At 64.5% G+C, this 57,106-nt stretch carries 48 protein-coding genes (1 of these 48 cut by a window edge); 28 read left to right on the forward strand and 20 right to left on the reverse strand.

Annotated elements, in window-relative coordinates:
• Positions 1 to 70: 70 nt before the first annotated feature.
• On the reverse strand, positions 71 to 1,432 hold the full coding sequence (locus IF809_RS04005; protein ID WP_462836890.1) for a cytochrome P450: 1,362 nt from the start codon (positions 1,430 to 1,432) through the stop codon (positions 71 to 73).
• A gap of 160 nt (positions 1,433 to 1,592) precedes the next feature.
• The gene (locus IF809_RS04010) at positions 1,593 to 2,834 is read right to left on the reverse strand and encodes an LLM class flavin-dependent oxidoreductase (protein ID WP_453981077.1); all 1,242 of its coding nucleotides are present in this window, start codon (positions 2,832 to 2,834) and stop codon (positions 1,593 to 1,595) included.
• A 230-nt stretch (positions 2,835 to 3,064) separates the two neighbouring features.
• Between IF809_RS04010 and IF809_RS04015 the strand changes: the two genes are divergently transcribed.
• Both IF809_RS04015 and IF809_RS04020 read left to right on the forward strand, forming a co-directional pair.
• Positions 3,065 to 4,477 carry an MFS transporter gene (locus IF809_RS04015; protein WP_462836891.1) on the forward strand — a complete coding sequence of 471 codons (1,413 nt, stop codon included), beginning with the start codon at positions 3,065 to 3,067 and terminating at the stop codon, positions 4,475 to 4,477.
• 142 nt (positions 4,478 to 4,619) lie between these two features.
• Complete coding sequence (locus tag IF809_RS04020; RefSeq protein WP_462836892.1) at positions 4,620 to 5,768, forward strand: extracellular catalytic domain type 1 short-chain-length polyhydroxyalkanoate depolymerase; 1,149 nt, start codon at positions 4,620 to 4,622, stop codon at positions 5,766 to 5,768.
• Between the two features lie 2 nt (positions 5,769 to 5,770).
• Here IF809_RS04020 and IF809_RS04025 read toward each other — a convergent pair whose 3' ends face one another.
• On the reverse strand, positions 5,771 to 6,073 hold the full coding sequence (locus IF809_RS04025; RefSeq protein WP_244659401.1) for a hypothetical protein: 303 nt from the start codon (positions 6,071 to 6,073) through the stop codon (positions 5,771 to 5,773).
• A 128-nt stretch (positions 6,074 to 6,201) separates the two neighbouring features.
• On the opposite strand from IF809_RS04025, the gene IF809_RS04030 reads away from it, so the two are divergent.
• Positions 6,202 to 6,567 carry a winged helix-turn-helix transcriptional regulator gene (locus IF809_RS04030; RefSeq protein ID WP_128969040.1) on the forward strand — a complete coding sequence of 122 codons (366 nt, stop codon included), beginning with the start codon at positions 6,202 to 6,204 and terminating at the stop codon, positions 6,565 to 6,567.
• 4 nt (positions 6,568 to 6,571) lie between these two features.
• On the opposite strand, the gene IF809_RS04035 is transcribed toward IF809_RS04030, so the two are convergent.
• Complete coding sequence (locus IF809_RS04035; protein ID WP_128969039.1) at positions 6,572 to 7,240, reverse strand: MBL fold metallo-hydrolase; 669 nt, start codon at positions 7,238 to 7,240, stop codon at positions 6,572 to 6,574.
• A 161-nt stretch (positions 7,241 to 7,401) separates the two neighbouring features.
• Here IF809_RS04035 and IF809_RS04040 point away from each other — a divergent pair, with 161 nt between their 5' ends.
• On the forward strand, positions 7,402 to 9,000 hold the full coding sequence (locus IF809_RS04040) for an alpha-amylase family glycosyl hydrolase (protein WP_462836893.1): 1,599 nt from the start codon (positions 7,402 to 7,404) through the stop codon (positions 8,998 to 9,000).
• A 145-nt stretch (positions 9,001 to 9,145) separates the two neighbouring features.
• Here IF809_RS04040 and IF809_RS04045 read toward each other — a convergent pair whose 3' ends face one another.
• Complete coding sequence (locus IF809_RS04045; protein ID WP_128969037.1) at positions 9,146 to 10,846, reverse strand: alpha-amylase family protein; 1,701 nt, start codon at positions 10,844 to 10,846, stop codon at positions 9,146 to 9,148.
• Between the two features lie 265 nt (positions 10,847 to 11,111).
• On the opposite strand from IF809_RS04045, the gene IF809_RS04050 reads away from it, so the two are divergent.
• On the forward strand, positions 11,112 to 11,600 hold the full coding sequence (locus IF809_RS04050; RefSeq protein ID WP_128969036.1) for an MmcB family DNA repair protein: 489 nt from the start codon (positions 11,112 to 11,114) through the stop codon (positions 11,598 to 11,600).
• Positions 11,601 to 11,884: 284 nt separating this feature from the next.
• Here IF809_RS04050 and IF809_RS04055 read toward each other — a convergent pair whose 3' ends face one another.
• On the reverse strand, positions 11,885 to 12,439 hold the full coding sequence (locus IF809_RS04055) for an ActR/PrrA/RegA family redox response regulator transcription factor (RefSeq protein ID WP_128969035.1): 555 nt from the start codon (positions 12,437 to 12,439) through the stop codon (positions 11,885 to 11,887).
• Positions 12,440 to 12,541: 102 nt separating this feature from the next.
• On the reverse strand, positions 12,542 to 13,852 hold the full coding sequence (locus IF809_RS04060; protein WP_462836894.1) for an ActS/PrrB/RegB family redox-sensitive histidine kinase: 1,311 nt from the start codon (positions 13,850 to 13,852) through the stop codon (positions 12,542 to 12,544).
• A gap of 133 nt (positions 13,853 to 13,985) precedes the next feature.
• Here IF809_RS04060 and IF809_RS04065 point away from each other — a divergent pair, with 133 nt between their 5' ends.
• The 4 genes from IF809_RS04065 to IF809_RS04080 all read left to right on the forward strand — a co-directional run bounded on the left by IF809_RS04065 (position 13,986) and on the right by IF809_RS04080 (position 18,248).
• A complete protein-coding gene (locus IF809_RS04065; protein ID WP_462836895.1) occupies positions 13,986 to 14,789 on the forward strand; it encodes an ABC transporter ATP-binding protein in 804 nt (267 codons plus the stop codon).
• A 132-nt stretch (positions 14,790 to 14,921) separates the two neighbouring features.
• Positions 14,922 to 15,740 (forward strand): ABC transporter permease, encoded by an 819-nt coding sequence (locus IF809_RS04070; RefSeq protein ID WP_128969032.1) that lies wholly within the window; start codon positions 14,922 to 14,924, stop codon positions 15,738 to 15,740.
• Between the two features lie 121 nt (positions 15,741 to 15,861).
• On the forward strand, positions 15,862 to 17,190 hold the full coding sequence (locus IF809_RS04075) for a polyhydroxyalkanoate depolymerase (protein ID WP_128969031.1): 1,329 nt from the start codon (positions 15,862 to 15,864) through the stop codon (positions 17,188 to 17,190).
• A gap of 218 nt (positions 17,191 to 17,408) precedes the next feature.
• Positions 17,409 to 18,248 (forward strand): M48 family metallopeptidase, encoded by an 840-nt coding sequence (locus IF809_RS04080; RefSeq protein ID WP_128969030.1) that lies wholly within the window; start codon positions 17,409 to 17,411, stop codon positions 18,246 to 18,248.
• A gap of 275 nt (positions 18,249 to 18,523) precedes the next feature.
• Here the strand turns inward: IF809_RS04080 and IF809_RS04085 are convergent, their stop codons facing one another.
• Positions 18,524 to 20,758 (reverse strand): transglycosylase domain-containing protein, encoded by a 2,235-nt coding sequence (locus IF809_RS04085; protein ID WP_462836896.1) that lies wholly within the window; start codon positions 20,756 to 20,758, stop codon positions 18,524 to 18,526.
• 166 nt (positions 20,759 to 20,924) lie between these two features.
• Between IF809_RS04085 and IF809_RS04090 the strand changes: the two genes are divergently transcribed.
• On the forward strand, positions 20,925 to 21,350 hold the full coding sequence (locus tag IF809_RS04090; protein WP_462836897.1) for a DUF1330 domain-containing protein: 426 nt from the start codon (positions 20,925 to 20,927) through the stop codon (positions 21,348 to 21,350).
• Positions 21,351 to 21,407: 57 nt separating this feature from the next.
• Here IF809_RS04090 and IF809_RS04095 read toward each other — a convergent pair whose 3' ends face one another.
• Positions 21,408 to 22,634: an ABC transporter substrate-binding protein gene (locus IF809_RS04095; RefSeq protein WP_462836898.1), complete on the reverse strand. Its 1,227-nt coding sequence runs from the start codon at positions 22,632 to 22,634 to the stop codon at positions 21,408 to 21,410.
• Between the two features lie 147 nt (positions 22,635 to 22,781).
• Positions 22,782 to 23,189, reverse strand: a complete 408-nt coding sequence (locus IF809_RS04100; protein ID WP_462836899.1) for a DUF1304 domain-containing protein — start codon at positions 23,187 to 23,189, stop codon at positions 22,782 to 22,784.
• 48 nt (positions 23,190 to 23,237) lie between these two features.
• On the opposite strand from IF809_RS04100, the gene IF809_RS04105 reads away from it, so the two are divergent.
• On the forward strand, positions 23,238 to 23,768 hold the full coding sequence (locus tag IF809_RS04105; protein ID WP_462836900.1) for a methylated-DNA--[protein]-cysteine S-methyltransferase: 531 nt from the start codon (positions 23,238 to 23,240) through the stop codon (positions 23,766 to 23,768).
• A gap of 5 nt (positions 23,769 to 23,773) precedes the next feature.
• Here the strand turns inward: IF809_RS04105 and IF809_RS04110 are convergent, their stop codons facing one another.
• Positions 23,774 to 26,563 carry a [protein-PII] uridylyltransferase gene (locus IF809_RS04110; RefSeq protein WP_128969025.1) on the reverse strand — a complete coding sequence of 930 codons (2,790 nt, stop codon included), beginning with the start codon at positions 26,561 to 26,563 and terminating at the stop codon, positions 23,774 to 23,776.
• A gap of 244 nt (positions 26,564 to 26,807) precedes the next feature.
• Here IF809_RS04110 and IF809_RS04115 point away from each other — a divergent pair, with 244 nt between their 5' ends.
• From IF809_RS04115 to IF809_RS04125, 3 genes are all read left to right on the forward strand, one after another.
• Positions 26,808 to 27,317 carry an OsmC family protein gene (locus tag IF809_RS04115; protein WP_128969024.1) on the forward strand — a complete coding sequence of 170 codons (510 nt, stop codon included), beginning with the start codon at positions 26,808 to 26,810 and terminating at the stop codon, positions 27,315 to 27,317.
• Between the two features lie 179 nt (positions 27,318 to 27,496).
• Positions 27,497 to 28,300 (forward strand): hypothetical protein, encoded by an 804-nt coding sequence (locus IF809_RS04120; RefSeq protein WP_462836901.1) that lies wholly within the window; start codon positions 27,497 to 27,499, stop codon positions 28,298 to 28,300.
• A gap of 372 nt (positions 28,301 to 28,672) precedes the next feature.
• Positions 28,673 to 30,349 (forward strand): methyl-accepting chemotaxis protein, encoded by a 1,677-nt coding sequence (locus IF809_RS04125; RefSeq protein WP_453993844.1) that lies wholly within the window; start codon positions 28,673 to 28,675, stop codon positions 30,347 to 30,349.
• Positions 30,350 to 30,463: 114 nt separating this feature from the next.
• Here the strand turns inward: IF809_RS04125 and mutS are convergent, their stop codons facing one another.
• Entirely contained in the window at positions 30,464 to 33,202 is a 2,739-nt protein-coding gene (gene mutS / locus IF809_RS04130) for a DNA mismatch repair protein MutS (protein WP_462836902.1), read from the reverse strand.
• A gap of 215 nt (positions 33,203 to 33,417) precedes the next feature.
• Between mutS and pcaF the strand changes: the two genes are divergently transcribed.
• The 6 genes from pcaF (at position 33,418) to IF809_RS04160 (ending at position 39,992) form a co-directional block, all read left to right on the forward strand.
• Positions 33,418 to 34,626, forward strand: coding sequence for a 3-oxoadipyl-CoA thiolase (pcaF, locus tag IF809_RS04135; RefSeq protein WP_462836903.1), 1,209 nt, complete (start codon positions 33,418 to 33,420; stop codon positions 34,624 to 34,626).
• 65 nt (positions 34,627 to 34,691) lie between these two features.
• The gene (locus IF809_RS04140; protein ID WP_128969019.1) at positions 34,692 to 35,585 is read left to right on the forward strand and encodes a dioxygenase family protein; all 894 of its coding nucleotides are present in this window, start codon (positions 34,692 to 34,694) and stop codon (positions 35,583 to 35,585) included.
• Positions 35,586 to 35,702: 117 nt separating this feature from the next.
• Positions 35,703 to 36,404 carry a protocatechuate 3,4-dioxygenase subunit beta gene (pcaH, locus tag IF809_RS04145; RefSeq protein ID WP_128969018.1) on the forward strand — a complete coding sequence of 234 codons (702 nt, stop codon included), beginning with the start codon at positions 35,703 to 35,705 and terminating at the stop codon, positions 36,402 to 36,404.
• 1 nt (position 36,405) lies between these two features.
• Positions 36,406 to 37,008 (forward strand): protocatechuate 3,4-dioxygenase subunit alpha, encoded by a 603-nt coding sequence (gene pcaG, locus IF809_RS04150; RefSeq protein WP_128969017.1) that lies wholly within the window; start codon positions 36,406 to 36,408, stop codon positions 37,006 to 37,008.
• Positions 37,009 to 37,159: 151 nt separating this feature from the next.
• Positions 37,160 to 38,851: a methyl-accepting chemotaxis protein gene (locus IF809_RS04155; RefSeq protein ID WP_128969016.1), complete on the forward strand. Its 1,692-nt coding sequence runs from the start codon at positions 37,160 to 37,162 to the stop codon at positions 38,849 to 38,851.
• 49 nt (positions 38,852 to 38,900) lie between these two features.
• Complete coding sequence (locus IF809_RS04160; protein ID WP_128969015.1) at positions 38,901 to 39,992, forward strand: aminoglycoside phosphotransferase family protein; 1,092 nt, start codon at positions 38,901 to 38,903, stop codon at positions 39,990 to 39,992.
• 141 nt (positions 39,993 to 40,133) lie between these two features.
• On the opposite strand, the gene IF809_RS04165 is transcribed toward IF809_RS04160, so the two are convergent.
• From IF809_RS04165 to IF809_RS04175, 3 genes are read right to left on the reverse strand one after another with little or no spacing between them, the layout of a single operon-like run.
• Positions 40,134 to 41,690: an MDR family MFS transporter gene (locus IF809_RS04165; protein WP_128969013.1), complete on the reverse strand. Its 1,557-nt coding sequence runs from the start codon at positions 41,688 to 41,690 to the stop codon at positions 40,134 to 40,136.
• A gap of 4 nt (positions 41,691 to 41,694) precedes the next feature.
• Entirely contained in the window at positions 41,695 to 42,864 is a 1,170-nt protein-coding gene (locus tag IF809_RS04170) for an HlyD family secretion protein (protein ID WP_128969012.1), read from the reverse strand.
• A complete protein-coding gene (locus IF809_RS04175; RefSeq protein ID WP_462836904.1) occupies positions 42,857 to 43,339 on the reverse strand; it encodes a MarR family winged helix-turn-helix transcriptional regulator in 483 nt (160 codons plus the stop codon). Before IF809_RS04175 ends, IF809_RS04170 begins: the two co-directional genes overlap by 8 nt.
• Positions 43,340 to 43,496: 157 nt before the next feature.
• Between IF809_RS04175 and IF809_RS04180 the strand changes: the two genes are divergently transcribed.
• The 4 genes from IF809_RS04180 (at position 43,497) to IF809_RS04195 (ending at position 47,529) form a co-directional block, all read left to right on the forward strand.
• Complete coding sequence (locus tag IF809_RS04180; RefSeq protein ID WP_453981053.1) at positions 43,497 to 43,991, forward strand: Fur family transcriptional regulator; 495 nt, start codon at positions 43,497 to 43,499, stop codon at positions 43,989 to 43,991.
• A gap of 242 nt (positions 43,992 to 44,233) precedes the next feature.
• The gene (locus IF809_RS04185) at positions 44,234 to 45,187 is read left to right on the forward strand and encodes a DMT family transporter (protein WP_453981052.1); all 954 of its coding nucleotides are present in this window, start codon (positions 44,234 to 44,236) and stop codon (positions 45,185 to 45,187) included.
• A 12-nt stretch (positions 45,188 to 45,199) separates the two neighbouring features.
• Positions 45,200 to 46,483 carry a flavodoxin-dependent (E)-4-hydroxy-3-methylbut-2-enyl-diphosphate synthase gene (gene ispG / locus IF809_RS04190; protein ID WP_462836905.1) on the forward strand — a complete coding sequence of 428 codons (1,284 nt, stop codon included), beginning with the start codon at positions 45,200 to 45,202 and terminating at the stop codon, positions 46,481 to 46,483.
• A 149-nt stretch (positions 46,484 to 46,632) separates the two neighbouring features.
• Positions 46,633 to 47,529, forward strand: coding sequence for a TauD/TfdA dioxygenase family protein (locus tag IF809_RS04195; RefSeq protein WP_462836906.1), 897 nt, complete (start codon positions 46,633 to 46,635; stop codon positions 47,527 to 47,529).
• A 79-nt stretch (positions 47,530 to 47,608) separates the two neighbouring features.
• On the opposite strand, the gene IF809_RS04200 is transcribed toward IF809_RS04195, so the two are convergent.
• Positions 47,609 to 48,382 carry an outer membrane protein gene (locus tag IF809_RS04200; RefSeq protein WP_462836907.1) on the reverse strand — a complete coding sequence of 258 codons (774 nt, stop codon included), beginning with the start codon at positions 48,380 to 48,382 and terminating at the stop codon, positions 47,609 to 47,611.
• 330 nt (positions 48,383 to 48,712) lie between these two features.
• On the opposite strand from IF809_RS04200, the gene IF809_RS04205 reads away from it, so the two are divergent.
• Both IF809_RS04205 and IF809_RS04210 read left to right on the forward strand, forming a co-directional pair.
• Complete coding sequence (locus tag IF809_RS04205; RefSeq protein ID WP_128969005.1) at positions 48,713 to 50,050, forward strand: Rieske 2Fe-2S domain-containing protein; 1,338 nt, start codon at positions 48,713 to 48,715, stop codon at positions 50,048 to 50,050.
• 3 nt (positions 50,051 to 50,053) lie between these two features.
• A complete protein-coding gene (locus IF809_RS04210; protein WP_462836908.1) occupies positions 50,054 to 50,860 on the forward strand; it encodes an N-acetylmuramoyl-L-alanine amidase in 807 nt (268 codons plus the stop codon).
• 30 nt (positions 50,861 to 50,890) lie between these two features.
• Here the strand turns inward: IF809_RS04210 and IF809_RS04215 are convergent, their stop codons facing one another.
• From IF809_RS04215 to IF809_RS04225, 3 genes are all read right to left on the reverse strand, one after another.
• On the reverse strand, positions 50,891 to 52,501 hold the full coding sequence (locus tag IF809_RS04215) for a Na+/H+ antiporter (protein ID WP_462836909.1): 1,611 nt from the start codon (positions 52,499 to 52,501) through the stop codon (positions 50,891 to 50,893).
• A 46-nt stretch (positions 52,502 to 52,547) separates the two neighbouring features.
• Positions 52,548 to 53,405 (reverse strand): class A beta-lactamase, encoded by an 858-nt coding sequence (bla, locus tag IF809_RS04220; RefSeq protein ID WP_462837009.1) that lies wholly within the window; start codon positions 53,403 to 53,405, stop codon positions 52,548 to 52,550.
• A 217-nt stretch (positions 53,406 to 53,622) separates the two neighbouring features.
• A complete protein-coding gene (locus IF809_RS04225; RefSeq protein WP_128969001.1) occupies positions 53,623 to 53,997 on the reverse strand; it encodes a nuclear transport factor 2 family protein in 375 nt (124 codons plus the stop codon).
• A gap of 95 nt (positions 53,998 to 54,092) precedes the next feature.
• On the opposite strand from IF809_RS04225, the gene IF809_RS04230 reads away from it, so the two are divergent.
• Together IF809_RS04230 and IF809_RS04235 are read left to right on the forward strand one after the other, a co-directional pair.
• Positions 54,093 to 54,521, forward strand: coding sequence for a GFA family protein (locus IF809_RS04230; protein ID WP_462837010.1), 429 nt, complete (start codon positions 54,093 to 54,095; stop codon positions 54,519 to 54,521).
• 162 nt (positions 54,522 to 54,683) lie between these two features.
• A complete protein-coding gene (locus IF809_RS04235) occupies positions 54,684 to 56,516 on the forward strand; it encodes a caspase family protein (RefSeq protein WP_462836910.1) in 1,833 nt (610 codons plus the stop codon).
• A 47-nt stretch (positions 56,517 to 56,563) separates the two neighbouring features.
• Here the strand turns inward: IF809_RS04235 and IF809_RS04240 are convergent, their stop codons facing one another.
• Positions 56,564 to 57,106, reverse strand: partial view of a DUF1345 domain-containing protein gene (locus tag IF809_RS04240; RefSeq protein ID WP_462836911.1) — the 3' portion only. Its footprint extends 135 nt past the window's final position; only the last 543 of its 678 coding nucleotides appear in the window; its start codon lies off the right edge, out of view — the gene reads right to left on this strand; it ends in the stop codon at positions 56,564 to 56,566.

The following is a 57,106-nucleotide window of genomic DNA, read 5'->3' on the forward strand; positions in this document are numbered from 1 at the left end:
TTACCGCGGACACGAAAGGGGTGGGTTACGCCAGCGGGCTGCGTACCGCGCAGCCGCGTGCTAGCCCACCCTACGAGATCGCCTTCACGCGCACCCGCAACCCATCCTTCGGTTTCGGGATCGGCCACATCTGCCAGTCCGGCTTATAGCCAGGCTCCAGCGACACCTCGACGTTCTGCAGGAAGTGCCGCGCGAAACATTTCGCCTGCATGTAGGCGAAATGCAGGCCGAGGCACATATGCGCCCCGCCGCCGAACGGGACCCAGGCGAAGCGATGCCGATTGCGCTGGGCCTCTTCGGTGAAGCGCAGGGGATCGAAGCGATCCGGTTCCGGCCAGATGTCTTTCATATGGTGCGTGTAGAGCGGATTGACCCCGACCGAGGTGCCGGCCGGAATGTCGAATCCCCTGAAGGAGAAGTCGCGCACCGCGCGACGCGGCATGGATGGCACCGGCGGCTTGATCCGCAGCGCCTCCTTGAAAGCCATCTCCGTCATCGGCAGCTTGTCGAGATCGTCGAAGCTCGTCGGCGCATCGGCCGAAAGGCCAAGCGCAAAGACTTCGTCGCGCAGCTTCTGCTGCCAGTCGGGATGCGCCGCGAGCTCGCCGACGAAGGACGTCAGCGACGAGGTCAGCGTGTCGTGTGCGGCCATCATCAGGAAGCTCATGTGGTCGATGATGTCCTGGTCGGACAAAGGCGTGCCGTTCTCATGGGTGGCGCGGCACAGATGCGAAAACAGATCGTCGCCGCCGTGGTTGCCGCGCCGCAACGGTATCTGCTCGCGGAAGTATGCGATAATGCGTTTGCGTCCCTTCACCCCTCTGGCCATCTGCGTGCCGGGTAGCGGGCGGCGGATCGGGGCGACCGCGGCCGCCACCATGTCGACGAAGGCGCGGTTGATCTCATCGACCTCCGGCCCGATGTCGGCGCCGAGAAAGGACGTCGCGGCGAGATCGAGCGTGAGCTGCTTCATCGCCGGGTAAAGCTGCATCTCGCCGGGGTTCGCCTTCCACTGCGCGACGCGCGCTGAGATGCCGCGATCGAGATTGCTGAGATAGGATTTCATCGGCCCGGACTTGAACGCGACCGACAGCGCCTTGCGATGCAGCCGGTGCTCGTCGAAATCGAGCAGCATCAGGCCGCGCGGGAATAGGCGTCCGAGCACCGGGTTCCAGCCATGCTCGGACGAGAACTGCTTCTGCTGGTCGAACATTACGAGTTCGTTGGCCTCGGGCCCGAGCAGCACGACGCTGGTCTCGCCGAAGACATGGGTGCGATAGACCGGCCCGTATTTCCGCCCGTTCGCCTCGATATGGCCCTTGGGGTCGGCCAGCACCTGCAGGGTCTTGCCGATGATCGGCCAACCCTCGTCTCCCGGAATGTGCTTCAGCTGATTGCGCTTGGGCGGCGTCGGCCCAGCCTGCATCGACATGGGGTTGCTCCGATTGGCAGTCGCTTCCGATATAGCACAATCCAGGCACGGTGGGTGCGGCGGTTGTCTTGCGCGCGAAGCGTCGTGCATACCGTTGTCGTCCCGGACCTACGGGCGCTTTTGGTGCGCTGGTCCGGGACGACGCGATCCGGCTTGCCCGCTATCCCCGCTGCTTCGCCGCTTCCTTCTGCAGATCCGGCGCGTTCACGGCGGGAATGGCGACGCGGCCGGGGCCGGTCACCTTCAGCGCCTCGGCGGCTTTCTCATTCTCCATGATCTTCGCCATCACGGCCTGGCCCGCACGCTCGAAGATCGCGCGGTTCTCGATGACGAATTTCTGCGACCTGCGCAGGCCGTCAATGTAGCCGTTGATCTCAGGCACGACGTAGCGCGCCACCATGTCCCAGCTCCGGCGGGTCGCTTCCGGATTGGCCCAGTCGTGCACGAAACCGATGATGGCCCCGACGCCGCCGGACACCTCCATGACGTTCTTGATGGTTTTGACGAGATCGTCGGGTGTGCCGATGGTGGATGCGGCACCTTCGACGAAGGCCGTCTTGTCGACGGCTTCGTCCGGCGAGGAGAATGCGGTCAGGCCCGGACGCTGCAGCGTGCCGACATTATACTCGTTGTGCCAGCGCATCAGTCCGGCGCCCGCTTCCTTGCGGGCCTGCTCGCGGGTCTCGGCGATGTGGAAGGTCAGGAGCACGCGCCAGTCGGCGCGGTCGACCTTCGTGCCGTGCTTCTTGGCGGCATCCTCCGCGAACTGCCATTGCTGCCGCAGCGACATCAAGCCCTGCGTCGTCATCGAGCCCAGCGAGATGATGCCGATGCCGTATTTGCCGGCGAGCGTCATGCCCGATGGCGAGATCTGCGAGGCCACCACGAACGGCATCTCCTCTTGCAGCGGCAGTATCTGCAGCGCCGCGTCATTCATGGTGAACCAGTCGCTCTTTGCGGTGACACGCTCGCCGTTGAAGAGGCGGCGGATCACGGCGATCGCCTCGTCCTGGCGATCGCGCTGCGTCATCGGGTCGATGCCGAGCGTGTGCGCGTCGGAGGCCAGCGCGCCGGGGCCGGAGCCGAAGATGGCACGGCCGCCGGTCATGTGGTCGAGCTGCACCATGCGCTGGGCAACGTTGAAGGGATGGTGATAAGGGAGCGACACCACGCCGGTGCCGAGCTTGATCCGCTTTGTGCGCTCGCCGGCGGCGGCCAGGAACATCTCGGGCGAAGCGATCATCTCCCAGCCGGACGAATGATGCTCGCCACACCAGAACTCGTCATAGCCGAGCGCATCGAGCTGCTCGACCAGGTCGAGATCGCGCCGGAACTGGAGCATCGGATGCTCCCCGATCGGGTGATGCGGGGCAAGGAAGGCTCCGAACTTCAGGCGCGCCATGGCGTTCTCTCCGGCTGTCTTTTTGTTTGTTGAGAGGGTGAGGCTACGTGCTGCCCGACGCGAACGCAATCGCGCGATGTCCCGCACGGCGGAATGCAGGCATGCGCGCTTTCTCCCTCTCCCCGCACGCGGGAAGAGGCGAACGGCGCCCGAATCTGACCTTGGAGGTAATCGCGCCGCCGCGCGCGGTCTGAAATCGTCGGGCCGCGATTATCCCGGGGACCGCGCCGATGCATCAAATCGTCACAAAACCTGTCGATTCGACCCGCCGCTGGTGGGTGCTGGCGATCGTTGTCGCCGCGCAGTTCATGTTCGGCGTCGATGCGTTCGTCGTCAACGTCGCCATTCCCACCATCGCGATCGAGCTGAAGGCGACGCCTGCGCAGATCGAGTCCGTCATCGCGATCTATCTGATCGCGTATGCCACGCTGGTCGTCACCGGCGGCCGTCTCGGCGACATCCACGGCACCAAGAACGTGTTTCTCGCCGGCGTGGCCGGCTTTACGGTGACGTCGCTGTGGTGCGGTCTCGCGCAATCCGGGACCGAGTTGATCGTTGCCCGTCTGGCGCAGGGCGCGACCGCGGCGCTGATGGTGCCACAGGTGCTGGCGACGCTGCATCTGCTTTTCACCGACGAAGCGCGCAGCCGCGCCTTCGGCATCTACGGCATCGTGCTGGGGCTTGCGGGCGCCGCGGGCTTTCTGCTCGGCGGTCTCTTGGTCACGATCGACCTCGCCCACACCGGCTGGCGCGCGGTGTTCTTCGTCAACGTGCCCTGCGGCCTCGTCATTGCGATGGCGGCCTGGCGCATCATGCCGACGGTGCCGCGGCGACCGGCCACCAAGCTCGACATCAAGGGCAGCCTGGTTCTGTTCGCCGGATTGTTGTGCCTGATCGGCCCGCTGCTGTTCGGCCACGATTTCGGCCGGGCGCCGTGGCTGTGGGCCGTGATGGCAGGCGGCGGTGCGATCCTGTTCGCATTCGTGCGGCTCGAACGCGCCGTGGCGCGCATCGGCGGCATGCCGCTGATCGATCTGACGCTGCTCTCGGATGCCGCGTTCCTGCGCGGGCTCGGCGCCGCCTTCTTTTTCTTCGTCGCCAATCTCTCGTTCTACCTGGTGATGACGCTGTTCATGCAGCGGGGCTTGAAGATTGCGCCGCTCGCCGCGGGACTCGCCTTCGTTCCGCTCGCGCTCGCTTTCGTCGTGGCCTCGCGCCACAGCGCCGCGCGCGCGAAGCATCGCGGCACCAAGGTGTTGATCGAAGGCTGCGCGCTGCAGATCGCGGGCCTCGCCGCGCTTGCGGTTGCTGCAATTGACGTCGATGCGCCGACGCCGCTCATGCTCGCCGTTGTCATGATCGTCTTCGGCTACGGCCAGGGCCTCGTGATGGCGCCGCTGTCGGCGGCGGTGCTCTCGACCGTGAAGCCGGTCGCGGCCGGTTCGGCCTCCGGCATGTATGGCACCATTGCGCAGATCGGAAATGCGGCCGGAGTGGCCGCAATCGGCGCGGTGTTCTTCGCTGTCGAATCGCTGCAATCAGCGCGCGCAGGATTCCTCGTCTCGCTCGCGCTGTTTGCGGCGTTAATCATGATCTGCGCCGCATTCCTGTCATGGATGCGTCGCGTATCTGCGCGAAGTTGAGGCAGTGCGGTTAATACGTGCGGATTCCTGCGGGATTCTGCGCGCTTTCGAGCTGATCGGCAGCACACGGTCTTTTCATTTTGCACTGCAGCAACTATCTGGTCTGGGTAAACGTTGAAAGCCGCCCACCCAGGAATTTGCCGTGCCGCTTGCCCGTAATGTCGATCTCTTGAGACGCTTGCCAAAGCTGGATGGCCTGCGCCTGCCCGACTTCGGCGCGAGCGCCGGTGCCTCCAGCCCGCTGCAGGAGGTCACCGGCTTCGGCGACAATCCAGGAGCCTTGCGCATGTTCGCGTTCGTGCCGGCGCAAATGCAGAAGCCGCACGCGCTCGTGGTCGTGCTGCATGGCTGCGGCCAGACCGCCGCGACGTACGATCTCGGCGCGGGCTGGTCGACGCTGGCACGTCACTACGGTTTTGCGCTTCTCATGCCCGAGCAGCAGCGCATCAACAACGCCAACACCTGCTTCAACTGGTTCAACCCCGAGGACACCGCGCGCGACAGCGGCGAGGCGCGATCGATCCGCGAGATGATCGCGCATATGGTCGAGGCGCATCGCATCGATCCCGGGCGTATCTTCATCACCGGCCTTTCCGCCGGCGGCGGCATGACTTCGGTGATGCTCGCGACCTATCCCGAAGTGTTCGCGGCCGGTGCGGTGATTGCCGGATTGCCCTACGGCATCGCCTCGAACCTGCGCGAAGCGCTGGACGGCATGTTCCATTCCCCTGAGAGGCCCGAGCGCGAGCTCGGCGATTTCGTGCGGCGGGCCTCGAACCATCGCGGGCCCTGGCCGAAGATTTCGGTGTGGCACGGCAGCGCCGATCGCACCGTCAACCCCGGCAATGCCAACGAGATCGTCAAGCAGTGGCTCGATCTGCATGATCTGCCGGCGACGCCGATGGCCGAGACCAATGTCGACGGCTATCCGCGCCAGGCCTGGTGGAACAAGGACGGCGAGACGCTGGTCGAGTCCTACGCCATCACAGGCATGGCCCATGGCACGCCGCTTGGACTTGCCGACAATGACCAGCGCTACGGCGTCGAAGGCGCGTTTCTGATCGAGGCCGGCATTTCGTCGTCCTACCACATCGCGAAGTTCTTCGGCCTCACGGGGTGGATCCAGGATGCGAAGAAGGCGGAGGCAAAGCCGACGCCCGCGCCGCATCTCGCCCGCACGATCCGGACGAAGGTCGCAGAAGACAAGGCCGAGCCGAACCGCGAGCCTCGCGGCTTCGATCTCGGCCAGATCATCACCCGCGCGCTGACCGCCGCCGGCTTGATGAAGTAGGTTCAAGCCGTCGTGTCGATCATCTCGATCGGCGTCGCCGTGACTTCGCCGCCGGAGACTTGCCGGGTCATCGCGGAATAGTGCTTGAAGAAGTCGCGGGATTGCAGCGTCTTCTGCGCGTCCTCGTCGGCGACGCTGGCGAGGTGGAAATAGTTTTTGTCGTCGCGGTTCTTCAGGACGCGATAGCCGATCCGCCCCTTCAATTCCGGATCGGCGTCGATCGCCTTGATGAAGCGGCCGATCTCGCGGTGCCACTCTTCCGCCGCGCCGTTCTTGAACTGGTACTTGATCATGAAGTGCTTCATGTGACGCTCCCTGTTCGTCATGTGCACCATCATCTGCGGCCTGTGCGCCGTCCTGCAAGTACGGACAAAATTGATAGTATGGACTTTTTCAACGCTGCTCCTATCCTTCCTTCCCGGGAGGAGACGACATGGCAAGAGCTTCCGCACGTGCCTGCCCGGTCGCAGCGTTCCAGAAGATGATCAGCGGCAAGTACAAGCTGCGCATCGTCTGGGACTTGAAGGACGGCCCGCGCCGCTATGGCGAGATCCGCAGCGGCCTATTGCGCGGCGCGACCGGCAGCGCCGAGATCACCCCGCGCGTGCTCAGCCGCGAGTTGAAGGCGCTGACCGCGAGCGGTCTGATCGATCGCAAGGATTTCGGCGAGGTCCCGCCCAAGGTCGAATATCGCCTCACCCGCAAGGGCAAGAGTTTCGTGCCTGTGGTGGCGGCCATCCGCGAATGGGGCGAGCGTAACCTGAGCGAGACGGCGGCGCTGGCAGACGCCGCCGAATAAACCCTCACATCTCGCCGGTGATGAACGGGTTGGTCATCCGCTCCTGGCCGATGCTCGAGCCGGCGCCGTGGCCGCAGATGAAGCCGACATCGTCGCCGAGCGGCAGCAGCTTGGTCTTGATCGAGTTGATCAGCGTGGCGTGACTGCCGCCGGGCAGGTCGGTGCGCCCGACCGAGCCCGCGAACAGCACGTCGCCGACATGGGCAAAGCGCAAATCGCCGTTGAAGAACACCACGCTGCCCGGCGAGTGACCGGGGCAATGCAGGATGTCGAAGGTCAATCCGCCGATCGACACGCTGTCGCCTTCCTCGAGCCAGCGGTCGGGCGCGAAATTGCGCAACCCCGTCATGCCGAAGCGCGCGCCGCTCTCCACGACGGCGTCGAGCAGGAATTTGTCGGCGAGGTGCGGGCCCTCGATCGGCACCTTCAGCGCGTCGCGCAGATCGGCCGCGCCACCGACGTGGTCGATGTGGCCGTGGGTCAGCCAGATCTTCTCCACGGTGACGCCGGTCTGCTTGATGGCCTCCAGGATTTTCGGCACGTCCCCGCCGGGATCGATCACCACGGCCTTCTTCGAAGGCTCGTCCCAGATGATGGTGCAGTTCTGCTCGAACAGCGTCACCGGGACGATGATCGCGCCGGCCTTGGCTTGAGTTTCATTTTGCTCGGTCATGGGCGCCACAATGCCGATTTTTGCCATGTCGCCAAGCAAAAGATTCGCGCGAGAGGCCGGGGAACAGGTCACACGGCCGTCCCAATTGGCTCGCCAATCTGAACCGGGGCGGTGCTTCTGCGTTCTCCCGCGCGAGAGGCAGTCTTTGGAAGGTGTCCGGCATGGCTCAGAGCGGCGAAAACTGGTGGCGCGACGGAATCTTCTACCAGATCTATCCACGCTCCTTTCAGGACTCGAACGGCGACGGCGTCGGCGATCTCGCCGGCATCCTTAGACGGCTGCCTTATGTGAAATCGCTCGGCGTCGATGCGATCTGGCTGTCACCCATCTTCCCTTCGCCGATGGCCGATTTCGGCTACGACATCTCCGACTATACAGGCATCGAGCCGCTGTTCGGCACCATGGCGGATTTCGATGCGCTGCTGGCGGCGGCGCATGAAAACGGATTGAAGCTGATCCTCGATCTGGTGCCCAACCACACCTCCGACCAGCATCCCTGGTTCATCGAGAGCCGCTCCTCGCGCGACAATGCCAGACGCGACTGGTACATCTGGCGCGACCCCGCACCCGGCGGCGGTGTGCCGAACAACTGGCTGTCGGAATTTGGCGGCAGCGCGTGGGCTTTCGACGAGGCCACCGGGCAGTATTATTATCACGCCTTCCTCACCCAGCAGCCGGACCTCAACTGGCGCAATCCGCAGGTGCGCGCCGCGATCTACGACGTGATGCGGTTCTGGCTGGAGAAGGGCGTCGACGGCTTTCGCGTCGACGTGATCTGGCACCTGATCAAGGATGCCGAATTCCGCGACAACCCGCCCAATCCGCATTACGTAGAGGGCCGGCCGCCGAACGAAAAGATCCTCACTCAATATTCCACCGACCAACCCGAAGTGCACGATGTCATCGCCGAGATGCGGCGCGTCACGGATTCCTACGATGCGCGCGTGCTGATCGGGGAGATCTATCTGCCGCTGCATCGCCTGATGGCCTATTACGGCAACGATCTCACCGGCGCGCAGATGCCGTTCAATTTCGCGCTGCTCTCGACATTCTGGAGCGCGCGTTCGATCGAGAAGATCATCGAGGACTACGAAAAGGCGCTCCCCAGGGGCGCCTGGCCGAACTGGGTGCTCGGCAATCACGATCGCCCGCGCGTGGCGAGCCGCGTCGGGCCCGAGCAGGCCCGAGTCGCCGCCATGCTGCTGCTGACCTTGCGCGGCACGCCGACGCTCTATTACGGCGACGAGATCGGCATGCATCAGCTCGCGATCGCGCCGGACGATGTCCGCGATCCCTTCGAGAAGAACGTGCCCGGCATCGGCGTCGGGCGTGACGGCTGCCGCACGCCGATGCAGTGGGACGGCTCGCGGTTCGCCGGCTTCTCGGAGGCCAAGCCGTGGTTGCCGCTGCCGGAAGATCATGTCCGCGAGAACGTCGTCAATCTCAACGCCGACATGCGCTCGATCCTGAGCCTCTACAAGCGCCTGATCGCGTTGCGCAAGACCTGTCCGCCGCTGGTGTCAGGCGACTATCATCCGGTCGCCGCGCAGGGCGATCTGCTGGTCTATCGCCGCGAAGCCCAGGGCAGGGCGGTCGTCATCGTACTCAATCTCGGTCCCGAGCCGATTGCGGTGACCACCAGCGCGATCCGATTCGGCAGCGAGATCCTGCTGTCGACCTTTCTGGATCGCGAGGGCGAGCGGCTGGAGGGCGTGCTGGATCTGCGCGGCAACGAGGGCGTGGTGGTGGTGCCTGCCTAGCCGCCGTCCCTGCAAGGGCGAAGAGGTGGCCGACACTGTTCCCCCGTCATTGCGAGCGCAGCGAAGCAATCCAGACTGCTGCCACTTGGCTGCGCTCGCAATGACGATCGCTGAAGCAGCGGAGTGAAGGAGAGCGTCTCGGCAGTCATCCCGGATGCTTCTTTCCCTTCACCCTCGCCCCATCCACATCACTCCGCTTCAGCAGATAATCCAGCCCTCCCACCCGGTACCACCGGTACCCGTACGGCTCCATCACCACGCGGTGCTGACCGCGTTTGTCGGCGTGGCTGTGGTCTTCCGCGAGCAGATTGATCAGATGCGCGCCGGCGTCGCCCGGCAGGCCCGCCGAGAACGCGATCTCGCGCGGCTTCTCGTCGAGATTATGCACGAACAGCACCGAATTGTTGCGCCAGTCATAGCGGATGATGAACACGGCGGGATCGCGCGTCGGGATCACGGTGAAGTCGCCCCAGCCGACTTCCGGCACCTCCTTGCGCATGCGGATGATGCGTTCGGTCCAGTTCAGCATGGAGTTGGGATCGCGCCGCTGCTTGGCGACGTTGACGTGCGGATAGCCGTAGGGCCCCTCGTCGATCACGGGGATCGCCGGCCTGTCGCTCTTGGTGAAGCCGCCATGCGGCTCGGTCGACCATTGCATCGGTGTCCGTGCGCAGTTGCGTTCGGGCAGCGAGAGATCGTCGCCCATCGCGATCTCGTCACCATAGCGGATCACAGGCGTCCCCGGCAGCGTGCACATCAGGCTGTAGGCGAGCTCGAGCCGCCGGCGGTCGCCACCGAGCATCGGTGCAAGGCGGCGGCGGATGCCACGATCGTAGAGCTGCATGTCCTTGTCGGGACCGAAGCATTTGAACACGGTGTCGCGCTGCGCCTTGGTGAGTCGTCCGAGGTCCAGCTCGTCATGATTGCGCAGGAACAGGCCCCATTGCGCCGAGGCCGGGCGCGGCTTGGTTGCCTTCAGCGCCTTCGCCAGCGGGCGCGAGTCGCTCGACGCCAGCGCATAGAACAGATGCTGGTTGGCCTGGAAGTTGAACATCATGTGCATGCGGTCGGCGTCCTTGCCGAAATATTCCATGTCGGTGTCGGGCAGCACATTGGCTTCGGCAAGGATGATGGCATCGCCTTCCCGCCATTGCAGGAATTCGCGGAAGGTGCGCAGCATGTCGTACTGCTCGACCGGCTTTTTCACCTTCGCGCCCTTGGTCGCAATCACGAAGGGTACAGCGTCCATGCGGAAGCCGGAGACGCCGAGCTGGATCCAGAAGCCCATGATCTTCAGGATCTCGGCCTGCACGCGCGGATTGGACGTGTTGAGGTCGGGCTGGAAATCGTAAAAGCGGTGGAAGTAGTAGGCGCCGGCTTCCTTGTCGCGCGTCCAGGTCGATTTCTGCACGCCGGGAAACACCATGCCCTTGTTGGCGTTGGCAGGCTTCTTGTCCGACCAGACATACCAGTCGCGATAGGGTGAGTTCTTGTCGCGGCGAGCCTCCTTGAACCAGGGATGCTGGTCGGAGGTGTGGTTGACGACGAGGTCGATGATGACGCGGATGCCGCGCTGCTTGCAGCCATGGGTGAACTCGACGAAATCGCCGAGCGTGCCGTAACGGGGGTCGACGCTGTAGTAATCGGCGACGTCGTAACCGTCGTCGCGGCCCGGCGAGGTCTGGAACGGCATCAGCCAGATCGTGGTGATGCCGAGACCGTGCAGATAGTCGAGCCGACGTTGCAGCCCCTTGAAATCGCCGATTCCGTCGCCGTTGGCATCCATATAGGTGCCGACCGACAGGCAATAGATGATGGCGTTCTTGTACCAGAGATCGTCGATCATGCGCGCGCAGCCTCGATGCTCCCGCCGAGGGGTGCGGCGGCTGCGTGATAAGTGATTGGGGAAGGGGAGGTTCCGCCTCCTGGCTGTCGTCCCGGGGCGCGACGAAGTCGCGAGCCCCGGACCCATAACCACAGGATCAGGTTTGACGATGACTCGGAGTTACCCGCTTCGTCCCACACCCCTCCCTGTGGTTATGGATTCCGGGCTCGCGCCAAGTGGCGTGCCCCGGAATGACGGAGTGGATGGAATCGGCTAATCTCCCGTCATGGACAACACCGCCCGCATCACCCTCGTTCCACCACCCGACCGCCGCCAATCCGAAACGGCGCTCGCGGTCGCGCGCGGTACGGCGCGGCTGTTGCGTTCGCTCGGCTTTTCCTGCCTCAGCGAATTGCCGCTGCCGTCGGGCCGGCGTGCCGATCTCGTGGCGTTGAACGAGCGCGGCGAAATCTGGATCGTCGAGATCAAATCATCGGTGGAAGATCTGCGCGCCGACCAGAAATGGCACGAATACCGCGCCCATTGCGACCGGCTGTTCTTCGCCTTCACACAGGACCTGCCCTGCGAGATCTTTCCTGAAGATACCGGCCTGATCATCGCAGACGCCTATGGTGCGCACATGCATTGCGAAGCGCCCGAGCACAAGATCGCTGCGGCGACGCGCAAGCAGATGACGGTGCGGTTTGCGATGGCCGCAGCGCTGCGCATCAACCGCCTGGTCGACCCGCAAGGGCACGCGGATTTTTGGGATTAGCGGCGGTCGCTTTGCTCAACCGTCATTGCGAGGAGCCCTTGCGACGAAGCAATCCAGACTGCCTCCGCGGAGAGATTCTGGATTGCTTCGCTACGCTCGCAATGACGAGGTGGGCACGGCGCTGCGCGCCTTTGCCCGCCCTACGTGATCTGTATCATGTCATCTGAGGTGCTCGCGCAACGAGCCGCGAAGGATGCACGGCCGCGATGCAGCCGGGCCGTCGCCCGTCGAGGGCCGCTGAAGAAGCGGCCACTGTAACGGTGAGAAATAGTGGATTGCCGAAACTACCGCGGCGCGCGCTTGGCGAGAATCCGCTGCAGCGTGCGGCGGTGCATGTTGAGCCTTCGCGCCGTTTCCGAGACGTTGCGGTTGCACATTTCGTAGATTCGCTGGATGTGTTCCCAGCGCACGCGGTCGGCGGACATCGGGTTCGCCGGCAACTCGGATTTTTCAGCATTGGTCGACAGCAGCGCGGCGACGACGTCGTCGGCATCCGCGGGCTTCGAGAGATAATCGACCGCGCCCATCTTCACCGCGGTGACGGCGGTGGCGATGTTGCCATAGCCAGTGAGCACGATCGCGCGCGCTTCGGGGCGCTTCTTCTTCAGCGCGGAGACGACGTCGAGACCGTTGCCGTCACCGAGCCTGAGATCGACCACGGCGAAAGCAGGCGCTGACTTGCCGATTTGCGCAAGGCCATCCGAAACCGTGTCACAGGACGTCACCGCAAAGCCGCGTGTCTCCATCGCGCGCGACAGGCGCTCCAGAAACGGCTTGTCGTCTTCCACGATGAGAAGCGAGCGGTCGGTCTGTTCGTTCAGCTCAGCGATGGCGTTCAAGGTTTTGTCCTCTCTCCAGCACATCTATATATGGCGTCGCAATCCGGCGGTGCCAAGGCCGCCAATAGTCGATCGGGCCTCACGTGCGACGCAAGGTCGCGCCTATCCTATTGTTTCCTCGAGGCTCTCGATAGCCTCAAATCGCTCGCGCGGCCACGCGATCTGCACCACGGCGCCGTGTTCCGGAAACGTCCTGTTGGTAAACGAGACCTTGGCGCCGGTGCGTTCGAGAAGCGTTCGGGCGATGAACACCCCGAGCCCCAGGCCTCCGCCGGAATCCTGGGTTCGTCGCCGCGACAGATAAGGCTCGCCGATCCGTTTCATGAGGTCGGGCGGTATGCCGGGGCCGTCGTCGGAGATCACGATCTCGATGGTGTCGTTGTTCCACCATGCATTCACTTCCACGGTAGTGCGCGCGAAGTCGACGGCATTCTCGACGATGTTGCCGACCCCGTAGAGCACCGCCGGATTGCGCGAGCCGACCGGCTCGGCTGCGGCGGTCACCGCGATCCGCACCTTGATCTCGACGCCGAAATCGCGGTGCGGCGCCACCACCTCCTCGATCAGCTCGGACAGCTTCATGCGGTCGAATGGCGCGCCCGTCGAGGAGAGCTGGGTGATCTTGCTCAATATGTCGCGGCAACGCTGCGTCTGTTCGCGCAAGGTCTTGAGGTCGCCGGCGAAACTCGGGTCCTTCACCGTCTTCTCCAGCTCGCGCGCGATCAGGAAGATGGTGGCGAGCGGCGTGCCGAGCTCGTGCGCGGCGGCGGCAGCGAGGCCGTCGATCTGGGTCAGGTGCTGCTCGCGCGTCAGCACCAGCTCGGTGGCCGCGAGCGCGTCGGCAAGCTTGCGCGCCTCCTCGGTCACCTGGAACGAATAGAGGCTGGTGACACCGATCGCGAGCACGATCGAAAGCCAGACGCCGACCAGATAGATCGGCGGCAGCACGACAGGATCTTCCGCATCCCACGGCAGCGGGAAATGAACGAAGAACAGGATCGAGGCGCAGGCCACGGCCAGGATGCCGAGGCCGAAGGTCAGCCGCGCCGGCAACGCGGTCGCGGAGATCAGGACCGGCGCCAGGAACAGGAACGAAAACGGGTTCTGCAATCCGCCAGTGAAGAACAGCAGCGCGGCCAGTTCCACGATGTTCAGCGCCAGCAGTCCGGCCGCCTGGATCGGCTCCAGCCGCCGCATCGGGTTCACCGCGGTCTGGAGCACCAGGTTGAGCACGGCCGACAGGCCGATGATGCTGACGCAAGGCACGATCTCGACGTCGAATTCAAGCCCCTGCGCCACGACGAAGATCGCAGCTAACTGGCCCAGCACCGCGAGCCAGCGCAGCCGCAGGATCGTATCCAGGCGGATGTGTCGTTGCGACGGGCGGAAGTCGGAGGCTGAGGTCTCGGTCATGGCAGGCCAATCTAGCGGTGCGCGTGTCCGATCACAAACACGCGGGCCCGCATCCGGTCTGGTTGCGAGCTGTCGGCTTCAAGTCAATCAAGTCTTGCGCTCCACCGCGCAATGGCAGAAGAACGCCTCTAGCATGACCGGGAATGACAATGCTTCAAGCCGGCCGACTGTCGCGGATGGCATTTCGTCCGCGGCCATCGACGTCGATCGCCTCGTCAAGGTCTACAATCAGACCCGTGCGGTGGACGGCATCTCCTTTTCGCTTCCCCGCGGCAGCATCACCGGACTCTTGGGCGGCAACGGCGCTGGCAAGACCACCACCATCGCGATGATCATGGGCTTGGTGCTGCCGACCTCCGGCCGCGTCCGCGTGCTCGGCCACGCCATGCCGGAGCAAAGCGCCGAGGTGCTGGGGCGGATGAATTTCGAGAGCCCCTATGTCGACATGCCGATGCGGCTCACGGTGCGGCAGAACCTCACCATTTTCGGCAAGCTCTACGCCGTGAAGGACCTTGCCGACCGCATCTCAAAACTGGCTGCCGAGCTTGATCTGAACGATTTCATCGACCGTGCCAACGGCAAGCTCTCCGCCGGCCAGAAGACCCGCGTCGCGCTGGCGAAGGCGCTGATCAACCAACCCGAGCTGCTCTTGCTGGACGAGCCGACCGCCTCGCTCGATCCCGATACGGCCGACTGGGTGCGGGCGCATCTGGAGCGCTACCGCAAGGACAACAACGCCACCATCCTCCTGGCCTCGCACAACATGCTCGAGGTCGAACGTCTGTGCGACCGCGTCATCATCATGAAGCGTGGCCGCGTCGAGGACGACGACACGCCCGACGCCATCATGGCCCGCTACAACCGCACCACGCTGGAAGAAGTGTTCCTCGATGTCGCGCGCGGGCGGAGCAATGGGGCGAAGGAGGGGGCAAGATGAGAGGACTCGTGATGCTTCCCTCGTCATTGCGAGCGCAGCGAAGCAATTCAGAGTCTGCCCGCGGAAAGATTCTGGATTGCTTCGTCGCAAGAGCTCTTCGCAATGACGGCTTGGGCAGCCAGCGGAGCGATCATGACTGAGATCTCTTTAACTGGCGGCATCTCCGGCCACCGCATTGGCGCGATGATCCTGCGCTACTGGTACCTGCTGTTGTCGTCCTGGCCGCGGCTGCTCGAGCTGTTGTACTGGCCGGCGCTCCAGGTCATCACCTGGGGCTTCATCCAGTACTACATCGCGCAAAACGCCAGCTTCTTTGCGCGCGCCGGCGGCACGTTGATCGGCGCCGTCATCCTCTGGGACATCCTGTTTCGCGGCCAGCTCGGCTTCTCCATCTCCTTCCTGGAGGAGATGTGGGCGCGCAACCTCGGCAACCTCATGATGAGCCCGTTGAAGCCGATCGAGTTTCTGCTCTCGCTGACCGTCATGAGCCTGATCCGGCTCGCGATCGGTATCATCCCGATGACGCTGCTTGCGCTGATCTTCTTTCATTTCAATGTCTACAGCCTCGGCCTGCCGCTGATCGCGTTCTTCTGCAACCTGATCTTCACCAGCTGGTCGGTCGGCATCTTCGTCTCGGGCCTGGTGTTGCGAAACGGCCTTGGCGCCGAGAGCATCGTCTGGACGTTGATGTTCGCGATCATGCCGCTTGCCTGCATCTACTATCCGGTCAGCGTGCTGCCGGGCTGGCTGCAATACGTCGCCTGGGCGCTGCCGCCGACTTACGTGTTCGAGGGAATGCGCGCGCTGCTGATCGAGAACAGTTTCAGGACCGATCTCATGCTGGAGGCGTTGGCTATCAACGCCTGCCTCCTGGCTGCTTCGTTTTGGGCATTCCTTGCCCTGTTGCGCAGCGCCAAGATGCACGGCTCGCTGCTGTCGAGCGGCGAATAACGTCACTTTCTCGTGGATTCCCGCTGATTTGGCCGTCCTGGCTACGTAGATGTACGGAACCATGCATTGACGCAATATTACGCATTCGGCAGTATGCTGCGATGCGAAGAGGAATATAGCGATGCCTATTGGTGAGTTTGGCGGCGCACCGCCCCTGGCAGCAGAAGGCAGCCCGGTTCTGACCACGCCGATGTACTGGATGTACGAGATGGCGCACGCCTCTCTCAATCCGGCACGCGCGGTCACCGACGCGACCAAGCTCCTGTTTCAGAATCCCCTCAATCCCTGGGCGCGCACCGAGGTCGGCAAGTCGGTCGCCGCGGCCTGCGAATTGTTCGAGCGCACCACGCGCCGCTACGGCAAGCCGGAATGGGGCCTCGACGATACCGAGGTCAACGGCATCCGGGTTCCCGTCGAGGTTCGTTCGGTGTGGGAAAAGCCGTTCTGCCGGCTGCTCTATTTCGATCGCAAGTTCGCGCGCCCGTTGCGCAGCCCGCAGCCGCGTGTGCTGATCGTCGCGCCGATGTCCGGCCACTACGCGACGCTGCTGCGCGGCACGGTCGAAGCGTTCCTGCCGGCGCACGAGGTCTACATCACCGATTGGGCCGATGCCCGGATGGTGCCTTTGAGCGAAGGCCGCTTCGATCTCGACGATTACATCGATTACGTCATCGAGATGCTGCATGTCCTCGGCGGCAACACCCACGTGATGGCGGTGTGCCAACCCTCCGTGCCCGTCGTCGCGGCCGTCTCGGTCATGGAAGCGCGGCGCGATCCCTTCGTGCCGACCTCGATGACGCTGATGGGCGGTCCGATCGACACGCGCCGCAATCCGACTGCGGTGAACAACCTCGCGCAGGAGCGCGGCATCGACTGGTTCCGCAATCACGTCATTACCAAGGTGCCCTTCCCGCATCCGGGCATGATGCGCGACGTCTATCCGGGCTTCCTGCAGCTCAACGGGTTCATCAGCATGAACCTGGACCGGCACATGGATGCTCACAAGCAGCTGTTCGCCAATCTGGTGAAGGGCGACGGTGACCTCGTCGACAAGCATCGCGAATTCTACGATGAATATCTCGCGGTGATGGATCTCTCGGCCGAATATTACCTGCAGACGGTCGATACGGTATTCGTGAAGCACTCGCTTCCGAAGGGCGAGATGACCCATCGCGGAACACGCGTCGATCCCAGCAAGGTGACGCGCGTTGCCTTGATGACGGTGGAAGGCGAGAACGACGACATCTCGGGGCTCGGTCAGACCGAAGCGACGCACGCGCTATGCAGTGCAATTCCCGATCATCGCCGCGTTCATTACGTGCAGAAGGGCGTTGGACATTACGGCGTGTTCAACGGCTCGCGCTTCAAGTCGGAGATCGTGCCACGCATCCATGACTTCATGGTTTCGGCGGCCAATCCGAGCTCACTGCAGGCGCGCGCGGCTGAATAGTGCTCGCATTTCGGCTTTCCCGTCGAAGATTTCGCCCCCGGGCGGAGCCTTCGGCAGGGGGAGTTCCCTCCAGATTCGCGGTATTTAGGTAGCTCTCTAGGAGTGAGTCTATCCTCACCCCTTGGGGGTGTCGCATGCGTCCAGCGGGGGCGAAAAAAGCCGGTTCCAACCCCAGTCTGTAGGGTCTCCCGGACGCCTGACCGCTGTATATTGGGCAAATGATTTGTTTTTGCGCCGAGCGCTTTCCATGGCGGCGGTTATGGCAGAATCCGGGCGCTCTCCTGCCCCCCGGACTGACAGACATGGCCACTCGCGCACTCCTTTATCGTCGGCCCCACGAACCGAAGACCCTCGTCATCACCCACGGATCGCAGTTTTTTGCCATCCGATTGCGCCGGCACAGACGCGCGCGCCGATACACGCTCAGAATTCATCCAAGCGACCGCGAAGCCATCCTCACCATGCCGCCGCGCGGCACGCTCGCCGACGCCAAGGACTTCGCGCAGCGTCACGGCGCGTGGATTGCCGCGCGTCTTGGTCGTTTGCCGAAGGCCGCGCCGTTCCAGCCTGGCACAGTGATACCGCTGCGCGGCGTCCCTCATCGCATCGTGCATCGCGCCGGACAGCGCGGCACGGTGTGGACCGAGACGCGCGATAGCGGCGAGAAAATTCTCTGCGTCGCCGGCGGGCTCGAGCATGTCGATCGCCGCGTCGGCGACTTCCTCAAGCGCGAAGCGCGCCGCGACCTGCAGCGTTCGGCGGAGACCCATGCCGCCGAGCTCGGCGTCAAGGTGAAGCGGCTCTCGATCCGCGATCAGTCCAGCCGCTGGGGCTCGTGCACCTCGGCCGGCTCGCTGTCGTTCTCCTGGCGCCTGATCCTCGCGCCGCCCTTCGTGCTCGACTATCTCGCCGCGCATGAAGTGGCGCATCTGGTCGAGATGAACCACTCGGCCCGGTTCTGGCGCGTCTGCGGCAAGATCTGCCCCTCGATGGAGCGCGCCAAGAAGTGGCTCGACACCTGCGGCAATGATCTGCACCGCTATGGGGTCGAGGATTAGGGCGCGCTGCTCGCCCAACACACAGTGTCGTCGCCCGGCTTGACCGGGCGACCCGGTATTCCAGAGACAGTTGTCGTTAATCCGAGACGCCGCGGCGTACTGAATTGCCCGCTTTCGCGGGCAATGACAGCGGAGTTTGAGGCAAGCATGGCGCGCTTTGCGCCACGGCCGCCGATCCGTCAGCCAGATCAACGACCTCCAAACGTCCACCGCGCATCCCGCCGCAACCTCCGGCTACTGTGCATGGGGTTGTTTTCGCGTTCTTATTCTGACGCCTAACGATTCCCGCCGAACAACCGGTCCATCAGCCAGCCATCAAGTCCCGCAGCTGCTTCCGGCCGTACATTGGCGCGTGTCGGCGGTGGCGCACGATAGCCGCCATTGCTGACCGGCGCAGGAGCGGGGCCGGGCGCATAGCCAGGCGTGGGCGCCAGCTGCGTCGGCGGCGAGATCTGCGATGAGATCTGCGCCAGGTTCGATGGTCCCCAATTGCTCTGCAGGTTCGGCAAGGCGGCGACCTGCACGCCTTCGTGCGCCGCGCGCATGAAGCGGGTCCAGACCTCCACCGGCAGGCCGCCGCCGGTCGCCTTCCTGGTCGGCGAGTTGTCGTCATTGCCGAGCCAGACGCCGGTGACGAGGTTGGAGGTGTAGCCGATGAACCAGGCGTCGCGATAATCCTGGCTGGTGCCGGTCTTGCCGGCCGCCTGCCAGCCGGGAATCTCGGCCTTCTTGGCGGTGCCCGAGATCAGCGTCTCGCGCATCATCGTGTTCATCATGCCGACATAGCGCGGTTCGATCACCTGATTATGCTCGTCGGGTTGACGCATGTAGAGCAGCTTGCCGTCGAGCGTCTTGATCCGCGTCACCACATGCGGGGTCGCTGCGAAGCCGCCATTGGCGAACGGCGCATAGGCACCGACCAGCTCGACCACCGAGACTTCCGAGGTTCCGAGCGCGATCGAGGCGTTGGGCTCGAGCTTCGAGGAGATGCCGAGCCTGTGCGCGGTGCGAACCACGTTCTTCGGTCCGACCTCGAGGCCGAGGCGGATGGCGACGGTGTTGAGCGACATCGCCAGCGCCTGCGTCAGCGTCACGGGGCCGAAATATTCATGCGTGTAGTTCTCAGGCTTCCAGCCCTTGACCTCGATCGGCGCGTCCTGCCGGACGGTGTCGGGGGTGAGGCCTTGCTCCATCGCCGTCAGATAGACGAACGGCTTGAACGAGGAGCCCGGCTGGCGCTTCGCCGTGACCGCGCGGTTGTACTGGCTCTCGGCATAGTTCCGCCCGCCCACCATGGCGCGCACGGCGCCATCGGGCGTCATCGCCACCAGTGCGCCCTGGCTGACATTGAACTTCACGCTCTTGGCCGCGAGCTCGTCGATGACGGCGGCTTCCGCCACGGCTTGGAGTTTTGGATCGATCGTGGTCTCGACCTTGATGCTGTCATCGATCTGCCCGACCAGATCGTCCAGCACCTCGCCGATCCAGTCGGCGACGTAGTTGACGGTGCCGGCGCCGACCGGCTTCACGACATAGGAGGGATGGCCGATCGAGGCCTGCGCCTGTGCCTCGGTGATGAATTTGGCGTCCGCCATCGCCGCGAGCACGACCTGCGCCCGCGCCTCCGCGCCTTCCGGATTGCGGTTCGGCGCGAGCCGCGAGGGTGACTTGACGAGGCCGGCCAGCATTGCGGCTTCCGCGATGGTTACGTTCTTAGCCGATTTGCCAAAATATTTCTGCGCAGCCGCTTCGACGCCGTAGGCGCCGGAGCCGAAATAGACGCGGTTGAGATAGAGCTCAAGGATCTCGTTCTTGGAGTGCTTGCGTTCGAGCCAGATCGCGAGCTCCGCCTCCTGCAGCTTGCGCTGCATGGTGCGCTCCTGGGTCAGGAACAGGTTTTTCGCAAGCTGCTGCGTCAAGGTCGAGCCGCCCTGCGAGACGCCGCGGTGAAGCACGTTGGTGACGAGGGCGCGCAGGATGCCGACCGGGTCGATGCCGAAATGCGAATAGAAGCGGCGGTCTTCGATCGCAATGAAGGCCTTGGGCAGATAGGGCGGCAAATCCTTCAGTGACACGTTGGCGCCGGCCATCTCGCCGCGCTGCGCCAGCAGGGTGCCGTCGATGCCGACGATCTGGATCGTCGGCGGGCGTTTGGGAATCTCCAGCGACTGGATCGGCGGCAGATGGGCGCCGACCCAGATCACGACGCCGATCACGGCGATGACGCCCCACAAGCTCAGCACCGCGCCCCAATAGACGAGGCGGCCGAGGCCGGCGCCGATGGATGATTTCGACCGGCGCTTGGCACCGCTGCGGCTTGCCGGCGCCTTGCGCTCGCGCGGCGGCTCGTCGTCGGGCGGATCGCTCTTGCGCTTACCGGAGGACTTTTTCGGCTTGTCGTCGCCGCCGCCGGGAATGCGGTCTGCCGCTGTCAGGCGCAGATCGGCGAGCGCCGCGGGCAAGCCGAACAGCGGCTCCTTCCGCCCACCCTTTTTCTTTGCCGACCCCATACGCAAAACGCCCGGTCACCCGCCCCGCCGCACGCTAGCGGTCGCTGTTTAAGGCCCGGTTACCCCGTGCTTAACGTCTGATTAGGAGATGCGGCATTCCGAGGCCGCAGTTCCGCTCATGGGGCGGCAGCGCTAGGATCGCGGCCATAAAGCAAAGGGAGTTCGCATGGGCCACATCGATCCGACCAAGGAGATCTTCGCGCAATTCCGGGAGAACGATCGCCCGGGTCCGATTCACATGCTCAATCTGGTGCGCTTGCGAAAGGAGGCGGCCTATCCCGACGGCCGCAAGGTCAGCGGCGCGGAAGCCTATGCGGCCTACGGTCGCGAGAGCGGGCCGGTGTTCGAGCGCCTCGGCGGCCGCATCATCTGGCAGGGCCGGTTCGAGCTGATGCTGATCGGTCCGCAGGACGAGCGCTGGGACCACTGCTTCATCGCCGAATATCCTGATGTCGCCGCCTTCGTCGAGATGATCCGCGATCCCGTCTATCGCGAGGCGGTGAAGCATCGCCAGGCCGCGGTGGAGGATTCCCGCCTGATCCGCCACGCGGTGCTGCCGGTGGGCAAGAATTTCGGCGAGGTGCCGAAATAGACGTCTCAGACAAATCGGCGGCCCGCAGGCCGCCGATTGCATTTCAGAGCTGTTCGACTAACCCGCCGGGCTCGAGCCCTCGATGATGGGGCCGAACAGTTCCCAGCGCTCGCCGTTGAACTTCATCATCTGCATCTGCTTGTTGACGCGGTAGTCGTCGGCGCCGGTGTTGATCTTGATGCCAGGCAGCGCCAGGCTGGGAGTGAAGTTCTTGATGCTGGCGGCCTGCTTCATGACGTTCTCGCGCGTCAGGTCGTCGCCGCACTGTTTCAGCACCTGAACCAGCAACTCCGCCACCGAATACGCGTAGGTGTTGACGGTGTTGAGCTTGTCGCCTTCGGGGAAATATTTGTCCATGAACGCGAAGAATGCCTTTACGCCGGGATCGTCCTTCCACTGCGGGTCGCCGGGCTCCTTGCCATACTGGGTCGAGATGATGCCCTTGGAGATGTCGAGGCCGGCCGGCTTCAGCGTGGCCGAGATCGGGCTCGCATTGATGTCGAGGATGTGCACCGGCGTCCAGCCGAGGTCGGCGAGCTTCTTGATCGCCTGTGCCGCGAATTTCGGCGTCGAGGCATCGAAGAACACGTCGACACCCATCGACTTCAGCTTGACCACCTGTGAATCCACGGTCGGATCGGTGACCTCGTAGGACACCTCGCCGACGATCATGCTGGCGGCCTTGTCGCCGAGGCCGCTCTTGAGGCCGGCGAGATAGTCGCGGCCCATGTCGTCGTTCTGGTAGAGCACGCCGATCTTGGCGTTCGGATGCTCCTTGAGAATGTACTTCGCGTAGATCCTTCCCTCGGATACGTAATTGGGATTGTACGCCATGCTCCAGGGATAGTTCTTCGGATCGTTGAAGCGCTCGGCACCGGTCGAGGCGAGCAGCTGCGGCACCTTCTTGCCGTTGAGATATTTTTGCACGGCGGCGTTCGCGGCCGTGCCGATCAGCTGGAAGGTGAAGAGGACTTCATCGCCTTCGACCAGCTTGCGCACCTGCTCGACCGTCTTCGGCGGCGAATACGCGTCGTCATACTGGATCAGGTTGATCTTGCGGCCGTTGATGCCGCCTTGGTCGTTGATCATCTTGAAATAGGCGGCCTGGGTCTTGCCGATGTTGGCGTAGACCGAATAGGGGCCGGAGAACGGCACGGTCTGGCCGATCTTGATCTCGGTGTCGCTCGCACCCGTGTCGTATTTCTTCTGTGCGAGGGCCTGGCCGGCGGAGAAGGTGACGGCGAGCGCCGTCGTGGCAGCTAGGAAGGCTCTGCGATTGGTCATATTGGGTTGTTCCTCCTGACGGAATTATCAGTCGATGGTCTTTTTCCGTTGATTGCAACGGTCGCCATCGCTGTCGAAGATTGTGGAGGAACGTCCGCCGCCGCGCAAGGATCGCGGCGCTGCGCCGTGGCGTTTCAGACCAAGGTCTCAGGCCAGGAACAAGGCGGCCAGTGCGGCCGCGGCCGGCAGCGCCTGCACGATCAGGATGCGCGTGCTGACGGTCGCCGCACCATACGCGCCGGCCACGACCACGCAGAGCAGGAAGAACACCTTGATCTGAAACGCGACGGCCGGATTGCCATGCATCAGACCCCAGATCAGGCCGGCGGCGAGGAAGCCGTTGTAGAGACCCTGATTGCCGGCAAGCACCTTGGTGATCTCGGCCTTTTCAGGCGTATTGCGAAATGTCTTCAAGCCCAACGGCTTGTCCCAGAGAAACATTTCTAGGATCAGGAAATAGGTGTGCAGCGCGGCGACCAGCGCCACCAGGACATTGGCGATGAGAATCAAGTTGAGCTCCCCCAAAAGCGTCAGCTTTCGGGTGGATGTTAGCATGGCCTGCATGGCAAGTGCGATGGCGTGTTTCAAGGTGATGGTGCCGCAATGCCCGCCCGATCAACCAGGATGCCTGAACGATTCGGCCTCGATCGGCTGTCGACGCCGATCGGGATCGCGCTGCTCGTCACCGATGTCGACGGTACGCTGCGCGCGCTCGATTGGGACGACTACGAGCACCGCATGCGCGAGCTCCTGCGCCTGCATCATGGCGCGGTGGATCTGATCGATCAGGCTGCGCCGACGGCGATGAAGGCTGCGTTGTCGGCTTACTTCGAGGGCGATCTCGGCCAGCTCGCGCGTATCGAATGGCGCGTTGCCGGAACGCCGTTCCAGCAAAAGGTCTGGATGGCGCTGGCGAAGATTCCGGCTGGCACCACGATGAGCTACGGCGCGCTCGCCGCAAAGATCGGGATGCCCAAGGCTATCAGGGCGGTCGGCCACGCCAACGGCTCGAACCCGATCAGCGTGGTGCTGCCGTGCCATCGCCTGATCGGCGCGGATGGCTCGCTGGTGAAGTACGGTGGTGGGCTGGAGCGCAAGCGCTGGCTGCTCAGGCACGAGGGCGTGGAGGTTTAGGATCTCTACGCCGCCGGCTGGACCGCCTTGTCGCCGGCCATGACATGCGTCAGCGCGCTCTTGATCGCAGCCTGGCGGGTCGGGGCGTTGATCTGCGCGCCGAGCAAATCGGTGACGTAGAACACGTCGCGGGCGCGCTCGCCGAAGGTCGCGACATGGGCCGAAGCGATGTTGAGGTTGAGCTTGGAGATCGCCGTGGTCAGCTCGTAGAGCAGGCCGGGGCGGTCGAGGCCGGAGACCTCGATCACGGTGTAGCGATCGGACCATTGGTTGTTGATGGTCACTTCCGGCTCGATCACGAACGGCTTTGCCTTGCTGCGCACCGTGCGACGCGCCACCACTTCGGGCAGGCGCAGCTTGCCTTCCAGCACGTCCTCGATCATCTCGCCGATGCGGGTGGCGCGCCTTCCCTCGTCCTCGTCGCGGTCGTATTCCCGCGAGATCGAGATCGTATCCAGCGCGCGCCCGTCGGTCGTGGTGTAGATCTGGGCGTCGACGATGTTGGCGCCCGCCGAAGCGCAGGCACCCGCGATGATCGACAGCAGCCAGGGATGGTCGGCGGCGAAGATCGTCAGCTCGGTGACGCCGCGCACCTCGTCAAATCCGACATTGATCGCGAGCTTGTGGCCGGCCTGTTCGCTCGACCGCACGAAGCGGGCGTGGCGGATCTTTCGCGGCAGCTCGACCTTGAGCCAGTAGGCCGGGTAGTGCCGGCCGATATAGGCATCGAGCTCGTCCGGCGGCCACTCGGCGAAAGCATTGCGGAATTCGGCGTAGGCGGCGGTGAGACGTTTTCCCCGGTCGACCTCCGAGAAGCCGCCGGTCAGCACCGGCTCGGTCTCATAATAGAGCGAGCGCAGGAGCTGCGCTTTCCAGCCGTTCCACACGCCCGGGCCGACGCCGCGGATGTCGGCGGTGGTCAGGATTGTCAGCAGCTTCATCTGCTCGACCGACTGCACTACGGCGGCAAAATTCTCGATGGTCTTGCGGTCCGAGAGATCGCGCGATTGCGCGACCGTCGACATCGTCAGATGCTCCTCGATCAGCCAGGCCACGAGCTCGGTATCCGCCGCGCTGAAGCCGAGCCGCGGACAGAGCCGTCGCGCGACCTTGGCGCCTGCGATCGAGTGATCCTCCGGCCGCCCCTTGGCGATGTCGTGCAGCAGCGTCGTGATGTAGATCACCGCGCGATGTTCGGGCCGGATCTTGCGCATCAGGTCGCTGGCGAGCGCGAACTCCTCGATGCCGCCGCGCTCGATGTCCTGGAGGAAGCCGACGCAGCGGATCAGGTGCTCGTCGACGGTGTAGTGATGATACATGTTGAACTGCATCATCGAGACGATCTTGCCGAAAGCGCGGATGAAATGGCCGAGCACGCCGGTCTCGTTCATCCGCCGCAGCACGATCTCGGCATTGTCGGAGGTCAGGATCTCCATGAACAGCCGGTTGGCCTCGGGATTTTCGCGCATCTGCGCGTTGATCAGGCCGAGCGAGCGCGTCACGTCGCGCATCGCATCCGGATGGAAGGCGAGATTGTTCTTCTGCGCCAGGCGGAAGATGCGGATCAGATTGACCGGATCGTGCTTGAAGACGTCGGGCGCGGCGACGTTGATGCGGTTGTTGTCGACGATGAAGTCGTCGCTCTCGGGGACGCGCCGTTTCGCGGCGGTCGGGCGTAGCCGTGCCATCACCCGGCTCAGCACCGGCGCCGGCTTGGCCTGCTGGTCCTCGAGCTTGGCGCACAGGATCGCTGTGAGATTGCCGACTTCCTTGGCGACCAGGAAGTAGTGCTTCATGAAGCGCTCGACGTCCTGCATGCCGGGATGCGAGGTATAGCCGAGCCTGACGGCGATCTCGCGCTGGAGGTCGAAGGAGAGACGCTCTTCGGCGCGATTGCAGTAGAAATGCAGATTGCATCGCACCGACCAGAGGAAATCGGCGCAGCGCCGGAAGCTGCGGTACTCCTGCGCATCGAACACCCCGCGCTCGACCAGCTCGTCGGTATCGCGGACCCGATAGACGTATTTGGCGATCCAGAACAGCGTGTGCAGGTCGCGCAGCGCGCCCTTGCCGTCCTTGACGTTGGGCTCGACCAGATAGCGCGACTGCCCGCCGCGGCGGTGGCGTTCCTCGCGTTCGGCGAGCTTGGCCGTGACGAACTCGGAGGCGGTACCCTGCACCACCTCCTTGTCGAAGCGCTCGACCAGCTCGTCATAGAGCGGCTTGTCGCCGGTGAGGAAGCGTGTCTCCAGGATGGCGGTGCGGATGGTCATGTCGCCGCGCGCCTGGCGGATCGATTCATCGACCGAGCGGGTGGCGTGGCCGACCTTCAGGCCCATGTCCCAGAGGCAGTAGAGAATGGCCTCGGCGACCTGCTCGCCCCAGGCGGTCTGCTTGTAGGGCAGGATGAACAGGAGATCGATGTCGGACTCCGGGGCCATCAGGCCGCGGCCATAGCCGCCGGTCGCCACCACCGCCATGCGCTCGGCGCCACTCGGGATCGGGGAGCGGTAGAGATGACGGGTCGCGGCCGAATAGAGGATGCGGATGATCTCGTCCTGGACGTGGCACAGCCGCTCGGCACAGCGGCGGCCGTGGCGGTCCTTGAGCAGGATCGCCTGGGCCGCGGCGCGCGCCGCGATCAGCTCGGTCTTGAGCAATTGCGCCATGGCGGTGCGGAACGCGTCCTCGCGTCCCTGATGCTTTTCGGCAAGCGCATCGACCGCGGCGGTGATCCGCGCAGTGTCGAAGCGATCATCCACCTCTGGTTTGTGCTCAGTCGCAACGGTGTCCATGTCTCACCGGATATAAGAGGTGGCAGGCGCTGTCACGAGACATTCGTGGACGGACGAGGGGCGAGTTCGGCCGCGCAGGCCTGTCGGCCCCAATGCCGATCACATCGACCGATGTAACATACTGAATATATTCGAATTTCTCTCTTGCGCCCTCGGCTGCTCATGACAGCTTCCACCAATCATGGGCTGACACGAAACCGATCGCCTCCTATACCGCTCATCGGGACGTCAGGGAGAAAACACGATGGATGCCGCAGAGCTGCGCCAGATGCAGGCCCCGATCAAGGAGCGCTACAAGACCGATCCAAAGGCCGCGCTGATCACGCTGAAGGCCAAGGGCTCGACCGACAGTGAAGGCATCGCCTGCAAGGTCGAGACCGGCCGGGCCATCGCGATGGCCGGGCTGCATCCCGGGACCGGTGGCTCCGGTCTCGAACTCTGCTCCGGCGACATGCTGCTCGAGGCGCTGGTCGCCTGCGCCGGCGTCACGCTGAAATCGGTCGCGACAGCGATCGAGGTGCCGCTCAGAAGCGGCAACGTCTACGCAGAGGGCGATCTCGATTTCCGCGGCACACTCGGCATCGACAAGGAAACCCCAGTCGGCTTCGCCGAGATACGCCTGCGCTTCGAGGTCGATACCGACGCACCGCAGGACAAGCTCGACCTCCTGCTCAAGCTCACCGAACGCTATTGCGTGGTCTACCAGACCATCAAGAACGGCCCGAAGGTTTCGGTGTCCATGCAAAGGATGTGAGGCGAAGGTCGTAACCCGATATTCGGTGTCGTCCCGGTGCGCGCCGCTTGGCACGAGTCCGGGAACCATAACCCCAGGCTGTCGTGATTGCGACGGCCGTTGCTCCAGCTCTTCACCACTATGGCCTGGGGTTACGGATTCCGGGCTCGCGCTTTGCGCGCCCCGGAATGACAGACAGAATGCCCCTCGATCTCCACTTTATCCTCTTCCTCCTCCTGCGCATGGCGATCGCCGCGGCGTTCGTCGTGTCGGCGTCCGTCATCACCGAGCGCGCGGGCCCCGTGATCGGCGCGCTGGTCGCGACCTTGCCGGTTTCCGCCGGTCCTTCCTACGTCTTCCTCGCCATTGACCATGACGCTGCCTTCATCGCTCAGGGCGCATTGTCGAGTCTTCCGGTCAATGCCGCGACGATCTTCATGGCTCTCACCTATGTCGTGCTGGCGCAGCGGCATAGTCTGGTCGTGAGTTGCGGCAGCGCCGTCGCGCTCTGGATCGCGCTGGCCTCGGTCATCCGCATGTTCGACTGGACCCTGATCGCCGGGCTCGCCGCGAATTTCGTCGCGTTCGGTATTTGCATCCCGCTGCTGTCAGGCTATCGCCACGTGAAGATGCCGCTGGTGACGCGCCGCTGGTACGACATTCCGATGCGGGCCTCGCTCGTCGCGACTCTCGTCGCCATCGTCGTCTCGACCTCGGGTTGGGTCGGGCCGCGGATCAGCGGCGTCATCGCGCTGTATCCGGTGGTGTTCTCCAGCATGATGGTGATCCTGCATCCGCGTATCGGCGGACCGCCGACCGCCGCCGTGCTCGCCAACTCAGCCTGGGGGCTACTCGGATTCGGCATGGCGATCGCGGTGATGCACGTTGCGGTCGTGGAATTTGGATCGCCGGTAGGCCTTTGTCTTGCGCTTGCAACCTGCGTGATGTGGAATCTGACGCTGTGGTGGATCGGCCGGCGCGCGATGCAGGCGCGGTCACCGTGAGACTACGGATCAGCTCGACACCGCGCTGCGCAAAGTCCGTTCCGGGATGCCGGCAATCAGTGTCGCGTTCGAACAAGCCATTGAATGACATGTGTCATTTCAAATTGCGCCCGTGATTGGCGCCGCCCTCGGCAGGCGTCCCGCGGTGCCGGCTCCTGCCTGTTTACGACAGGTCCATTAGAACTTTCTTCGCGCTTTTCATCTACGAATAACCGAGCGTACCCGCTTCCGCTGTTGTCAGCGCGGAACCCGTCCCGATTGCATCCGAGTGCAGGGGACTCGCGGGAATTGTCGATTTGAGTACGGCTGTGTCGCCGCGACGTTCACTTCCCCCACGAGCTGTCCACCTAATTTCGAGATGGAGATTCTTTGATGTTCGGTCGCAAATCCCAGGTTGATGCACAAGCGCGGCTCGATGCTATCGGCCGCTCTCAGGCGATGATCGAATTCAATCTGGATGGCACGATCATCACGGCCAACAAGAATTTTCTCGACGCCCTCGGCTATCAGCTTGGCGAAATCCAGGGCAAGCATCATTCCATGTTCGTGCCGGCCGACCAGCGCGACAGTGCCGAGTACAAGGCGTTCTGGGCTGCATTGAACCGCGGCGAGTATCAGGCGCGGGAGTTCAAACGGATCGCGAAAGGCGGCCGCGAGGTCTGGATCGAAGCGTCCTACAATCCGGTGCTCGACGGCGACGGCAAGACGGTGATGGTCGCCAAGATTGCGACCGACATCACTGCGAAGAAAATCCGGAGCATGACGGATGCTTCGAAGATCGCCGCCATCAGCCGCGCCCAGGCCGTCATCGAGTTCAAGCTCGATGGCACCATCGTCACGGCCAACGAGAATTTCTGCAACGCGCTCGGCTATTCGCTTGCCGAGATCGAGGGCAAGCACCACAGCCTGTTCGTCGCAGAAGCTGACCGCAACGGCGCGGCCTATCGCGAATTCTGGGCCGCGCTCAACCGCGGCGACTACCAGGCGGGAGAGTTCAAACGGATCGGCAAGGGCGGCAAGGAGGTCTGGATCCTCGCTTCCTACAATCCGCTGCTCGACGAAAGCGGAAAACCCTACGGCGTCGTCAAGTTCGCGACCGACGTCACCGCGCAGAAGCTGAAGAACGCCGACCTCGCCGGTCAGATCGCGGCGATCGACAAGGCCCAGGCGGTGATCGAGTTCAACATGGACGGTACGGTCAATACCGCGAATGCCAACTTCCTCACCGCGCTCGGCTATTCGCTGGCCGAGATCAAGGGCAAGCATCACAGCATGTTCGTGGAGCCCAGCGAGCGCGACGGCGCGGCCTATCGCGAGTTCTGGGCCGCGCTCAACCGCGGCCAGTACCAGGCCGGGGAATACAAGCGCATCGGCAAGGGCGGCAAGGAAGTCTATATCCAGGCCTCCTACAATCCGATCTTCGACCTCAACGGCAAGCCGTTCAAGGTCGTGAAATATGCCACCGACACCACCAAGCAGGTGCTGGTCCGCATGGGCAACGAGCGCGTCCGCGGCATGATGGAATCCGTCGCGGCCGGTTCGGAGGAACTCAACGCTTCGGTGCGCGAGATCTCCGAGGCAATGACCAAGTCGCGCGAGACCGCGATGAGCGCCGTGGATCAAGTCGCCGCCGCCGATGCCCAGGCGCAACGTCTGACCGAAGCCGCGCAGGCGATGAGCGGCATCGTCGAGATGATCAACAGCATCACCGGCCAGATCAACCTGCTGGCGCTGAACGCCACGATCGAATCCGCCCGCGCCGGTGAAGCCGGTCGTGGTTTTGCCGTGGTGGCGTCCGAAGTGAAGAGCCTCGCCAACCAGGCGAAACAGGCCACCGACAAGATCGGCCAGGAGATCGGCAGCCTCAACGGCATTTCCGGCGATGTCGTCAGCGCGCTGAGCTCGATCAAGCAGGCGATCAACAACGTCAGCGAATATGTCACCTCGACCGCCGCCGCGATCGAAGAGCAGAGCACGGTGACGAACGAGATGTCGACCAGCATGCAGCGCGCTGCCGCGGAAGCAGCGGCTATGGCGGCGAGGGCGTAGCAAAGCGCGCAGGAATCGTAGGGTGGGCAAAGCGAAGCGTGCCCACGTTCTTCAGCGGTTACAGAGAGATCGTGGGCACGGCGCTTTGCGCCTTTGCCCACCCTACAGCACCCGTCACTGCTTCGGCAGTTTCGCCTTCAGCGCATAGAGCGCATCCAGCGCTTCGCGCGGCGACATCTCGTCGGGATGCAACTTCTTCACCGCCTCCATCAGCAGCTCGGCCTCACTCGGCGGCGCAGCCTCGGCGGCGGCGCGTGAGGGCACCGCGAACAGCGGCAGATCGTCGGCCAGCGCACGCGCGGTCTGGCCGCGGTCCTGAGCTTCGAGTTTTGCCAGCACCGATTTCGCGCGCGTGATCACGGCCGGCGGCAGGCCGGCTAGTTTTGCCACCTGGATGCCGTAGGAACGGTCGGCCGAGCCCGGCAGCACCTCGTGCAGGAACACGACATTGCCCTGCCATTCCTTGACCCGCACCGTCGCATTGAACGTGCGCGGCAGTTTTGCCGAGAGCGCAGTGAGCTCGTGATAATGCGTTGCGAACAGCGTGCGGCAGCGATTGCTCTCGTGCAGATGCTCGATCGCGGCCCAGGCAATGGAGAGGCCGTCGAAGGTCGCGGTGCCGCGGCCGATCTCATCCAGGATGACGAGCGAACGTTCGCCGGCTTGGTTCAGGATCGCCGCGGTCTCGACCATCTCCACCATGAAGGTGGAGCGGCCGCGGGCGAGATCGTCGGCGGCGCCGACGCGCGAGAACAGGCGGTCGATGATGCCGATCCGCGCGCGCGCGGCGGGCACGAAGCTGCCGATCTGCGCGAGCAGGGCAATCAGCGCGTTCTGGCGCAGGAAGGTCGATTTACCCGCCATGTTCGGGCCGGTCAGCAGCCAGAGCTGGCCGGATTTTTGCGCTGGGCTCGGCGAGAGGTCGCAGGAATTGGCGATGAACGGCTCGCCATTGCGCTTCAGGGCTTGCTCGACCACGGGATGACGGCCGGCCTCGATTGCAAAGCCGAGCGAGCCGTCGACCTCCGGGCGGACATAATTCTCATCGACCGCGAGCTTGGCCAGCGAGGTCGCAACATCGAGCAGCGCAAAGCCTTGCGCAGCGGCCCGCAGATCATCGCTGATCTCGATCGCTTTGGCACAGAGCCGCTCGAAGATCTCGAGCTCGAGGTTGAGCGCGCGGTCGCCGGCATTGGCGATCTTGGCTTCGATCTCGCCGAGCTCCGAAGTCGTGAAGCGCACCTGGCCCGCCAGCGTCTGGCGGTGGATGAAGGTCGCGTTGAGCGGCGCGGACATCAGCTTGTCGCCGTGCTGCGCGGTCACCTCGACGAAATAGCCGAGCACGTTGTTGTGCCGGATCTTGAGCGCCTTGACGCCGGTGTCGTCGGCGTAGCGCGCCTGCATTGAGGCCACGACCAGGCGCGAGGCGTCGCGCAGGTTTCGCGCCTCGTCGAGCGCCGGCTCGTAGCCTTGGCGAACGAAACCGCCGTCGCGCTTGATCAGCGGCAGTTGTTCGTCGAGCGCGCGGGCGAATTCGGCCGCGAGCTCGCGTGACGGCCGCTTCAGCGCCGCCATCACCGCGGCGATCTCCTGCGGCGGCTGGTCGAGTTCGCCGAGCCGCGCCAGCACCTGGTCGGCGGCGAGGATGCCGTCGCGCAGGCCCGCGAGGTCGCGCGGGCCGCCGCGGCCGACCGAGAGACGGGCGAGCGCCCGCGACATGTCGGGCGCGCCGCGCAAAATGCTGCGGATGTCTTCGCGCGTAGCCGAATCCGCCACGAAGGCGCTGACGGCATCGAGCCGCCGCGCGATCGCCGCTGGGTCCGTCAAAGGCGCGGCGAGCCGCTGTGCCAGCAGACGCGAGCCGGCCGAGGTTACCGTGCAATCGATCGCATCGAGCAGCGAGCCGCGACGCTCGCCCGCGAGCGTTCGCGTCAGCTCCAGATTGGCGCGGGTGGCGGGATCGATCGCCATGGTCGCGCCGGAGGCTTCGCGCGAGGGCGGTGACAGCGGCGGATGCTTGCCGACCTGGGTGCGGTCGACATAGGTGACGGCGGCGGCTGCAGCACTGGCCTCCAGCCGCGACAGCTGCGTCAGCCCGTCCATGGTCGCGACCGCAAAATAGTCGCAGAGCCGCTTCTCCGCGGTGGCGCCGTCGAAGACGTCGCGGGTGACCGGCGTCACCGCCGGGAGCTCGCGCAAGGTCTGCGCGAGTTCGTTGTCGCCATAGAGCGCGTCGGTGATGATGGCCTCGTTCGGGTTGATGCGCGCCAGCGTTGCGGCGAGCTCGCCACCCGAAACTTCGGTGACGGTGAACTCAGCCGTGGAGATGTCGATCCAGGCAAGCCCGAAACGGTCGCCGCCGGCGGAGGAGCGGGCACGTGCGATCGCCAGCAAATAGTTGTTGGCGCGCGCATCCAGCAGCGTGTCCTCGGTCAGCGTGCCCGGCGTGACCAGCCGCACCACGCCGCGGCGCACGACGCTCTTGTTGCCGCGTGCCTTCGCGGCCGCAGGGTCCTCGGTCTGCTCGCACACCGCGACCCGGTGGCCGGCGCTGATCAGGCGGTGCAGATAGTCCTCGGAGCGCTCGACCGGCACGCCGCACATCGGGATATCGGCACCCTGATGCTTGCCGCGCTTGGTCAGGACGATGCCGAGCGTCTTGGACGCGATCTCGGCGTCCTCGAAGAACAGCTCGTAGAAGTCGCCCATCCGGTAGAACAGCAGGAGGCCCTGATGTGCCGCCTTGATCTCCAGATACTGTTCCATCATCGGCGTGACGCGCGCAGCGGCTTCCGCGGGCTGAGCGGGGACCTCGTTGGGGGGCGGCGCGGGGATCGGCTGTTGCATCGTCATGGGCCGCGCAACCTACAAAATTTCGCCTCCAGCTCCTATCGGTTTGGCCTGATCGCCGAGGTTTTCCACGTTGTCCGCATCGCGGCATGCGTGGTCGGCGTGCACCCCCTCGGAACACGCGTGTATCGGTCAATTGACCTGCCGCGGACGCCCTCCTAAAACTCCGCCGACATTAAAGAATTTGGGCCGGACCGCGGCAGCCAGGGAGAACAACGATGCGTGACGTCTTTATCTGCGATGCCGTACGGACCCCGATCGGCCGTTTCGGCGGCTCGCTCGCCAAGGTGCGTGCCGACGACCTCGCGGCCGCCCCGATCAAGGCGCTGATGGCCAAGCATCCCAATCTGGACTGGGCGCAGGTCGACGAAGTCTTCTTCGGCTGCGCCAACCAGGCCGGCGAGGACAATCGCAATGTCGCGCGCATGGCCCTGCTGCTCGCAGGCCTGCCGGATTCGGTGCCCGGCCAGACCCTCAACCGGCTCTGCGCCTCGGGCCTCGACGCGGTCGGCGCCGCGGGCCGCGCCATCCGCTCCGGCGAGATCGAGCTGGCGATTGCCGGCGGCGTCGAATCCATGACCCGCGCGCCCTTCGTGATGGGCAAGGCGCAGGAAGCGTTCTCGCGCTCCGCCGAGATCTTCGACACCACCATCGGCTGGCGCTTCATCAATCCGCTGCTGAAGGCGCAGTACGGCGTCGACGCGATGCCGGAGACCGGCGAGAACGTCGCCGAGGAATTCCAGGTTTCGCGCGCCGACCAGGATGCCTTCGCCATCCGCTCGCAGCAGCGCGCCGGCAAGGCGATCGCATCGGGCTATTTCGCCGAAGAGATCACGCCGATCACCATTCCCGGCGGCAAGGCCGGCCCCATCACCGTCGACAAGGACGAGCATCCGCGCCCCGAGACCACGCTCGAAGGGCTCGCCAAGTTGAAGCCGATCGTGCGCAATCCCGGCACGGTCACCGCCGGCAATGCCTCCGGCGTCAATGACGGCGCGGCCGCGATGATCCTGGCGTCCGAAGCCGCTGTGAAGAAGCACGGCCTGACGCCGCGCGCGCGCATTCTCGGTCTCGCTTCGGCCGGCGTGCCGCCGCGCATCATGGGCATCGGCCCGGTACCGGCCACCCGCAAGCTGATGGAGCGGCTCGGCAAGAAGATCACCGATTTCGACCTGATCGAGCTGAACGAAGCCTTCGCCTCGCAGGGCATCGCCTGCATGCGCCAGCTCGGCGTCGCCGACGATGCCGATTTCGTCAATCCGCATGGCGGCGCCATCGCGCTCGGCCATCCGCTCGGCATGAGCGGCGCGCGCCTCGCGCTCACCGCCGTGCACGGCATGGAGAAGCGCGGCGGCAAGCTCGCGCTCGCCACCATGTGCGTCGGTGTCGGCCAGGGCGTGGCTGTCGCGATCGAGAAGGTGAACTGAGTTCTCTTCTCTCCCTCTCCCCGCTTGCGGGGAGAGGCGAAGAGTCCGGTGGTTGGGAGAACACCATGATCATCGCGCGCGAGCAGGACGTCACGGCCGCCGCTCTGGCGGTGATGGAGCGGACGTCCGATCCGCGGATGCAGCAGATCATGGTCTCGCTGGTCAAGCATTTGCACGGCTTCGTCCGTGACGTCAGGCTGACCGAGAAGGAATTCCGCGACGCCACCTCTATCATTGCCGAGCTCGGAAAGCTGACCACCGACACGCATAACGAAGTGGTGCTGATGGCGGGCTCGCTCGGCGTCTCGTCGCTGGTCTGCCTGCTCAACAACGGCGACCAGGGCAATACGGAAACCGATCAATCGCTGCTCGGCCCGTTCTGGCGTTTGAACTCGCCGCGGGTGGAGAACGATGGGTCGATCGTCCGCTCCGAAACCCCCGGCGCGCCGCTGTTCGTCAGCGCCCGCGTCGTCGACAAGGACGGCCGTCCGGTGGTCGGGGCGGAGGTCGATGTCTGGCACGCCTCGCCGGTCGGGCTTTACGAGAACCAGGATCCCGAGCAGGCCAACATGAACCTGCGCGGCAAGTTCACCACCGATGCCGACGGGCGCTTTTCCTTCCGCTCGGTGATGATGATCGGCTATCCGATTCCGACCGACGGCGTCGTCGGCCGTCTGCTCGAGGCGCAGGGCCGGCATCCCTATCGTCCGGCGCATCTGCACGCTTTGATCTGCAAGCCCGGCTTCAAGGTGCTGATCTCGCAGGTCTACGATCCCAACGATCCTCATATCGACAGCGACGTGCAGTTCGGCGTGACGCAGGCGCTGATCGGCAAGTTCGTGCGCCACGAGACGCCGCATCCGACCGCGCGCGACGTTTCGGCGACCTGGTATTCGCTCGACCACACCTACCGGCTCGAGGCCGGCGAGGCCGTGCTGCCGCGCGCGCCGATCAAATAGGACAGGCCGGCCACAGTGAGGGGAGGGCGCGAAAGCGGCTTCCCTAAATTAGTTATATTCTATAATGATTGGCGCAAAGGTGTCCGGCCACCGGAATGGCCGGGGAGGAGTTCGCCAATGACATTCATCTATCCCACCGACAGCAACAAGGCGCATCCGCTGCCGCTGTCGCCCGAGTACAAGAGCTCGATCAAGCGTGCGCCGAACAAGCCCTTGATCCCGATGCGCCACACCCTGTCGGAACTCACCGGGCCCGTGTACGGCCACGAAACCGTGCGCGAGGGCGACAACGACCTCACCACCCAGCACACGGGCGAGCCGCTCGGCGAGCGCATCATCGTGCACGGCCATGTCCGTGACGAGGACGGCCGTGGCGTGGCCAACACGCTGGTCGAGATCTGGCAGGCCAATGCCTGCGGCCGCTACGTCCATGTCCGCGACCAGCATCCGGCGCCGCTCGATCCGAACTTCACCGGCGCGGGCCGCACGGTGAGCGATGCATCAGGCTATTATCGCTTCGTCAGCATCAAGCCCGGCGCCTATCCGTGGGGCAATCACCACAATGCCTGGCGTCCCGCCCACATCCATCTCTCGGTGTTCGGTCATTCCTTCGTCTCGCGCCTGGTGACACAGATGTACTTCCCGGGCGATCCGCTGTTCCCGTTCGATCCGATCTTCAACTCGGTGCCGGACGAGAAGGCGCGGATGCGCATGGTCTCCTCGTTCGACCTGGAGAATACCAAGCCCGAATGGGCGCTGTGCTACCGCTTCGACATCGTGCTGCGCGGCAAGAACGCCACCCCCATGGAGACCCACTAACGTGCAGAATTCTGCGAAGCCCGAGGGGATCACGCCGTCGCAGACGGTCGGCCCTTTCTTCAAATACGGCCTGACGCCGACAGGCGAGTACGCTTGGAATGATGCCTTCACCAACTCGACGCTGACGCCCGATGTCTCCGGCGACCGCGTCCGCATCGAGGGCCGGGTGCTCGACGGCGACGGTGCAGTCGTGCCCGACGCCATGCTGGAGATCTGGCAGGCGGATGCGCAGGGCCGCTACGCCGATCCGCAGGACAAGCGCGCGCTGCCGAACGCGAGCTTCCGTGGCTTTGCCCGCTGCGGTACCGACAAGGACGGCAATTATTCCTTCGACACCATCAAGCCGGGCACGGTTCCCGATCCTGATGGCAAGCCACAGGCGCCGCACATCGTCCTGGCGGTGTTCGCGCGCGGCATGCTCCGGCATCTCTACACCCGCATCTATTTCAGTGACGAGGCCGGCAATGCCGCCGATCCCGTGCTGTCGCTGGTGCCGGCCGACCGCCGCGCCACGCTGATCGCGGTGCGCGAGGCCGGCAAGCCGGTCTATCGCCTCGACCTGCGCCTGCAGGGCGACGGCGAGACGGTGTTCTTCGACGTGTGAGGCAAGGCATGCCGGCGACGTCAGGTCGCCGGCAGTGCTCCCGTATTTCCCCGGGGGGGCGCGCGGGATGCAATTTCCGCGCGAATAAAGTCCGTGTTTACCACAGTCCTATAATCTTCGTCTTATTTGGCGCGGGCTATCGGATTGTTTCATGAAGATTCGTCTTTCGCTGACATCGGCGATCATAGCGTTTGGCATCGTTCTGGCCATCGGCTTCACGGCGGTCGTCTCGACCAGCCTCTATGCCCTGCGCGAGCTGAAGGTCGGCGGGCCGCTCTATTCCGATATCAAGCTCGGCAATGACCTCATCGCCGATATCCTGCCGCCTCCGGAATATGTCATCGAGGCCTATCTCGAAGCCACCCTCGCCATGCGCGAGCCGGACCAGTTGGCGGCCCATGGCGAGCGCCTGGTCCAGCTCCGCAAGGATTACGACGAGCGCAAGGCCTATTGGACTGCCTCCAGCCTCTCGGCCGACCTGAAGACGGCTTTGGTGTCCAGGTCCGACGCCGAGGTGCAGAAGTTCTGGAAGCTATTGTCCGATCAGCTCCTGCCGGCGCTCAAGGCCAAGGATATGGCCAGTGCCGAACGCGCCTATGCACAGCTCAAGGACGCCTACACTGCGCATCGCACCGTCATCGACAGCATCGTCGACAGCGCCAACAAGCAGAATGCCGATATGGAGAAGCTGGCCGCCGACCGCGACAGCGCAATGCTCCTTATTCTGCTCGGCGTCTCAGCAGCCGTGCTCGCCTTCATTGCCGCGGGCCTGCTCGGCGTTGCGCTCGGCGTGGTGCGCCCGATCGTCCGCATGACGGACACGATGCAGAAGCTCGCCAGAGGCGATCTCGCCGCCGATATTCCATTCGCGCATCGTCAGGACGAGGTCGGCTCGATGGCTGGCGCGCTAGAGGTGTTCAAGCAGGGAGCGATCGAGAATTCGCGCCTGCGCGAGGAGCAGTTGCGGCAAGAGCAGGAGGCGGCACTTGCAAAGCGCGGTGCGCTGCACCAGATGGCCGAGACCGTCGAGCGCGAGACCGGCCGCTCGGTCGACACCGCCAGTGCGGCGACGCAAGGTGTCGAGCGCGCTGCCTCGAGCCTGTCCGAGATCGCGCGATCCCTGTCCTCGGAATCGCAGGCGGTCGCCGCAGCCTCCACCCAGGCGCTCGGCAGTTCGCAGACCGTTTCGGCCGCCGCCGAAGAGCTGAGCGCCTCGATCCGGGAGATCGCAACGCAGGTCGGGCGCACCTCTGCTGTCACCAAGTCCGCGGTCGCGGGCCGCGAGCAGGCGCGTTCGACCATCCAGGCGCTGGCAGGGTCGGTGAAGAAGATTGCCGAGGTCTCCGACCTCATCGGCGGCATCGCCGGCCAGACCAATCTGCTCGCGCTCAACGCCACGATCGAGGCGGCGCGCGCCGGCGAGGCCGGTCGCGGTTTTGCGGTCGTCGCTGCCGAAGTGAAATCCCTGTCCGACCAGACCGCGAAATCGACCGAGGAGATTGGACGCCTGATCGCGGAGATCCAGGCCTCGACCGAGGCCGCCGTCGATGCCGTCGAGACCATGGGCGGCCATATCGCCGAGATCGACGGCGTGGCGACCTCGGTTGCGGCCGCGATGGAAGAGCAGGACGCCGCGACGCGGGAGATCGCCCGGTCGATCTCCGAATCGGCATCCGCTGCCAAGGAGGTCTCGGCCAAGATCGCCAATGTCAGCCGTGACGCCGCTTCGGTGAACGAGCGTGCCGCGGAGGTCAGGCAGGCCATCGCGGGCATGGCGGCCAATCTGGAATCGCTGCGATCGGTCGTCGTCCGCACCGTGCGCGACTCGACCGCCGCGGCGTGAAATCAGGCGTCAGTTCGGCCGCTGGCGCGCGGGGCTGCGATCGTGCAGTATAGCCAGGGACAGGGGCATCGTGAATTTCATGACACCTCCACAATTGCCTGACGTCGTCGAGCCCTCCCGACTGACGGCCGCGCTGCGCAGGGCCGGCGCGCTGGACGCCGGCGCCGTGCGCGAGGTGAAGGTGCTGCATCAGCGCGACACCGTCGTGTCGCGCATCATCCGCCTCGGCCTGCGCTATGTCGGCGAGTCCACCGGCGCCCCGCAATCGCTGATTCTGAAGATGGCGCATGCCGCCTTCGTGGGGACTCTTGCAGATCGCGGCGAGCACGAAGTCGCCTTTTACACGCAGCTCGGGCCGAACATGCCGCCGGGAATCGTGCCGCGCTGCTTCGACGGACGTTTCGACGCGGAGAGCGGGAGCTGGCATCTCCTGCTCGAAGATCTCACTGACAGCCATGAACTGGCGACTGTACCGACGCTGCCACCATCGCGAGAGCAGTCGATGGCGATCGTCACAACGCTGGCGCGCATGCACGCGGCATGGTGGAATCATCCCGACCTCGGCGAGACCGTCGGCACCTGGTCGAGCATCGAGGATAGCGCCGCGCGCATGGAGACCTTCGCCGGTCATTACGATCGTTTCGCCGATGAGATCGGCGATCGCCTGAGCGAGGAACGGCGCATTCTCTATCGCCGTCTCATCGAGCAGTCGGCCCGGCTGTCGCAGCGCTATCATTCGCACCGCCACGTCAGCATCGTCCACGGTGATGCGCATACCTGGAATTTCCTGCTGCCCCGCGCCGGCGTCGCCGGTACCGTGCGCATGTTCGATTTCGACCTGTGGGGCATCAATGTGCCGACCCACGATCTCGCCTACATGATGGCGATCCAATGGTATCCGGAGCGCCGGCAGGCGCTCGAGCGGGCGCTCCTTAATCGCTACTACGAGACGCTGCTCGCCCAGGGCGTCGCCGGCTACACGCGCGGCGCGCTCGACCAGGACTATCGCTGGTCGGTGCTCTGGCACATCACCAAACCGGTCTGGCAATGGGCTATCGACCTCCCACCGGGGATCTGGTGGAACAATCTGGAGCGTGTGATGATGGCGGTCGAGGATCTCGGCTGCGAGGAGTTGTTGTAGGGGAGTTGCGATTGCCTGGCGCCCTGCATCCGCATCGTCATTGCGAGGAGCACTTGCGACGAAGCAATCCAGACCGTCACTGCGGAAAGATTCTGGATTGCTTCGCTACGCTCGCAATGACGAAGGTAGTGCGAGCTTGGCCTACTCCATCACCGCATGTTCCGGCCCCGCCGCCTGTTTGCGCAGCGTGGCCTTGGTCGAACCGATCAGCAGCGCCAGCGGGATGGTGCAGAGGATGAAGAACATCACGAGCTGGTAGTCGTGCGAAAACGCGATGATCTGCGCCTGCACGCTGACCATCCTGTCCGCCATGGCGCGCCCGGCGTTGGTGGTGAGATCGATCATGCGGCTGACATCAGGCATCTGCAGCGCCTGGTTGAACGGGTTGATGTGCTCGGACAGGATCGCATAGGTCCGCCGCGTCCCCTGCGTCAGCTGGGCGATGACGACGGAGATGCCGACCGAGCTTGCGACGTTGCGCATCAGCGTCAGCATCGCGGTGCCGTCGGTGCGAAGATCGTTGGAGAGCGTTAGGAACGCCACGGTCGAGAGCGGCACGAACACCAGGCCGAAGCCGAAGCCCTGGATGACGCTGACGGTCACGATCTCCGGCACCTGGGTCAAATCGGTCCAGCCGGTCATCTGGAACAACGAGCCCGCGGTCAGCGTCAGGCCCGAGATGATCAGGGTCCGCGCCTCGAAGTAACGCATCATGCGGCCGACCAGCATCATGGCGAAGAAGGTGCCGAAGCCGCGGCTCGCCAGCAAGAGGCCGGCGGTGATGATGGGATAGCCGATCACGTTCTGCATGTAGGGCGAGGCCAGCGCCATGGTCGAGAACAGCACGAGCCCCATGACGATCATGAATACGCAGCCGGTGACGAAGTTGCGATCCCGAAACAGCGCGAAGCGGATGAAAGGCGTCGAGGTCGTGAAGGAGTGCGCGAGGAAGAAATAGAAGGCGACGGCCGAGACGACGAACTCGGCGATGATCTCGTTGGATTCGAGCCAGCCCAATTGCTCGCCGCGGTCGAGCGCGAGCTGCAGCGCCCCGATCGCGACCGCCAGCGCGGCGAAGCCGAACCAGTCGAATCTGAGGCTCAGGTCCTTCCTGGTCTCGTCCATGAAGATGATGAGCCCGATCACCGTGATCGCGCCGAACGGCAGGTTGACGAAGAACACCCAGTGCCAGGAATAGGTCTCGGTCAGCCACGCGCCCAGCGATGGCCCCATGATCGGGCCCATCATCACGCCCATGCCCCAGATCGACATCGCCTTGGCGCGTTCCTGCAGCGTGTAATAGTCCAGCATGACCGATTGCGATAACGGCACCAGCGCGGCGCCGAACACACCCTGCAGCAGACGGAACAGCACCATCTGGTTGATGTCCTGGGCAAGGCCGCAAAGCACCGAGGCCATGGTGAAGCCCGCCGAGCAGATGATGAAGATGCGCTTGCGGCCGAACCGATTGGCGATCCAGCCGACCGGCGCGGTCATGATCGCAGCCGCGACGATGTAGGAGGTCAGCACCCAGTTGATCTGGTCCTGCGAGGCCGACAGCGTGCCCTGCATGTAGGGCAAGGCGACGTTGGCGATGGTGGTGTCCAGCGCCTGCATGATGGTCGCGGTCATGGCGCAGATCGTCACCATATTCCGGCGCAGGCCGGGAACCATCAGGTTGGCATTGGGGCCGGACATCGGATCAATCCTGATCTTTGTCTTGGCTCGCGGTCGCCGACAGACCGAACAGTCCGGCGAGCGAGCGCTTGTGCCCGGTGTCGATGGTGGCGTAGACGCTCATGCCGGCTTTCAGCTTCTTCACGTCCTTGTCGGTCTCGTCGAAATAGATGCGGATCGGCACGCGCTGCACCACCTTGACGAAATTGCCGGTGGCGTTCTGCGGCGGCAGGATCGCGAATTGCGCGCCCGTGCCTGGCGAGAGCGAGCCGATCTTGCCCTTGAAGACGTGGTTCGGGAATGCGTCGACTTCCAACGTAACGGGCTGCCCTTCGGTCACGTAGGTGAGGTCGCTCTCCTTCGGATTGGCATCGACCCAGGGATGGGCAACGTCGATGATGGTGAACACCGGCGTGCCGGCGGCCACATAGCGGCCGAGCTGGATCTGCTCGACCTGAGTCGCGATGCCGCCCATCGAGGCGCGCACCACGGCGTGGTCGAGATTGCGTTCGGCGTTTTCGAGCTTGGACTTGGCCTGGGCGTAGGGCGGGAATTTCTCCAGCGGCAGGTCGGGATCGCCGAGCAGCTGGGTCTTGGCCGTCGAGATCTGCTGCCTGACATATTGCGCGATCGAGCCCGAGGTGACCAGCGCGTTCGACGCGTTGTCGAGGTCGAGTTGTGAGCCGAAACTGTTCTTCACCAGCGCCTGCTTGCGTTCGACGTCGCGCTGCTTCAGGTCGACGCCCTTCTGGGCGAGATCGAGCATGTCGCCGTAGATCTTGATGTTGGCGCGCAAATTGTCATAGGTCGTCTTGGCCTGCATCAGCTGCGCCTTGGCCTCGTCGACGGCGAGCTGGAACGGCACGGGGTCGATCTCGAACAGCACGTCGCCCTGCTTGACGAGCTGACCTTCCTTCACGACCACCTTCTGGATCTTGCCGGAGATATCGGGGGTCACCAGCACCTTCTGCGCGCCGACATAGGCATCGTCGGTGCCGACATAGCGGCCGCCATTCAGGTAGAAGGTCAGGCCGGCGATCACGGCGACGATCGGAAGCACCACCATCAGCAGGAAGCGGCGATAGCGGCGCAGGCCGGCAGTGATACGCCGGCGCGGGTCGGTGCCGGCCTTCTTGGTCGGCTTGCCGCTGTCGAGCTTCTGCTCGGGCTGGAACTTGAGAACCTGATCAGCCATAGCGCTGCTCCTTGCGTGCTTGCTCCGCGCCTGATGCCTGGATCGCGCTCCGCACGTTTTCTTTGATGGTTTCGAGTTGGGTGAGGAGACGGTGGGCATCGGTCGGGCTGATGCCGTCGAGCGCGTTGGCGGTCAGCTCGGATTTGAGGCCGCTCATCTTGCCGAGCAGCGCACGGCCGGCCTTCTTGAGGTAAAGACGCTTGACGCGGCGGTCCGAGGCGTCGCTGCGGCGCTCGATCCAGTCGTTGTCGCAGAGCTTGTCGATCAGCCGCGTCAGCGTGATCGGCTGCATCTCCAGCAATTCGGCGAGTTCCGACTGTTTCATGCCCTCGCTGCGCTCGACCTTGGCCAGCACCGCCCATTGGGCGCGAGTGATGCCGAAGCGCGAGGCCTCCTTGTCGGCATAGACGCGCAACAGGCGGTAGAGCTCGCCGAGCGTGAAGAGGAAATTCTGGTCGACAGACCCGCGGGTCATAAGCTTGGTCTCCAATAAGCTCAGAATATAATAAGCAAGCTTATGAATTTTTCATGGCGGCGCGCCGCGACGCTGTCCCGCGGCAAAAGCATGGCTGACCGCCGCGGCGGCGGTCGCGCTTTGGGTTCCCCGGCCGAAATGTTAGAAGGCAGGCCGGATGACCCTCGCAAAGCCGGTATTTCCGACGCCCGACCATGATCACGGCCGCTGCACCGCGGACGCGCTGACGCATGCGGAGGCGGTTTGCGAGGCTCGCGCGCAGAAATTCACGCCGATCCGCCGCCAGGTGCTGGGGGCGCTGCTCTCCAGCCACCGCCCGCTCGGGGCTTATGAGGTGATCGACGAACTGGCCAAGTCGATGCCACGACCGGCGCCGATCACGGTCTACCGTGCCCTCGATTTCCTGATGGCGAACGGTCTCGTGCATCGCATCGAGAGCCGCAACGCCTATCTCGCCTGCGCCGCCCACGACCACGACGCGACCTCGGCGGTGGCGTTCCTGATCTGCGAGCGCTGCGGCCTGGTCGGCGAGATCCCGTCGGGGTCCTTTGCCGGAGATCTCAACGCCGCGGCGCGTGCGTCAGGCTTCGCGCCGAAATTGTCCGTGGTCGAGATCACGGGCATCTGCACCCATTGCCAGAAAGTCTCTTAGAGAGATGAAACCAGGTCGAGCCAAAACGGCGGTGGCCGCCTCTCCCAAAGGGAGAGGTCGCGCCGAAGGCGCGGGTGAGGGGCTTCGCTCTCTCGTGGGACCGGCGCCCCCTCACCCGATTTGCGCCGGACGATGCTCCGCATCGCCGGGAGCAAATCGACCTCTCCCCGCTGGGGAGAGGTGAAGAGACCGCCGTCTGATCGATCAAGCAACAACGGCGCCAAAGCCGGTCCCAGGAAGACATGTCCGCACCTCAAACCATCCCCTCCGCCGCACGCCCTCTCAGTGCCGGCGCCGTCGCCCTGATGCTGATGCTCTGCCTGACCTGGGGCTTCAACCAGATCGCGGTGAAGCTGGTGCTGCCGGATGTGCCTCCGATGCTGCAGGCGATGATCCGTTCGATCGGCGCGCTGCCGGTGCTGTTCCTCATCGGCACGTTTCGCGGCGTCAAATTCTTCGAGAATGACGGCACATGGAAGCCCGGCCTGATCGCCGGATTGATGTTCGGCATCGAGTTCGTGCTGATCTTCCAGGGCCTGCGGCTCACCACGGCCTCCCGCGCGGTCGTGTTCCTCTACACTGCGCCATTCTTCGTCGCGCTCGGCTCTTATCAGATGCTGGGCGAGCGCCTTGGCGGCACGCAATGGCTGGGTCTCGCAGTGAGCTTTGCGGGGGTCGCGCTCGCGATCGGCGTTCCCCAGGCCAATGTCGATTCCCACGTTCTGCTCGGCGATCTCATGATCGTCGGCGGCGCATCGCTCTGGGCCGCGACCACGCTGGTCGCCAAGGGCACGCGGCTGCGCTTCGCCGCGCCCGAGAAGGCGCTGGGCTACCAGGTGGCGACCTCGATCCCGATCCTGGGGACGGCCGCTCTGCTATCGGGGGAATCCATCACCCATACGCCGTCCCCGCTCACGATTGGCCTCCTGGCGTTCCAGGCGATCTGGGTGGTTGGAACCACGTTCACGCTTTGGTTCGCGCTGGTGAAGGCCTACTCGGCCAGCAAATTGTCGGCTTTTACCTTCATCACCCCTTTGTTTGGCGTGGTGGGTAGCTATTTCATCATGCACGACACCCTGAGTCTGGCCTTTGGGGCGGCTGCCGTCCTTGTAATTGCTGGGCTTTTCCTGGTTAACCGTCCGAGCCAAAGTGCTGCGGCGCCGGCTGATGCATTGCTGAACGTCACCAAAACCTGATATTTGGACCCCATGAACAAGCTCGAAAACACCATCGATTCCGACCTCGCGGGCCCCGCGCCCCGGCACAAGACGACCCAGGTGAAGGTGGGCAACGTTGCCGTCGGCGGCGGCGCGCCGATCGTCGTGCAGTCGATGACCAACACCGACACGGCCGACATCGACGGCACCATCGCCCAGGTCGCAGCGCTCGCGCGCGCCGGCTCCGAAATGGTCCGCATTACCGTGGACCGCGAGGAGGCCGCTGCCGCCGTTCCGCATATCCGCGACGGCCTCGCCAAGCGCGGCATCACCACGCCCCTGATCGGCGACTTCCACTATATCGGCCACAAGCTGCTCGCGGCCTATCCGGCCTGCGCCGAGGCGCTCGCCAAGTACCGCATCAATCCCGGCAATGTCGGCTTCAAGGACAAGCGCGACACCCAGTTCGCCGACATCATCGAGATCGCGAACAAGAATAACAAGCCGGTCCGCATCGGCGCCAATTGGGGCTCGCTCGACCAGGAGCTCTTGACCAAGCTGATGGACGAGAACGCCGCCTCCGCGAATCCGCGCGACGTGCGCGCGGTGACGCGCGAAGCGATGGTGCAGTCCGCGCTGCTCTCGGCCGCGCGCGCCGAGGAGCTCGGCATGCCCAAGGACCGCATCATTCTCTCCGCAAAGGTCTCGGCGGTGCAGGATCTCATCGCGGTCTATCAGGATCTCGCTTCGCGTTCCGATTACGCCATCCATCTCGGCCTCACCGAGGCCGGCATGGGCTCGAAGGGCATCGTGGCGTCCTCGGCCGCGCTCGGCATCCTCTTGCAGCAGGGCATCGGCGACACCATCCGCATCTCGTTGACGCCGGAGCCCGGCGGCGACCGCACCCGCGAGGTGCAGGTCGGCCAGGAGCTGTTGCAGACCATGGGTTTCCGCACCTTCGTGCCGCTGGTTGCAGCGTGCCCCGGTTGCGGCCGCACCACCTCGACCACGTTCCAGGAGCTGGCGCGCTCGATCCAGGACTTCATCCGCGACGAGATGCCGAACTGGAAGAGCAAATATCCCGGCGTCGAGGAGCTCAACGTCGCCGTGATGGGCTGCATCGTCAACGGCCCCGGCGAATCCAAGCACGCCAACATCGGCATCTCCTTGCCCGGCACCGGCGAAGCGCCGGCCGCGCCCGTCTTCGTCGACGGCAAGAAGTTCCGCACGTTGCGCGGTCCGACCATCTCTGCCGATTTCAAGGCGCTGGTGATCGACTACATCGACCAGCGCTACGGCCAGGGCGCCAAGGTCGCCGCGCCCGCGGCGGAGTAGGCGTTTCTCACATATCGGAAGCGTAGGGCGGATTAGCGCAAGCGTAATCCGCCTTTTTTTTGCGGAAGCGAACTGGCGGGTTACGCTTCGCTAACCCGCCCTACATTGCTACGATGGCTCCCAATCAAGAACGATCGGGAGACGCATCCATGAGCTCACTCGCCGGCAAGCAAGGCCCGCGCTATCGCCACACGGCGGACGACGGCGCGCCTTACGAAACCATCGCGGTCGAGAAGCTCACGCCCATCATCGGCGCGGAAATCTCCGGCGTCGAAATCGGCGCGCTCGTCGATGGCGATGCGCGGTCCAACAGGCAGATGGACGAGATTCACCGTGCGCTTGCCGAAAACCTCGTCATCTTCTTCCGCGACCAGCACATCACGCCAAAACAGCATCTCGCCTTCGGCCGCAAGTTCGGCGAGCTGCATGTCCATCCTGCCGCGCCGCACGAGGACGAAGACCCGGCGCTGATGAAGATCTATGCCGACAAGAACTCGCCGCGCGCCAACGGCGAGGGCTGGCATTCCGACGTCTCCTGCGATCTCGAGCCGCCGATGGGCTCGATCCTCTACATCAAGCAGTGCCCGCCGCGCGGCGGCGACACGCTGTTCGCCAACATGTACGCGGCTTATGAGGCGCTGTCGGATCGCATGAAGATCTATCTCGACGGCCTCACCGCGCTGCATGACGGCGAGCCGATCTATCGCGGCCTTTACGCGAACTACGGCGTCGCCGATCGTCCGTCCTATCCGCATGCCGAGCACCCCGTGGTGCGCACGCATCCGGTCACGGGCAAGAAGGCGCTCTACGTCAACCGCGGCTTCACCCGCCACATCAACGGCATTCCGCGCGACGAGAGCGACGCGATGCTGGCCTATCTCTACCAGCACGCCGAGAATCCGCTGTTCCAGTGTCGCTTCCGCTGGACCGAGAACGCCATCGCCTTCTGGGACAACCGCTGCACCCAGCACCGCGCCATGTGGGACTACTGGCCCCACACGCGCTCCGGCACGCGCGTCACGGTGAAGGGGGAGCGGCCGGTGTGACGGCCGAACAGCGCCGGCGCAAAACAAAAGAGCCCGGGATGGACCCGGGCTCTTGAGCTTTCAGAGTCTCAAGCTCTGATCAGTACCTGGCGACCACCGCCCCCGGCCACGGATTGAACTTGAAGCTGATACGGCCCATCACGGAGTCGGCCTTGGCATTGACGTTGCGGTTGTCGGCGAAGCAGCCGGCGCAGTTATGCTGGACCGTGTCGAACTCGTAGTGCTTGTAGTCCACGCCGAGGATCAGGTAGTCGAGCACCGCATAGTCGAAGCCGGCGCCGGCGTACCAGCCATTGTGATCGGCGCTGGCGGGCGAGAAGGCGAGGCCGGTTGCGTTGATCAGGCCCTGGCTCTCGATGTGGGCGCGGGCGAAGCCGCCCTGGCCGTACACCATCCAGCGATCCCAGGCCCAGCCGAGCCGGCCACCGATATAGCCGATGTCGCGGATGCGCGCCTGACAGGACTGGATTCCGGCGACGAAACCGCAGGGACCGGCGATGCCGTTGGCGATGGTGCTTCCCCAGCCGTTCCCGACTGCGTTCCAGCCGCCCTCGACGCCGAACACGACGTGGTTCCACTGCTTTTGGATGCCGGCAAAGCCGCCCGCGGTCCAGTCGCTGTGGCTGTCCGTGCGCCAGCCGAAGCCGGGGAAGTTATAGAAGTCGCCGTTGGTCGTATTCCAGATGCCGCCGGCCGCACCGCCGACATAAATACCGGACCAATCGTAGATTGCGGCAGCCACCGGCGGCGGAGCCTTGGTGTAAGGACGCGCGGCAAGATCGGCCGCAGCGGCGGCGCCGGCGAACGCAAGAGAAGCTACGGTCGTCACGATCGACTTGATCAAGGCCTTCATGAAACCCTCCCGAGGAATCGATTGGAACAATTACAGGTTGATGCTGACTTTAGCGGCAGATTGCATTGAATGCCGTCACCCGAGCGCAACAGTCAGACACAATATGCTCCCGTGCAGATCGATCAGCCTGATCTGTCGTCCGTGCCGGAACACACCTCTTGAGCGACCTGCAAGCGAAACCTTTTTCAATTTCAACGTGTTGCGACGACCTTGGCAGTGCGGGAAGGCGGGAACCTAAATCCATCGGGCAACCCCGCCCGTCCGCGTTGACCTCGTCCGGGCCTTGCGTCAACCTTACCAAAAACACAACGAGGCCCCGGAGGACCGTCCATGCTCCGCGCCGAGGACAACACGTTTCTGACCGAGTCCGGCCCCGGAACGGGCATGGGCGAGCTGTTGCGCCGCTTCTGGATTCCCGTCCTGCTGTCCGAAGAGCTCCCCGAGCCTGACGGCGAGCCGAAGAAGATCACCGTGCTCGGCGAGGAGCTGCTCGCCTTCCGCGACAGCAGAGGCGTGGTCGGCGTCATCGACCAATACTGCCCGCATCGCGGCGCCAATCTCTGGCTCGGACGAAACGAGGAATGCGGCATCCGCTGCGTCTATCACGGCTGGAAGTTCGACACCGACGGCGCTTGCGTCGACATGCCGACCTCCTATCCCGATCTCAACGCCAAGGATCTCATCCGCATCAAATCCTATCCGGTGCGCGAATGGGGCGAGATGATCTGGGCCTATATGGGTCCGGCGGACGCGATGCCCGAGCTGCCCGATCTCGAAATGGCATTGCTGCCGGCCTCGCACCGCTACGTCAGCAAGAAATGGCAGGACTGCAATTGGGTGCAGGCGCTGGAAGGCTCCATCGACACCGCGCATTTCACCTTCGCCCATCTCTCCTTCGACAAGGAGGAGAACGAGATCCTCGATATCAAGAAGCATTTCGTGAATCCGATCGCGCGCATGAACAACGACCACATGCGCTGGATCGCCGAGGATCCCCGCCCCGTGATCAAGGTCAGTCCGCACGAGGCGGGACTGACCATTGCCGGCGGCCGGCTCACCGGCGGAGACAACATCTACTGGCGCATCGCCCAGTTCCTGATGCCGTTCCACGCCTATGCGCCGAGCGCGATGCCGGGCGAGAACATCTTCGGCCAGACCTTCGTGCCCGTCACCGACACCACCTGCTGGATCTATACTTACGCCTGGAATCCGGAGCGTCCGCTGACGCAAGCAGAGCGCGAGGCCTATGACCGCGGCAACGGCGTCATCGCGGAAGTCGACGATCACTACGTGCCGCTGCGTCACAAGGGCAACGACTATTTGATCGATCGCAAGCTGCAGAAGACCAGGAGCTACACCGGCATCAAGGGCGTTTCCGAGCAGGATGCCGCCGTGCAGGACAGCCAGGGCCCGATCGCCGATCGCACCCGTGAGCATCTCGGCCCGACCGATCTCGGCATCATGCATTTCCGCAAAACCGTGATGGAGCTGGCGCGGGGGTTGCAACAGGGCGAGCCGCCGCCGCAGGCCGCGCATCAGGATCGCTACGCGGTGCGCTCCGGTGCCTGCGTCACCAGCAAGACCAAGGACCTGCCCGCAGTGATGCTGGAGCGCTTCGGCGACGTCGCGGGTTTCGTCGGCCGTCCCAGAATCGCGGCCGCGGAGTAGCGCGTGTCACCGGCGCGGGGCATCGTCGCGGCGATTGTGCTGGGCCTCGTCGCGCTCCCGTTCGCCGCGGTGGGGCGTGCCGCACCGGCGCGGCAGGGGATGAAGGCAAGGGCGAAGCCGGCCGCTCCGACCGCCTGCGATCCCCGCAATTTCAAGATCGTCCTCGATGTCGGACACACCTCGGAATCGCAAGGCGCGACCAGCGCCCGCAACGACGTCGAATTCGGCTTCAACCTGAATTTGACGCGGCGGATCGGAACGCACTTGAAATCGGCGGGCTTTGCCGCGACCCGTGTGCTCGTGACCGACGGCAAGGCGAAAGCGAGCCTGCTCACGCGTGTCGGGACCGCCAACGCCGCGCATGCCGATCTTGTCCTGTCGATCCACCATGATTCCGTGCCGGACAAGATGCTCGAGGAGTGGGAGTTCGATGGCGCCAGGAGCTGGTTCAGCGACCGCTTCAGCGGCCATTCGCTGTTCGTGTCGGAGCGCAATCCGCATTTCACCGACAGTCTGTCTTTTGCCCGCCTGCTGGGCAAGGAGCTGAAGGCAGACGGGCTGCACTATGCGAGCCAATACACGCTGCCGCTGATGGGGCGTTACCGGCATCCGCTACTCGACAAGGACGTCGGCGTCTACCGCTACGACGGGCTCGTCGTGCTGTCACAGACCCGCAGCGCCGCGGTCCTGCTCGAAGCCGGCTCCATCATCAACCGCGACGAGGAGATGGCCATGAACTCGCCGGAGCGGCAGGAACTGATCGCGTCGGCCGTGACGACCGCGATGCGGGCCTATTGCGAGAAGCGCTAGTTTACACGGCTGCTTCAATGACGAAAAAAGCTACAGCGGCGCCCGCTGATATTCCCGGTTCGCCAGGCTCGCCTCCTCCAGATCGAGGTCGCGCTCGATTCTTCGCCGCGTCTCGTCGGTGATCTGCCCGTCGCGCAGGAGGTCGTGGATGAATTTGCGCTCCGCGACGATCAGCTCGCGGGTCAGCGCGGTGCCGGCGGCGGAGACGTCGTGGTGGGCAGGATCGAGCGAGTCGGGCAGCTGATTGACGCGGATCTCGTGCCGGGCGCGCAGGAGCCGCATCACCTCGTCGGAGACGTCCTTCTCCGCGCTCAGCGCATCCAGCGATTTCAGCGCGGCATCGAGCGCCTGGCGCCGTGCCGCGATCTCGGCCGCGTGCTCGGCGACATGCTCGCTGTGGCCAGCTTCCGCGATGCCGAGCCAGCGCACCACCGGCGGCAGCGTCAGGCCGACGCCGATCAACGTGATGAAGATGACGCCGAAGGCGACGAAAAGGATCAGGTCGCGATACGGGAATGCCGCGCCATCAGGCAGCGTGAACGGCAGCGCCAGCGCGGCCGCCAGCGATACTGCGCCGCGCACGCCGGTGAAGGCGAGCGCAAACGGCCATTGCCAGGGCGGCGACGGATCGCGCCTGCGCAGCGATTTGCTGAGCATCCGCGGCAGATAGGTCGCGGGGTAGAGCCAGGCGAAGCGCGCCAGAACGATGATGACCATGACCACGGCGGTCGCGATCATGATGTCGTCGAGCGGAAACGCCTTCGACTTCTCGTAGAGCGCGCGCATCTGGAAGCCGGTGAGCAGGAACAGCAAGCCCTCGATCAGATAGATGATGAGATCCCAGAAGAAGATGCCTTGCAGGCGCGTCGACGCCGAGATCAGCAGCGGCCCGTTCCAGCTGACATAAAGGCCGCAGGCGACGGTGGCGATCACGCCGGAGCCGCCGACATGCTCGGGCAGCCAGTAGGAGACGTAGGGCGTGATCAGCGACAGCGTCAGCTCGACCTGCGGATCCCCGGACCATTTGCGGAAACGCAGCGAGAGCCAGCCGACACCGATGCCGAAGGCGATCTCGCCGGCCACGATGAGAGAAAATTCGCCTGTTGCCAAGGGCAGGGAGAAGTGGCCGACCATGATCGCGGCGAGCGCGAAGCGGTAGAGGATCAGCGCGGTGGCATCGTTGGCGAGCCCTTCGCCTTCGAGGATGACCACGAGCCGCCGCGGCATGTTCAGCCGCCGCGCGATCGCGAGCGGCGCCACCACGTCGGGCGGCGCGACGATGGCGCCCAGCAGGAAGCCGATGCTCCAGGGCAGGCCGATCACGTAATGGGTGGCCGTCGCCACCATCGCCGCGGTGAAGATCACCGCGCCGACCGCGAGCAGCACGATCGGGCGCAAATTGTTCCTGAACTCGCGCCAGCTCATGGCGACGCTCGCCGAGTAGATCAGCGGCGGCAGCACCATCAGCAGCACCAGTTCCGGCGGCAGTTCCACCGGCGGCATGCCGGGCACGAAGGCGAGGCCGACCCCCGAAAGCATCAGCAAAATGGCCGGCGCCATGTTGAAGCGGCGGGCGACCAGTGCTGTGCCTGCCAGCACCGCGAGCAGGATGAGGAAGGTCTGGAATTTCGCTGCGATCATCACCTGTCTTGGCCCGGAAGCGGCCGGCAGGTCAATGCAGCGCGGCTTACGCCAGTCGTTCGGCCACCATGCGTCCGATGCGCGCGAACACTGCTTCGAGCTGCGCCGGGCTTGGCGTGCCGCCCTGCGTGTAGACCGCAATCAGGATCGGCGTATCGGGCTTTGGCCAGGCGACTGCGATATCGCCCGACGCGTCCTTGCCGTTGTTGCCGGTCTTGTCGCCGATCTTCCAACTGGCCGGCAGGCCACCGCGCAGCCGGTTCGCGCCGGTCTTGCAGTCGACCATCCATGCGATGAGCTGGGCCCTTGAGGCCGGCGACAGCACCTCGCCGATCACCAGCCGCTTCAGATTGCCCGCCATCGCCGCCGGCGTGGTGGTGTCATGGGGATTGCCTGGCGGCGAGCGATTGAGCTCGGGCTCGTTGTGGTCGAGCCGCGTGGTCGTGTCGCCGATCGAGCGCCAGAACTTGGTGAGCGCGGCCGGACCGCCGACCCGGGCGAGCAGCAAATTGGCGCAGGTGTTGTCGCTGAGTTCGACGATCGCCTTGCACATGTCGGCGACCGACATCGCACCGGTCGCAAGGTTCTGTTTCGCGACGGGCGCGTATTCGAGCAGGTCGCCCTTGTCGTAGGAAATCATCGCCGCCAGCTTGTCCTCACCGCGATCGACCCGCGCCAGTACGCAGGCCGCCAGCGAAGCCTTGAATGTCGAGCACATCACGAAGCGCTCGTCAGCCCGCCAGGCCAGTTTCTTGGCGGTCGTCAGATTCTCCGCATAGACCCCGATCTTTCCGCCGCTCTCGCGCTCGTAGGAGTCGAGTTCAGGCGGCGTGTCCGCGGCGAGCGCGGGAGCAGTGGCCATAAAGCAGAGCGAAGCGAGCAGGGAACGGCGATCGAGCAGCATGGGGACTTTCAGGGGACGTGGGGAGGGCATGTACTATCCGCCCCGTCATTGCGAGCGCAGCGAAGCAATCCAGAATCCCTCAACGAAGACAGTCTGGATTGCTTCGTCGCAAGAGCTCCTCGCAATGACGCGTGGCGAGAGTTGGGCTCGCAATCACGGAGAATGGGGGACGAGCACGCCAGATTTTGGGCCGTGAAAGGTCGACTGAGAGACGTCCTCACTCCTTCAGGTCATACCTGTACGATTTCGACACGATCTGCCAACCGTCGGCGAGCTTCATCGCCACGAGGTAATCCGTGAAGAACCGCGGCGGCAGCTGGCATTTGACCTTGATGAAGGCGGTCTTGTCGTCGGAGCGGTCGATGGTGACGATGAAATCCTCGCGCGGCTTGCCTTCCGCCTTGGCGGAGGGGCGCTTGCGCACCCAGGCGAGCCAGTCCGGCACGGTCAGGATCTTCAGCTCGCCCTTTTCCACCCAGCGCAGATCGGCTGTGGGGTGGAAGACGGCGCCGAGCTTGTCCGCGTCGCCCTCGTAAAGTCCGTCGAAATAGGTTTGCACGACGGCTTCGACGCTCGACCGATTTGAGCTCATGGGTCATCCCTTTGCATGATGGCGCACCGCAAACTTAGTCGTACAGGTCGAATTGCGCTATGGCTGTGTTCTGCCATTTGCACGAAGGTGCCATCATGACGGGTTCACGACATCAGGCCGCGCGCATCCTTGCCGGCGAATGCTGCTGCCGCGCGATCCGCTACGAGGTGGCCGACGCATTTTCCTACGCGCTGAACTGCCACTGCTCGAACTGTCGCCGCACCACCGGTTCCGCCTTCAAGCCGTTCGCCGGGATCGAGCACAGCCAGCTCCGCCTGGTCAGGGGCGAGGACCAGCGGACCATTTACGGGGACGACACTACCCATGATGCGCACTGCGGCCGCTGCGGCTCGCTGCTGTATTCCCGCGTCCGTGAAGGAAAATGGGTCCATGTCGCCATGGGAACCCTGGTCGATGCCCCCTCGATCCGCCCGTCCGCTCATATCTTCGTCGGCTCCAAGGCGCCATGGCATGAGATCACGGACGATCTGCCTCAGTATCGGGGGCATGTGGGGGATGCCTAGGGAACCTGTCCTCGCGCGTTGGGCGGCGAACCGCCAACGCACTGGCGCGACTAACGAAAGGGGGCCCGCCGGCTTCGTGATCTCCATCACAAGCGCAAGCGGCGGATCTTGCTAAGGCTGGCCTTGAGGGTGTGAACTGCCCCGAACGTTGGAAGTCGTGTCATGCGCAATTTGTTCAGGCTTTTTCCGTTGCTCCTTGGTCTCGCGCTGATATCGGGCGCCGCGCCGGCCTTCGCCGGAAAACGCGTCGCGCTGGTGCTGGCGAACTCGGCCTACCAGCACGCGCCTTCGCTCGCCAATCCCGTCAACGACGGTGCGGTGATGGCGAAGACGTTGAAGGATGCCGGCTTCGACGTCGTCGAATCCCGCCACGACCTGACTGCGCTCGATACGCGACGCGTGCTGCGCGATTTCGCCGATGCAACCCGCGATGCCGACATAGCCGTGGTCTATTATGCCGGCCACGGCATCGAGGTCGAAGGCTCCAACTACCTGATCCCGGTCGATGCCAAGCTCGAGCGCGACACCGACGTCTATGACGAGGCGCTCTCGCTCGATCGCGTTCTGGTCGCGGTCGAGCCGGCGAAGCAGCTTCGCCTGGTGATCCTCGACGCCTGCCGCGACAATCCGTTCGGCAGGACCATGAAGCGCACGCTCGCCTCGCGCGGCATCGGCCGCGGTCTGGCTCAGGTCGAGCCGACCAGCACCAACACGCTGATCGCTTATTCGGCCAAGGCAGGCTTCACGGCGCAGGATGGCGACGGCGCCAACAGCCCCTTCACCCTCGCGTTGTCGAAGCATCTGACGACGCCCGGCCTCGATGTCCGCCGCGCCTTCGGCTTCGTGCGCGACGACGTGCTGAAGTCGACCGGCAACAAGCAGGAGCCGTTCGTCTACGGCTCGCTCGGCGGCGAAGACGTGCCGCTGGTGCCGGTCAGGGCCGCACCCGCGGCCGCAGCGGCCGCCGCACCCGCGAGCAATCCGCAAGCCGACATGCGGCGCGATTACGAGCTCGCGCTCCAGGTCGGCAACAAGCCGGCGTGGGAAGCCTTCCTGGCCCAGCATCCTGACGGTTTCTATGCCAACCTTGCCAAGCTCCAGCTCGACAAGATCCAGGCCGAGCAGGTTCATGCCGCCGCGATCGAGAAGGCGAAACAGGCCGAGGCCGAGCGCGACCGTCTCGCCGCGCTCGGCGCGCAGCGGGATGCGCAGGCCAAGGCCGCGGCCGATGCCAAGGCGGCCGAGCAGGCCCAGCTTGCCGCGCAGAAGGCCAAGGAGCAGGCGCAGCAGCAGGCCGCCGCCGCCGAGCAGCAGCGTGTCAATCTCGCCGCAGCAGCGCCGAGCGCTGTGCCGGCCAGCACTGCGAATCCCGCCGGCACCAATGTCGCCGCGCTGACCCCGGCTACCACGCCGGCCGATCTCAACCGCTCGGTGCAGACCGAGCTCGGCCGCGTCGGCTGCTTCTCGGGCCAGCCTGACGGCAATTGGAATACGTCCTCACAGCGGTCGCTGTCGCAGTTCAACCGCTATGCCGGCACCAAGCTCGACGTGAAGATGGCGAGCACGGATGCGCTCGACGTGGTCAAGTCCAAACAGTCACGCGTCTGTCCGCTGGTCTGCGATCACGGCTTCAAGGCCGATGGCGACAAATGCACCAGGATCGTCTGCGGCGACGGCTATGTGCTGAACAGCGACAACGAGTGTGAAAAGCAGCGTGCCGCCAAACCGGCGAAAGCGGCCAAGCCCGCGACCGCCAGGCGCGACGACGGCGAGGACCGTCCCGCACGGCAGCGTCGCGGTGAGGCGGCCTCTGGAGGTATTGGTGCCGCTGCCGGCATCGCCGCTGCTGCTGGCGCCGGCCGCGCCTCGGGTGGCGGCGGCCAGATGTACTGCAGCAACAGCACCGGCTGCCGCCCGGTCAACCGCGGCTGCCATCTCGAATACCGCGGCGGCGGCGGCCCCGGCAACGATGCCAACGTCGAGGTGTGTCACTAGGACTTAATGTCGTCCTGGCTTTCGCCAGGACGACACCGGAGAGGGACTTAAGTGGCGATCGCGCTCGCCGCGATGTTCACCGTCAGTGCCAGCAGGGCCGTGTTGTAGATGAAGGACACGATGCCGTGCGCGGTGGCCGTGCGGCGGATCGTCTTGTCGGTGATGCCGACGTCGGAGACCTGCGCGGTCATGCCGATCACGAACGAGAAATAGACGAAGTCCCAATAGTCGGCGTGATCTTCCTTGTCGCCGCTCGGGAACTGCAGGCCGCCGAGCGGCGGGCGGTAATAGTCATGGGCGTAATGCAGCGCGAAGGTCGTGTGCACGGCCGCCCAGGACAGCGCGATGGTGGTGATGGCGATGGTCAGCTCCGCGGTGCCGCGGTGGGTGCCGAGCTCCGAGACGATGGCCGCGATGCTCGCAAACGCGCCGGTCGCCGTCACCAGCAGGATCACGAAGCGGCCGTCGTCCTGCATCGCGGCGCCACGGCGGATGTGCTGGTGATCGTTGCAGAGCATCATCGTGTAGACCAGCACGAGGTAGACTGCGATCAGCGCATCCCAGCCGAACAACAGTCGCGTCACCAGCCG

It is taken from the genome of Bradyrhizobium sp. UFLA06-24 (assembly GCF_054967145.1).

What these genes read in the sequence shown, in the direction of transcription:
- IF809_RS04005 (WP_462836890.1), bottom strand. Translation starts at nt 1,432, where the DNA reads ATGTCGATGCAGGCTGGGCCGACGCCGCCCAAGCGCAATCAGCTGAAG.
- IF809_RS04010 (WP_453981077.1), bottom strand. Translation starts at nt 2,834, where the DNA reads ATGGCGCGCCTGAAGTTCGGAGCCTTCCTTGCCCCGCATCACCCGATC.
- IF809_RS04015 (WP_462836891.1), top strand. Translation starts at nt 3,065, where the DNA reads ATGCATCAAATCGTCACAAAACCTGTCGATTCGACCCGCCGCTGGTGG.
- IF809_RS04025 (WP_244659401.1), bottom strand. Translation starts at nt 6,073, where the DNA reads ATGAAGCACTTCATGATCAAGTACCAGTTCAAGAACGGCGCGGCGGAA.
- IF809_RS04030 (WP_128969040.1), top strand. Translation starts at nt 6,202, where the DNA reads ATGGCAAGAGCTTCCGCACGTGCCTGCCCGGTCGCAGCGTTCCAGAAG.
- IF809_RS04035 (WP_128969039.1), bottom strand. Translation starts at nt 7,240, where the DNA reads ATGACCGAGCAAAATGAAACTCAAGCCAAGGCCGGCGCGATCATCGTC.
- IF809_RS04040 (WP_462836893.1), top strand. Translation starts at nt 7,402, where the DNA reads ATGGCTCAGAGCGGCGAAAACTGGTGGCGCGACGGAATCTTCTACCAG.
- IF809_RS04045 (WP_128969037.1), bottom strand. Translation starts at nt 10,846, where the DNA reads ATGATCGACGATCTCTGGTACAAGAACGCCATCATCTATTGCCTGTCG.
- IF809_RS04050 (WP_128969036.1), top strand. Translation starts at nt 11,112, where the DNA reads ATGGACAACACCGCCCGCATCACCCTCGTTCCACCACCCGACCGCCGC.
- IF809_RS04060 (WP_462836894.1), bottom strand. Translation starts at nt 13,852, where the DNA reads ATGACCGAGACCTCAGCCTCCGACTTCCGCCCGTCGCAACGACACATC.
- IF809_RS04065 (WP_462836895.1), top strand. Translation starts at nt 13,986, where the DNA reads ATGACCGGGAATGACAATGCTTCAAGCCGGCCGACTGTCGCGGATGGC.
- IF809_RS04070 (WP_128969032.1), top strand. Translation starts at nt 14,922, where the DNA reads ATGACTGAGATCTCTTTAACTGGCGGCATCTCCGGCCACCGCATTGGC.
- IF809_RS04075 (WP_128969031.1), top strand. Translation starts at nt 15,862, where the DNA reads ATGCCTATTGGTGAGTTTGGCGGCGCACCGCCCCTGGCAGCAGAAGGC.
- IF809_RS04080 (WP_128969030.1), top strand. Translation starts at nt 17,409, where the DNA reads ATGATTTGTTTTTGCGCCGAGCGCTTTCCATGGCGGCGGTTATGGCAG.
- IF809_RS04085 (WP_462836896.1), bottom strand. Translation starts at nt 20,758, where the DNA reads ATGGGGTCGGCAAAGAAAAAGGGTGGGCGGAAGGAGCCGCTGTTCGGC.
- IF809_RS04090 (WP_462836897.1), top strand. Translation starts at nt 20,925, where the DNA reads ATGGGCCACATCGATCCGACCAAGGAGATCTTCGCGCAATTCCGGGAG.
- IF809_RS04095 (WP_462836898.1), bottom strand. Translation starts at nt 22,634, where the DNA reads ATGACCAATCGCAGAGCCTTCCTAGCTGCCACGACGGCGCTCGCCGTC.
- IF809_RS04100 (WP_462836899.1), bottom strand. Translation starts at nt 23,189, where the DNA reads ATGCTAACATCCACCCGAAAGCTGACGCTTTTGGGGGAGCTCAACTTG.
- IF809_RS04105 (WP_462836900.1), top strand. Translation starts at nt 23,238, where the DNA reads ATGCCCGCCCGATCAACCAGGATGCCTGAACGATTCGGCCTCGATCGG.
- IF809_RS04110 (WP_128969025.1), bottom strand. Translation starts at nt 26,563, where the DNA reads ATGGACACCGTTGCGACTGAGCACAAACCAGAGGTGGATGATCGCTTC.
- IF809_RS04115 (WP_128969024.1), top strand. Translation starts at nt 26,808, where the DNA reads ATGGATGCCGCAGAGCTGCGCCAGATGCAGGCCCCGATCAAGGAGCGC.
- IF809_RS04120 (WP_462836901.1), top strand. Translation starts at nt 27,497, where the DNA reads ATGCCCCTCGATCTCCACTTTATCCTCTTCCTCCTCCTGCGCATGGCG.
- IF809_RS04125 (WP_453993844.1), top strand. Translation starts at nt 28,673, where the DNA reads ATGTTCGGTCGCAAATCCCAGGTTGATGCACAAGCGCGGCTCGATGCT.
- mutS (WP_462836902.1), bottom strand. Translation starts at nt 33,202, where the DNA reads ATGACGATGCAACAGCCGATCCCCGCGCCGCCCCCCAACGAGGTCCCC.
- pcaF (WP_462836903.1), top strand. Translation starts at nt 33,418, where the DNA reads ATGCGTGACGTCTTTATCTGCGATGCCGTACGGACCCCGATCGGCCGT.
- IF809_RS04140 (WP_128969019.1), top strand. Translation starts at nt 34,692, where the DNA reads ATGATCATCGCGCGCGAGCAGGACGTCACGGCCGCCGCTCTGGCGGTG.
- pcaH (WP_128969018.1), top strand. Translation starts at nt 35,703, where the DNA reads ATGACATTCATCTATCCCACCGACAGCAACAAGGCGCATCCGCTGCCG.
- IF809_RS04155 (WP_128969016.1), top strand. Translation starts at nt 37,160, where the DNA reads ATGAAGATTCGTCTTTCGCTGACATCGGCGATCATAGCGTTTGGCATC.
- IF809_RS04165 (WP_128969013.1), bottom strand. Translation starts at nt 41,690, where the DNA reads ATGTCCGGCCCCAATGCCAACCTGATGGTTCCCGGCCTGCGCCGGAAT.
- IF809_RS04170 (WP_128969012.1), bottom strand. Translation starts at nt 42,864, where the DNA reads ATGGCTGATCAGGTTCTCAAGTTCCAGCCCGAGCAGAAGCTCGACAGC.
- IF809_RS04175 (WP_462836904.1), bottom strand. Translation starts at nt 43,339, where the DNA reads ATGACCCGCGGGTCTGTCGACCAGAATTTCCTCTTCACGCTCGGCGAG.
- IF809_RS04180 (WP_453981053.1), top strand. Translation starts at nt 43,497, where the DNA reads ATGACCCTCGCAAAGCCGGTATTTCCGACGCCCGACCATGATCACGGC.
- IF809_RS04185 (WP_453981052.1), top strand. Translation starts at nt 44,234, where the DNA reads ATGTCCGCACCTCAAACCATCCCCTCCGCCGCACGCCCTCTCAGTGCC.
- ispG (WP_462836905.1), top strand. Translation starts at nt 45,200, where the DNA reads ATGAACAAGCTCGAAAACACCATCGATTCCGACCTCGCGGGCCCCGCG.
- IF809_RS04195 (WP_462836906.1), top strand. Translation starts at nt 46,633, where the DNA reads ATGAGCTCACTCGCCGGCAAGCAAGGCCCGCGCTATCGCCACACGGCG.
- IF809_RS04200 (WP_462836907.1), bottom strand. Translation starts at nt 48,382, where the DNA reads ATGAAGGCCTTGATCAAGTCGATCGTGACGACCGTAGCTTCTCTTGCG.
- IF809_RS04205 (WP_128969005.1), top strand. Translation starts at nt 48,713, where the DNA reads ATGCTCCGCGCCGAGGACAACACGTTTCTGACCGAGTCCGGCCCCGGA.
- IF809_RS04215 (WP_462836909.1), bottom strand. Translation starts at nt 52,501, where the DNA reads ATGATCGCAGCGAAATTCCAGACCTTCCTCATCCTGCTCGCGGTGCTG.
- bla (WP_462837009.1), bottom strand. Translation starts at nt 53,405, where the DNA reads ATGCTGCTCGATCGCCGTTCCCTGCTCGCTTCGCTCTGCTTTATGGCC.
- IF809_RS04225 (WP_128969001.1), bottom strand. Translation starts at nt 53,997, where the DNA reads ATGAGCTCAAATCGGTCGAGCGTCGAAGCCGTCGTGCAAACCTATTTC.
- IF809_RS04230 (WP_462837010.1), top strand. Translation starts at nt 54,093, where the DNA reads ATGACGGGTTCACGACATCAGGCCGCGCGCATCCTTGCCGGCGAATGC.
- IF809_RS04235 (WP_462836910.1), top strand. Translation starts at nt 54,684, where the DNA reads ATGCGCAATTTGTTCAGGCTTTTTCCGTTGCTCCTTGGTCTCGCGCTG.